At 40.3% G+C, this 54,781-nt stretch carries 74 protein-coding genes and 1 pseudogene; 37 read left to right on the top strand and 38 right to left on the bottom strand.

Going from position 1 to position 54,781, the window contains the following annotated elements; all coding sequences use genetic code 11:
* The first annotated feature begins 187 nt into the window (after positions 1–187).
* From VF06_RS28125 to VF06_RS28110, 5 genes are all read left to right on the top strand, one after another.
* Positions 188–535: a hypothetical protein gene (locus VF06_RS28125; RefSeq protein ID WP_099069307.1), complete on the top strand. Its 348-nt coding sequence runs from the start codon at positions 188–190 to the stop codon at positions 533–535.
* Between the two features lie 4 nt (positions 536–539).
* Complete coding sequence (locus VF06_RS28120) at positions 540–1,145, top strand: YdcF family protein (protein ID WP_099069306.1); 606 nt, start codon at positions 540–542, stop codon at positions 1,143–1,145.
* Positions 1,146–1,600: 455 nt separating this feature from the next.
* Positions 1,601–2,341 (top strand): hypothetical protein, encoded by a 741-nt coding sequence (locus VF06_RS28115; protein WP_099069305.1) that lies wholly within the window; start codon positions 1,601–1,603, stop codon positions 2,339–2,341.
* A gap of 121 nt (positions 2,342–2,462) precedes the next feature.
* Positions 2,463–2,591 (top strand): hypothetical protein, encoded by a 129-nt coding sequence (locus VF06_RS42960; protein ID WP_257207571.1) that lies wholly within the window; start codon positions 2,463–2,465, stop codon positions 2,589–2,591.
* Between the two features lie 81 nt (positions 2,592–2,672).
* The gene (locus VF06_RS28110) at positions 2,673–3,200 is read left to right on the top strand and encodes a GIY-YIG nuclease family protein (protein ID WP_306506653.1); all 528 of its coding nucleotides are present in this window, start codon (positions 2,673–2,675) and stop codon (positions 3,198–3,200) included.
* A gap of 10 nt (positions 3,201–3,210) precedes the next feature.
* On the opposite strand, the gene VF06_RS28105 is transcribed toward VF06_RS28110, so the two are convergent.
* The gene (locus VF06_RS28105; protein WP_099069303.1) at positions 3,211–3,768 is read right to left on the bottom strand and encodes a hypothetical protein; all 558 of its coding nucleotides are present in this window, start codon (positions 3,766–3,768) and stop codon (positions 3,211–3,213) included.
* A gap of 181 nt (positions 3,769–3,949) precedes the next feature.
* Between VF06_RS28105 and VF06_RS28100 the strand changes: the two genes are divergently transcribed.
* The gene (locus VF06_RS28100) at positions 3,950–4,177 is read left to right on the top strand and encodes a hypothetical protein (protein WP_099069302.1); all 228 of its coding nucleotides are present in this window, start codon (positions 3,950–3,952) and stop codon (positions 4,175–4,177) included.
* A gap of 65 nt (positions 4,178–4,242) precedes the next feature.
* On the opposite strand, the gene VF06_RS28095 is transcribed toward VF06_RS28100, so the two are convergent.
* The 15 genes from VF06_RS28095 to VF06_RS28025 form a co-directional block, all read right to left on the bottom strand.
* Complete coding sequence (locus VF06_RS28095; protein ID WP_244918155.1) at positions 4,243–4,770, bottom strand: hypothetical protein; 528 nt, start codon at positions 4,768–4,770, stop codon at positions 4,243–4,245.
* 79 nt (positions 4,771–4,849) lie between these two features.
* The gene (locus VF06_RS28090; protein ID WP_099069301.1) at positions 4,850–5,365 is read right to left on the bottom strand and encodes a hypothetical protein; all 516 of its coding nucleotides are present in this window, start codon (positions 5,363–5,365) and stop codon (positions 4,850–4,852) included.
* A 13-nt stretch (positions 5,366–5,378) separates the two neighbouring features.
* Entirely contained in the window at positions 5,379–5,594 is a 216-nt protein-coding gene (locus tag VF06_RS28085; RefSeq protein WP_099069300.1) for a hypothetical protein, read from the bottom strand.
* A gap of 23 nt (positions 5,595–5,617) precedes the next feature.
* Entirely contained in the window at positions 5,618–6,088 is a 471-nt protein-coding gene (locus tag VF06_RS28080; RefSeq protein ID WP_099069299.1) for a hypothetical protein, read from the bottom strand.
* Positions 6,088–6,402 (bottom strand): hypothetical protein, encoded by a 315-nt coding sequence (locus VF06_RS28075; RefSeq protein WP_099069298.1) that lies wholly within the window; start codon positions 6,400–6,402, stop codon positions 6,088–6,090. Before VF06_RS28075 ends, VF06_RS28080 begins: the two co-directional genes overlap by 1 nt.
* 47 nt (positions 6,403–6,449) lie before the next feature.
* Positions 6,450–6,890, bottom strand: coding sequence for a hypothetical protein (locus VF06_RS28070; protein ID WP_099069297.1), 441 nt, complete (start codon positions 6,888–6,890; stop codon positions 6,450–6,452).
* Positions 6,891–6,953: 63 nt separating this feature from the next.
* Entirely contained in the window at positions 6,954–7,184 is a 231-nt protein-coding gene (locus VF06_RS28065) for a hypothetical protein (protein WP_099069296.1), read from the bottom strand.
* Positions 7,185–7,229: 45 nt separating this feature from the next.
* Positions 7,230–7,571 (bottom strand): hypothetical protein, encoded by a 342-nt coding sequence (locus tag VF06_RS28060; protein WP_099069295.1) that lies wholly within the window; start codon positions 7,569–7,571, stop codon positions 7,230–7,232.
* A gap of 62 nt (positions 7,572–7,633) precedes the next feature.
* Positions 7,634–8,014: a hypothetical protein gene (locus tag VF06_RS28055; RefSeq protein ID WP_099069294.1), complete on the bottom strand. Its 381-nt coding sequence runs from the start codon at positions 8,012–8,014 to the stop codon at positions 7,634–7,636.
* A 90-nt stretch (positions 8,015–8,104) separates the two neighbouring features.
* Positions 8,105–8,314 (bottom strand): hypothetical protein, encoded by a 210-nt coding sequence (locus tag VF06_RS28050; RefSeq protein ID WP_099069293.1) that lies wholly within the window; start codon positions 8,312–8,314, stop codon positions 8,105–8,107.
* Positions 8,315–8,405: 91 nt separating this feature from the next.
* Positions 8,406–8,900 (bottom strand): DUF262 domain-containing protein, encoded by a 495-nt coding sequence (locus VF06_RS28045; RefSeq protein WP_099069292.1) that lies wholly within the window; start codon positions 8,898–8,900, stop codon positions 8,406–8,408.
* Positions 8,901–8,994: 94 nt separating this feature from the next.
* Complete coding sequence (locus VF06_RS28040; RefSeq protein WP_099069291.1) at positions 8,995–9,405, bottom strand: ATP-binding protein; 411 nt, start codon at positions 9,403–9,405, stop codon at positions 8,995–8,997.
* Positions 9,406–9,412: 7 nt separating this feature from the next.
* On the bottom strand, positions 9,413–10,264 hold the full coding sequence (locus VF06_RS28035; protein ID WP_099069290.1) for an AcrVA2 family anti-CRISPR protein: 852 nt from the start codon (positions 10,262–10,264) through the stop codon (positions 9,413–9,415).
* A complete protein-coding gene (locus VF06_RS28030) occupies positions 10,261–11,211 on the bottom strand; it encodes an HNH endonuclease (protein WP_099069289.1) in 951 nt (316 codons plus the stop codon). Before VF06_RS28030 ends, VF06_RS28035 begins: the two co-directional genes overlap by 4 nt.
* 83 nt (positions 11,212–11,294) lie before the next feature.
* A complete protein-coding gene (locus tag VF06_RS28025) occupies positions 11,295–11,735 on the bottom strand; it encodes a L5-gp82 domain-containing phage-derived protein (protein ID WP_143861783.1) in 441 nt (146 codons plus the stop codon).
* A 137-nt stretch (positions 11,736–11,872) separates the two neighbouring features.
* On the opposite strand from VF06_RS28025, the gene VF06_RS28020 reads away from it, so the two are divergent.
* The 6 genes from VF06_RS28020 (at position 11,873) to VF06_RS27990 (ending at position 16,221) form a co-directional block, all read left to right on the top strand.
* Complete coding sequence (locus VF06_RS28020) at positions 11,873–12,913, top strand: HNH endonuclease family protein (RefSeq protein ID WP_099069287.1); 1,041 nt, start codon at positions 11,873–11,875, stop codon at positions 12,911–12,913.
* Between the two features lie 33 nt (positions 12,914–12,946).
* Positions 12,947–13,186: a hypothetical protein gene (locus VF06_RS28015; RefSeq protein ID WP_099069286.1), complete on the top strand. Its 240-nt coding sequence runs from the start codon at positions 12,947–12,949 to the stop codon at positions 13,184–13,186.
* A gap of 54 nt (positions 13,187–13,240) precedes the next feature.
* Positions 13,241–13,486: a Nif11-like leader peptide family natural product precursor gene (locus VF06_RS28010; protein ID WP_099069285.1), complete on the top strand. Its 246-nt coding sequence runs from the start codon at positions 13,241–13,243 to the stop codon at positions 13,484–13,486.
* A gap of 416 nt (positions 13,487–13,902) precedes the next feature.
* Positions 13,903–14,988: an AAA family ATPase gene (locus VF06_RS28000; protein ID WP_099069283.1), complete on the top strand. Its 1,086-nt coding sequence runs from the start codon at positions 13,903–13,905 to the stop codon at positions 14,986–14,988.
* Between the two features lie 4 nt (positions 14,989–14,992).
* Positions 14,993–15,334: a hypothetical protein gene (locus VF06_RS27995; RefSeq protein WP_099069282.1), complete on the top strand. Its 342-nt coding sequence runs from the start codon at positions 14,993–14,995 to the stop codon at positions 15,332–15,334.
* A gap of 632 nt (positions 15,335–15,966) precedes the next feature.
* Positions 15,967–16,221, top strand: a complete 255-nt coding sequence (locus VF06_RS27990; protein WP_099069281.1) for a TIGR03643 family protein — start codon at positions 15,967–15,969, stop codon at positions 16,219–16,221.
* 177 nt (positions 16,222–16,398) lie between these two features.
* Here VF06_RS27990 and VF06_RS27985 read toward each other — a convergent pair whose 3' ends face one another.
* The 6 genes from VF06_RS27985 to VF06_RS27960 all read right to left on the bottom strand — a co-directional run bounded on the left by VF06_RS27985 (position 16,399) and on the right by VF06_RS27960 (position 20,854).
* Positions 16,399–16,893, bottom strand: coding sequence for a hypothetical protein (locus VF06_RS27985; protein ID WP_099069280.1), 495 nt, complete (start codon positions 16,891–16,893; stop codon positions 16,399–16,401).
* A 153-nt stretch (positions 16,894–17,046) separates the two neighbouring features.
* Positions 17,047–17,814 (bottom strand): endonuclease domain-containing protein, encoded by a 768-nt coding sequence (locus VF06_RS27980; RefSeq protein ID WP_099069279.1) that lies wholly within the window; start codon positions 17,812–17,814, stop codon positions 17,047–17,049.
* Between the two features lie 92 nt (positions 17,815–17,906).
* On the bottom strand, positions 17,907–18,614 hold the full coding sequence (locus VF06_RS27975; RefSeq protein ID WP_099069278.1) for a hypothetical protein: 708 nt from the start codon (positions 18,612–18,614) through the stop codon (positions 17,907–17,909).
* Positions 18,615–18,835: 221 nt separating this feature from the next.
* A complete protein-coding gene (locus tag VF06_RS27970; RefSeq protein WP_099069277.1) occupies positions 18,836–19,639 on the bottom strand; it encodes a 3'-5' exonuclease in 804 nt (267 codons plus the stop codon).
* Between the two features lie 186 nt (positions 19,640–19,825).
* Positions 19,826–20,080: a helix-turn-helix domain-containing protein gene (locus VF06_RS27965; RefSeq protein WP_099069276.1), complete on the bottom strand. Its 255-nt coding sequence runs from the start codon at positions 20,078–20,080 to the stop codon at positions 19,826–19,828.
* 282 nt (positions 20,081–20,362) lie between these two features.
* Positions 20,363–20,854 carry a hypothetical protein gene (locus tag VF06_RS27960; protein WP_099069275.1) on the bottom strand — a complete coding sequence of 164 codons (492 nt, stop codon included), beginning with the start codon at positions 20,852–20,854 and terminating at the stop codon, positions 20,363–20,365.
* Between the two features lie 244 nt (positions 20,855–21,098).
* Between VF06_RS27960 and VF06_RS27955 the strand changes: the two genes are divergently transcribed.
* The 3 genes from VF06_RS27955 to VF06_RS27945 all read left to right on the top strand — a co-directional run bounded on the left by VF06_RS27955 (position 21,099) and on the right by VF06_RS27945 (position 22,649).
* Positions 21,099–21,563 carry a hypothetical protein gene (locus VF06_RS27955; RefSeq protein ID WP_099069274.1) on the top strand — a complete coding sequence of 155 codons (465 nt, stop codon included), beginning with the start codon at positions 21,099–21,101 and terminating at the stop codon, positions 21,561–21,563.
* A 225-nt stretch (positions 21,564–21,788) separates the two neighbouring features.
* Complete coding sequence (locus VF06_RS27950; protein ID WP_099069316.1) at positions 21,789–22,136, top strand: hypothetical protein; 348 nt, start codon at positions 21,789–21,791, stop codon at positions 22,134–22,136.
* A 108-nt stretch (positions 22,137–22,244) separates the two neighbouring features.
* Positions 22,245–22,649, top strand: a complete 405-nt coding sequence (locus VF06_RS27945) for a nuclease A inhibitor family protein (RefSeq protein WP_099069273.1) — start codon at positions 22,245–22,247, stop codon at positions 22,647–22,649.
* Between the two features lie 5 nt (positions 22,650–22,654).
* On the opposite strand, the gene VF06_RS27940 is transcribed toward VF06_RS27945, so the two are convergent.
* Complete coding sequence (locus VF06_RS27940; RefSeq protein ID WP_244918154.1) at positions 22,655–23,548, bottom strand: DNA/RNA non-specific endonuclease; 894 nt, start codon at positions 23,546–23,548, stop codon at positions 22,655–22,657.
* Positions 23,549–23,694: 146 nt separating this feature from the next.
* On the bottom strand, positions 23,695–24,216 hold the full coding sequence (locus VF06_RS27935; protein ID WP_180267370.1) for a hypothetical protein: 522 nt from the start codon (positions 24,214–24,216) through the stop codon (positions 23,695–23,697).
* Positions 24,217–24,526: 310 nt separating this feature from the next.
* On the opposite strand from VF06_RS27935, the gene VF06_RS41355 reads away from it, so the two are divergent.
* Genes VF06_RS41355 through VF06_RS39625 form a run of 4 tightly spaced genes read left to right on the top strand, consistent with a single transcriptional unit; the run spans position 24,527 to position 26,658 of the window.
* Positions 24,527–25,612, top strand: coding sequence for a tyrosine-type recombinase/integrase (locus VF06_RS41355; RefSeq protein ID WP_180267371.1), 1,086 nt, complete (start codon positions 24,527–24,529; stop codon positions 25,610–25,612).
* 32 nt (positions 25,613–25,644) lie between these two features.
* Positions 25,645–25,911 (top strand): hypothetical protein, encoded by a 267-nt coding sequence (locus VF06_RS39630; protein ID WP_143861782.1) that lies wholly within the window; start codon positions 25,645–25,647, stop codon positions 25,909–25,911.
* 49 nt (positions 25,912–25,960) lie between these two features.
* A complete protein-coding gene (gene arfB / locus VF06_RS27925; protein WP_099069270.1) occupies positions 25,961–26,374 on the top strand; it encodes an alternative ribosome rescue aminoacyl-tRNA hydrolase ArfB in 414 nt (137 codons plus the stop codon).
* Between the two features lie 23 nt (positions 26,375–26,397).
* Complete coding sequence (locus tag VF06_RS39625; protein WP_143861781.1) at positions 26,398–26,658, top strand: hypothetical protein; 261 nt, start codon at positions 26,398–26,400, stop codon at positions 26,656–26,658.
* On the opposite strand, the gene VF06_RS27920 is transcribed toward VF06_RS39625, so the two are convergent.
* The 4 genes from VF06_RS27920 to VF06_RS27905 form a co-directional block, all read right to left on the bottom strand.
* Entirely contained in the window at positions 26,659–26,868 is a 210-nt protein-coding gene (locus tag VF06_RS27920) for a hypothetical protein (RefSeq protein WP_099069269.1), read from the bottom strand.
* 32 nt (positions 26,869–26,900) lie between these two features.
* Entirely contained in the window at positions 26,901–27,560 is a 660-nt protein-coding gene (locus VF06_RS27915) for a hypothetical protein (RefSeq protein WP_099069268.1), read from the bottom strand.
* Between the two features lie 310 nt (positions 27,561–27,870).
* Positions 27,871–28,266, bottom strand: a complete 396-nt coding sequence (locus tag VF06_RS27910) for a hypothetical protein (RefSeq protein WP_099069267.1) — start codon at positions 28,264–28,266, stop codon at positions 27,871–27,873.
* The gene (locus VF06_RS27905; RefSeq protein WP_244918153.1) at positions 28,263–28,724 is read right to left on the bottom strand and encodes a hypothetical protein; all 462 of its coding nucleotides are present in this window, start codon (positions 28,722–28,724) and stop codon (positions 28,263–28,265) included. The genes VF06_RS27910 and VF06_RS27905 overlap by 4 nt, the downstream gene beginning before the upstream one ends.
* Before the next feature lie 184 nt (positions 28,725–28,908).
* Here VF06_RS27905 and VF06_RS27900 point away from each other — a divergent pair, with 184 nt between their 5' ends.
* From VF06_RS27900 to VF06_RS27870, 8 genes and pseudogenes are all read left to right on the top strand, one after another.
* Complete coding sequence (locus tag VF06_RS27900; RefSeq protein ID WP_099069265.1) at positions 28,909–29,238, top strand: hypothetical protein; 330 nt, start codon at positions 28,909–28,911, stop codon at positions 29,236–29,238.
* Between the two features lie 304 nt (positions 29,239–29,542).
* The gene (locus tag VF06_RS27895) at positions 29,543–30,088 is read left to right on the top strand and encodes a hypothetical protein (protein ID WP_099069264.1); all 546 of its coding nucleotides are present in this window, start codon (positions 29,543–29,545) and stop codon (positions 30,086–30,088) included.
* A gap of 66 nt (positions 30,089–30,154) precedes the next feature.
* The gene (locus VF06_RS42955) at positions 30,155–30,277 is read left to right on the top strand and encodes a hypothetical protein (protein ID WP_257207575.1); all 123 of its coding nucleotides are present in this window, start codon (positions 30,155–30,157) and stop codon (positions 30,275–30,277) included.
* A 533-nt stretch (positions 30,278–30,810) separates the two neighbouring features.
* A complete protein-coding gene (locus VF06_RS27890; RefSeq protein ID WP_099069263.1) occupies positions 30,811–32,925 on the top strand; it encodes an endonuclease in 2,115 nt (704 codons plus the stop codon).
* Positions 32,926–32,982: 57 nt separating this feature from the next.
* Positions 32,983–33,867 (top strand): hypothetical protein, encoded by an 885-nt coding sequence (locus VF06_RS27885; protein ID WP_099069262.1) that lies wholly within the window; start codon positions 32,983–32,985, stop codon positions 33,865–33,867.
* 539 nt (positions 33,868–34,406) lie between these two features.
* The gene (locus VF06_RS27880; protein WP_099069261.1) at positions 34,407–35,174 is read left to right on the top strand and encodes a ParA family protein; all 768 of its coding nucleotides are present in this window, start codon (positions 34,407–34,409) and stop codon (positions 35,172–35,174) included.
* Positions 35,171–36,139 (top strand): ParB/RepB/Spo0J family partition protein, encoded by a 969-nt coding sequence (locus VF06_RS27875; RefSeq protein WP_099069260.1) that lies wholly within the window; start codon positions 35,171–35,173, stop codon positions 36,137–36,139. Before VF06_RS27880 ends, VF06_RS27875 begins: the two co-directional genes overlap by 4 nt.
* A 201-nt stretch (positions 36,140–36,340) precedes the next feature.
* Positions 36,341–36,460 (top strand): annotated as a pseudogene (locus VF06_RS27870) (IS1 family transposase); the annotation flags it as partial.
* A 1-nt stretch (position 36,461) separates the two neighbouring features.
* Here the strand turns inward: VF06_RS27870 and VF06_RS27865 are convergent.
* On the bottom strand, positions 36,462–36,995 hold the full coding sequence (locus VF06_RS27865) for a hypothetical protein (RefSeq protein ID WP_099069259.1): 534 nt from the start codon (positions 36,993–36,995) through the stop codon (positions 36,462–36,464).
* A 349-nt stretch (positions 36,996–37,344) separates the two neighbouring features.
* Complete coding sequence (locus tag VF06_RS27860) at positions 37,345–37,527, bottom strand: hypothetical protein (protein WP_099069258.1); 183 nt, start codon at positions 37,525–37,527, stop codon at positions 37,345–37,347.
* A 554-nt stretch (positions 37,528–38,081) separates the two neighbouring features.
* Here VF06_RS27860 and VF06_RS27855 point away from each other — a divergent pair.
* The 4 genes from VF06_RS27855 to VF06_RS27840 all read left to right on the top strand — a co-directional run bounded on the left by VF06_RS27855 (position 38,082) and on the right by VF06_RS27840 (position 41,900).
* Positions 38,082–38,675: a hypothetical protein gene (locus tag VF06_RS27855; RefSeq protein WP_180267372.1), complete on the top strand. Its 594-nt coding sequence runs from the start codon at positions 38,082–38,084 to the stop codon at positions 38,673–38,675.
* An 11-nt stretch (positions 38,676–38,686) separates the two neighbouring features.
* Complete coding sequence (locus VF06_RS27850; RefSeq protein ID WP_099069257.1) at positions 38,687–39,688, top strand: ATP-binding protein; 1,002 nt, start codon at positions 38,687–38,689, stop codon at positions 39,686–39,688.
* Positions 39,688–40,731 carry a metal-dependent hydrolase gene (locus VF06_RS27845; RefSeq protein ID WP_099069256.1) on the top strand — a complete coding sequence of 348 codons (1,044 nt, stop codon included), beginning with the start codon at positions 39,688–39,690 and terminating at the stop codon, positions 40,729–40,731. The genes VF06_RS27850 and VF06_RS27845 overlap by 1 nt, the downstream gene beginning before the upstream one ends.
* An 80-nt stretch (positions 40,732–40,811) precedes the next feature.
* Positions 40,812–41,900, top strand: a complete 1,089-nt coding sequence (locus tag VF06_RS27840) for an ATP-binding protein (RefSeq protein WP_099069255.1) — start codon at positions 40,812–40,814, stop codon at positions 41,898–41,900.
* Positions 41,901–41,976: 76 nt separating this feature from the next.
* On the opposite strand, the gene VF06_RS27835 is transcribed toward VF06_RS27840, so the two are convergent.
* Positions 41,977–42,447 carry a hypothetical protein gene (locus VF06_RS27835; RefSeq protein WP_099069254.1) on the bottom strand — a complete coding sequence of 157 codons (471 nt, stop codon included), beginning with the start codon at positions 42,445–42,447 and terminating at the stop codon, positions 41,977–41,979.
* 315 nt (positions 42,448–42,762) lie between these two features.
* Between VF06_RS27835 and VF06_RS27830 the strand changes: the two genes are divergently transcribed.
* Together VF06_RS27830 and VF06_RS27825 are read left to right on the top strand one after the other, a co-directional pair.
* Complete coding sequence (locus VF06_RS27830) at positions 42,763–43,977, top strand: HlyD family secretion protein (protein ID WP_099069253.1); 1,215 nt, start codon at positions 42,763–42,765, stop codon at positions 43,975–43,977.
* Positions 43,865–44,944, top strand: a complete 1,080-nt coding sequence (locus tag VF06_RS27825) for a TolC family protein (protein WP_099069252.1) — start codon at positions 43,865–43,867, stop codon at positions 44,942–44,944. The genes VF06_RS27830 and VF06_RS27825 overlap by 113 nt, the downstream gene beginning before the upstream one ends.
* Here VF06_RS27825 and VF06_RS41350 read toward each other — a convergent pair.
* Both VF06_RS41350 and VF06_RS27810 read right to left on the bottom strand, forming a co-directional pair.
* Positions 44,941–46,188: a hypothetical protein gene (locus tag VF06_RS41350; protein ID WP_180267373.1), complete on the bottom strand. Its 1,248-nt coding sequence runs from the start codon at positions 46,186–46,188 to the stop codon at positions 44,941–44,943. The genes VF06_RS27825 and VF06_RS41350 overlap by 4 nt on opposite strands.
* Before the next feature lie 73 nt (positions 46,189–46,261).
* A complete protein-coding gene (locus VF06_RS27810; RefSeq protein WP_099069250.1) occupies positions 46,262–46,906 on the bottom strand; it encodes a hypothetical protein in 645 nt (214 codons plus the stop codon).
* Positions 46,907–47,331: 425 nt separating this feature from the next.
* Here VF06_RS27810 and VF06_RS27805 point away from each other — a divergent pair, with 425 nt between their 5' ends.
* The 3 genes from VF06_RS27805 (at position 47,332) to VF06_RS27795 (ending at position 50,720) form a co-directional block, all read left to right on the top strand.
* A complete protein-coding gene (locus VF06_RS27805; protein ID WP_099069249.1) occupies positions 47,332–47,931 on the top strand; it encodes a thermonuclease family protein in 600 nt (199 codons plus the stop codon).
* Positions 47,932–49,144: 1,213 nt separating this feature from the next.
* Positions 49,145–50,110, top strand: a complete 966-nt coding sequence (locus VF06_RS27800; protein ID WP_099069248.1) for a hypothetical protein — start codon at positions 49,145–49,147, stop codon at positions 50,108–50,110.
* 130 nt (positions 50,111–50,240) lie between these two features.
* Positions 50,241–50,720, top strand: a complete 480-nt coding sequence (locus VF06_RS27795; RefSeq protein WP_099069247.1) for a hypothetical protein — start codon at positions 50,241–50,243, stop codon at positions 50,718–50,720.
* Between the two features lie 29 nt (positions 50,721–50,749).
* On the opposite strand, the gene VF06_RS27790 is transcribed toward VF06_RS27795, so the two are convergent.
* Positions 50,750–51,007 carry a tyrosine-type recombinase/integrase gene (locus VF06_RS27790; RefSeq protein ID WP_244918152.1) on the bottom strand — a complete coding sequence of 86 codons (258 nt, stop codon included), beginning with the start codon at positions 51,005–51,007 and terminating at the stop codon, positions 50,750–50,752.
* 20 nt (positions 51,008–51,027) lie between these two features.
* Here VF06_RS27790 and VF06_RS41345 point away from each other — a divergent pair, with 20 nt between their 5' ends.
* On the top strand, positions 51,028–51,168 hold the full coding sequence (locus VF06_RS41345; protein WP_180267374.1) for a hypothetical protein: 141 nt from the start codon (positions 51,028–51,030) through the stop codon (positions 51,166–51,168).
* Positions 51,169–52,771: 1,603 nt separating this feature from the next.
* Here the strand turns inward: VF06_RS41345 and VF06_RS27780 are convergent.
* The 4 genes from VF06_RS27780 to VF06_RS42950 all read right to left on the bottom strand — a co-directional run.
* Positions 52,772–53,167: a single-stranded DNA-binding protein gene (locus VF06_RS27780; protein ID WP_099069245.1), complete on the bottom strand. Its 396-nt coding sequence runs from the start codon at positions 53,165–53,167 to the stop codon at positions 52,772–52,774.
* 77 nt (positions 53,168–53,244) lie between these two features.
* The gene (locus tag VF06_RS27775; protein WP_099069244.1) at positions 53,245–53,460 is read right to left on the bottom strand and encodes a hypothetical protein; all 216 of its coding nucleotides are present in this window, start codon (positions 53,458–53,460) and stop codon (positions 53,245–53,247) included.
* Between the two features lie 125 nt (positions 53,461–53,585).
* Positions 53,586–54,296 (bottom strand): hypothetical protein, encoded by a 711-nt coding sequence (locus VF06_RS27770; RefSeq protein WP_099069243.1) that lies wholly within the window; start codon positions 54,294–54,296, stop codon positions 53,586–53,588.
* Positions 54,297–54,634: 338 nt separating this feature from the next.
* The coding region (locus tag VF06_RS42950) for an HNH endonuclease (protein ID WP_143861876.1) at positions 54,635–54,781 on the bottom strand (147 nt) is incomplete at its 5' end.

The raw sequence follows: 54,781 nt of genomic DNA, 5'->3' as shown, positions 1-54,781 counted from the left end.
GTGTCGATGATTAGGGGTTGTGGGGTGATAGGAGGGAGGCGGTAAACTACGCCCCTTAGTTCCAGTTTCTTAGAGGATGAAGGGCGATGCCTACGGTGGGCGGGTACGCCATCGCACTACTTGTACCTCGGATACGCTAGAGAATTTAGAGTAGTAAGCAAGGGTAAGATTACTTCTTGTGCAGATTATGACTAACTCACAACCTCCACTGCCACAACCTCAATTAGAAAAAGCAGGAATTACATTTGAGCAGTATGAAGAATTTACACCAGAAAAGCTGGAACTGTGGGACGGATATCTGGGCTACGGCGGACAAAACCAACTTGGATTTCATTTGGCTGTTTTAAGAAATATGGGGTTACTAACAGCAATTCGTCATACAGAATTGTCATTGTGGATAGAAGCCCTAGACAGTCATATTCGAGAAAAACTAGAAACTCTCAGCGCTCAACCAGAAGTAGCCCAAGCTTTGCTAAATCGCCTAAATCGAGCAATGGAAGACTTGGCAGCAGTGGCAGAGTATTTGGAGGGATAGCAATATGTTAAATTACAAAATTCCCAAAAAATGGTTAGTTTTGGTAACGATGGCTTTGATATCTGCCTTGTTGCTGGCGATCGCTTCTTCTGCCTCAAGTATTTATTTATATAGCAGCAGTAGAAATAATATCAAGGCAGATGCAGCAATTGTTTTAGGAGCAGCAGTTTGGGGAAAAGAACCATCTCCTGTTTTCAGGGAGCGAATTAACCACGCCATTAACTTATATAAAAATGGATCTGTTAAGAAGATCATTTTTACTGGCGGAGTTGGCGAGAGTAATGAACTAGCTGAAGCTATAGTTGGAAAAAATTATGCACTCGCGCAACAGGTAAAAGCTGCTGATATTCTCACTGAAACTCAATCTCGCACAACTCACCAGAACCTCAAAAATGCTTTGGAAGTAGCGAATGCTCACCAATTAACCAAGTTTCTTATTGTTAGCGATCCATTGCACATGAAGCGATCTGTATTGATGGCACGGGGCTTAGGAATGGATGCACATTCGTCTCCCACACCTACTACCCGCTATCGCAGTTTTCACAGTCAAATGGAGTTTTTGAGCCGAGAAACTTATTTTTACTTTGTCTACTTAGTGTTTAAAATCTAGCATCTAACTTAATAATTATTTGGTGCGTAGGCATCGCTGTTTTTGTACCCACAAAAGGAGCGAAAGTGGATAAAGTAACGAGCGATCCGCCTACACCCACTGTTGAAGCAAGCAACTGTGCAAGGCTTTCTTACCTTACTTACCAGTCCAATGTCTCTCGATAAGCGGAGGAAGCGTCTACACGCACAAAATGTGCTTCTATATTTGCTTATTCGCTCGAAATTTTCTAGCTCTGCTCAAACTTGATAGAAAAATTATTTTCAAAAGTATATTTTTATGCACTTAATTTTCTTTTTTTAAAGAATTAAAGATTTTCTAAAAATCTTGCTTACCATCTCAAAAAAATTAACTAAGAGTTACACTCACTTTTATAAATTATTAATAGTATATTTCCAATCAGAAATTACTTGATTTATGTGAAAAAGATTTAAGTTTTAATCTGTGAGAGTAAGTTTATGGGTGCTTTGAAAATTTTATCTATGTCCACTGCTAGAGCAACATTTATCGCTCTGAGCTTAGGATTAGGAATGCAACAGACGCAAGCATACACTCTTTTTAGTGACCAGACAACTTTTCAGAACCAACTGGACACTTTTATTGTTGATGATTATGAAAGCTCTGGGTATCTTCAGGGTAATATTCTTAACGAGTTAGACTTGGATATTCATACCAATGCTTCCATGAGTAGTGTGTTTAATGAGACACAATATAAGTCAACAACTGGATTTGAGGGTTTTGGATTTCCACCTGGCTCTGGGTATAACCTTATAGTAGAAAGAGACTCTGGTCACAGATACTGTACTGGTTGCAACGGTTCTTTCTTGTTAGATTTTACTCAAACATCTGTAGGGAATGCACTTGGCGTATTTGGCGCAGGTTTTGATATTTTAGTTAGCACTGATTACTTTGCTCATGTAACTTTTGGAGATAATACTGAGCAAGATTTTTCATTAGCAGGCAAAAGCTTTTTTGGCATTACATCTGATACAAATATTAAGAGTTTTAATATTGGACTTGCAGGTGGGCAGCCAACCATTGAGGGTTACATAGAGATTGATAATTTGACAATTGGATCAAAATCTGTGCCTGAACCTGACATGATAGGAGGAATGGTAACACTTGGATTTTTTGGGACTGTGTTGAAGAAAAAGCTGGCTCTGAAAAAAAAGTTAAAGGGTGTCCTACAATCCCTATAAACTGAAATAATCTAACAACTTATGCATCGCAGTTAATCATTTATAGGTGCGATCGCCTGACTAAAAAACAAAACAGATGAGGGGCGATCGCTAGCCTGTCGCTCCTTAAGATGAGTATAGTTTGTGTGAATGGATACTCGAAAGTTTCTTAGAGGAAAAAAGGAAAGTTCAGGCGTTGGCGATCGCCCTACTGCAAAGCGATGCCGAAGGCGGGCTACGCCTACGCTCCCCCTTTAATAGCTTGACTTGATTCAGTTCTGGGGGATAATCAGCTAGTCGATAAGCTAGTCGTAATACCTTGGAACCCAATCAGCTAAACTTATTTCCAGACGTGAAACCCACACCAGCACCTAGAACAGAGACATTGGTGATGAGTGCTGAGGCGCTGCTGCGGTGGAAAGCGCAAATTTTGGACTATCAGCAACGTGTGAGGGAAACCAAGCCAATGCAGCAGACTGCGTTATTTGACCTTGCACCAAAACACTGCGACCTAGACCAAATCGACCCTTTGCAATTGCAAGTGCGATCGCTCTCATTTTGGAGAATGCCAGCAGACAGCCCCGGTGATGCGTGTCTGTATTTCATCATTGACTCGGCGGCTGGTCTGATTTTGTATGTGGGTGAGACATGCAGAAGTAATAAGCGCTGGAAAGGGATTCACGCCTGCAAGGATTACATCGCCAGCTACCAGGATTTACATTATCGCTATGGGATGAAGACTGCGGTCAACATCGCTTTTTGGTGGGATGCGCCGATTGAGAGAAAACCCCGGCAAGAGTTAGAATTGAGTTTAATTTTGAAGTGGTGCAGTCCATTTAATAAAGAAAACTGGGAGCGCTGGGGGCAACCGTTTAGTTAGAAAGGCTATTTTAAAAACCACCAGGACATTCCAAGTTTGTCCCTGCGGTATAAGTTTCTGAATAGCTATTTTCTCCTTCCCCAACCGTGATGGTAACTGTTCTGGGTATGCTATAGCAGTTTTCATAGGGATTGTTGCTCCCGTACTCCCCGCCATCTGACTCAAAATACCCCCCACCTCCTCCTGAGCCACCGCCATTGGGAGTTGGTTGTTGAGTGCCAGGAATGGGAGTAGTTCCCACTGTCGAAAATAATGAAACGACTTTCCCTTTCTCACTACTGCCATCTTGCCACTTAAAAGAGACAACATCATCCCTTTGTATAAGCGTTTTTCCTGTGCTGAGGCGGATTGTATTTTCCCTTCCAATTAAACCAGTCATTCCAGCGATTCGCAATTCAACTATGTCATTGACACCGATTCCTTGTGCTGCTGGGACACCACTATATTCTGGTTTGCTTGCATCAATGGTGAAGGTAGCTGTTTGAGCAATTGTTGGTTGAATTGAAACTAATGCAAAAGAACAAGTCGCAACAATATTTGCCGTATTTTTGAGAAATGCGATGCTCATGAATTTTCTTCTTTTTTTTAATGGTTGTATATTTAACTGAGATAATCCAATAATTTATGCATAGTGGGGTGCGATCGCTTGGGGTTTCCTCGCTTGAATGGAGGCGATCGCTTTCTCCCAGAACTGAAAGCTGCTGTAAAGTAATTGATTAATTGTTGATGACAAATTAGTGCTGTTTTCTATGAACCAAGAAATTTGGATTCTTTACCAAAATGAACCAGGAATGCCAGGGCGGGTAATAGGAACTTTTAGCACTCCTGAAAAAGCGATGGCCTGCAAAGCTATTAGAGGTCAAATTGGCTTTAATCAATGGGATAAGAAGGAAGAATATTGGATTTGTAAACCGCTCGATAAAGAATACTATTTCTCAGTTGAACCATCAACGATTGATAGGTTAGTTGATGGCTAGTTGGTACTTCCTCGCTTGAATTGGTGGGGGCGATCGCTCATTTGGCAGTCCTACTATGTCATTTATTACACTTCCAACTCTCGTAGCAATGCCTCATTTATCCTTTGTGCCTCTTCCCCACTAGTTTCTACCACATCAAAGGCTTCTTTAACTGCTGCTTGAACTCTGGGAGGTAGTGCTTCAAATTTCTCGTTGTTTAGTATGGAAATGCGGCAACCGATATAGGGCATAAAGTCAACGAATGGCTGCATTCCCGATTTAATCAAAAGTTTTGATAACAATGTAATGGGATGGTAGGATTTATCGTTGTCTGAAGTGCTGTTAATTTCGGATGCAAAATAACCACACAGCCAACTGAGGCTATCAATATCTTTTTTTAAAGCTGCAACTGTACCATCTAACACTTGCTTGTTGAGTTTCACAGGCAGGTTGTCAAAAATTTGGTCTAATGCTTCTGGGTGTCGCTTATGGCAGTAGCCCACCGCAGATTCAACCAGCTTATCGATTTTTGTAGGTTGGCGTTGCCCAAATCCTTTGCCAGACATGGTAATTGGTGTATTAAGTACATGGATTTTAGCAGGATTTTGCTGCACCAGCTAGCATATCTTCGTCACTGCAATATTAATAGAGTACTGAGTATTGTGGCATAATACGAGCGCACCCAAAACTGCTTCACTCAGGCACATTTACAGAAGAATGAAATATGGGATGAAGTGCGTGCGGCGGAAAACTTTCTCGTAATAGCTGATGTTCATTCATGAAATCGTTATCTAGAATTCCATAGCATTTAGTCTTTTGGGCTATTTCTCTTACAAAATCCTCGGTGAAGACTACTCCAAAATAAGTGCTACCTTTAAACCGCTCACCTATCCAAGTTGGGTCAATTAATTCTCCATCATCATTGACCAGCCAAGCATGAGATACAGCTATATCAACATTATCACTAATAGCAAATCCCTCACAGTAGTTTAAGTTTGGATACCTCAACAATCCTTTTAAACAGTTTTCAAAGCAAGCTTTACGTTCACCTTTAAATGGTGATTTTACCTTTGTTACAAAAGGCTGCCCATGTTCTAAAATTAATCGTTGTGTACTTTTGTATTGAAAGTCAGAACGTGTGTTAAGTTTATCAATCAAGTCTGCTTGTTCTTTTAATATTGTCAACAGACGGTCTAAGTTACTGCTCATTATTTAAATAAATTCATTCTATAGGTTTTAGCCAACCAACACATTTTTGATAATGAAATTCCTCATCTTCACAGTTAGCAACTCTAACAACCTCTTCTTGATGATGAGGAACAGGAAAAGAACCGAAATATCCTTCTTTTATAGAACCATCTTCTAATAATAAAAGATAAATTCCATATTTTTCAGGTAGTCCTTCAATTAGTTCAAACTTTAATATTTTATTTGGCATGATAATTATCCTTGAACGAATCGCTAAAATCCTTGTTGTTCTAACTGTCTGAGTTTTTCTAGTTTCCGATTTAGAAGTGCAGCATCAGTTTCAGGTTCACCATTGTCATCTGTACAACGTTCTTCTTCCAACCATTCCAACAGTTCGGTTTTTGGGCGAAACGATATTATAGGGCGCTTTTGATTGTACTTTTCTTGCGATTCATAAACTTTATCACGGTTAGCTTCGTTCCAAAGCTGTTGGTTAGATTTAGCAGAAGATTGGCTTTGTGAAAATTCTGGCATTACTTCTATTTTGAGATAGCCTCCTTGACTTTTGAACTGCCAACGTTTGTTGTAACTATCAAAATGTTTTTTTGCACCTCGTTCTGTCTTCCATCGCTTGCACCAATGCAAATCTTTATTAGTCCAAGCATATTCAGTATCATAACTAAATGTGTATAGCCAACCTAAAGGCTCATTTTCTTTGGTATAGCAACGGTATCCGTAGTACATCAGTCCAAGTTTTTAGTATTATTGATGATAAATAGTTCTTTGTCATTTTCAATGCTGGAGTACTTGTTATCACGAAGGATGACTTTTATAGGATATTCACTCTCTGCGAAATACTTTTTGGTTTTATCTAACAATTCTTCTAAATCATTATCTTCTAATATTTTTATACTTCTGACGAATTCCGGACGGTTTTTAAAAGTAGTTGTTGGTACTTTCAGCATCCAAACATTACTTCGAGCTTTGCTCGAATAGTCGGAATAAACCAAAATATACCCCCATTTTTCAGCCAATTCTATAATCTGCTTTTTAAGCATGAGTAGTCATTTGTGTTTTGGTGACATATTGGTTAAACATAAAAAATTTAGTTAATAGGTTCATGTTCGCTGAGATATTTTTTGATAATTTGCTCAATTCCTGCTTCCATTACATCCATGTGACCATCAATGTCAGCATACCAGCCGTACTGATTTAGAGCGTGAATTACTGATTTCACTGCTAGTTTAGCTGCTTTATTACGTCTTTCTTCTAATGGGTCTATCGTATCTATAACTTCTTTATCTTGTGCTGGTGCTGAAGCCTTATCAATAATTGACTGTGCTTTCTCTGGTGTACACAAATAAGTTGCCTCGCCCAAAGCACCTACTTCTCTTCCATTTCGGTTGTAACGAGTGCCATTTTTGAGAGTAATTGTACCACTAGATGAAACATGTATAACTTCATCAATTACGGCTTTTGTACCACGCTTATCATCATAGAAAAATACTCCGATTTTATCTCCTGTTTTTAGTTCTAGTGTGTTCATTTTTATTCTACTAAATTGGATGAAGTGATTTAAAAATTAATCTCTCAATAAACTTCTCACTTATTAATAATTAATATTGGCTTGTTTTTGAAGGTAGTATGCAAATTCTATTGCCTCGTCAATATCGTCAAATTCTTTCTCCCCAATCAAAGTTTTCCAGTCCAGCATAAAGTTAATGACTCCACCTTTAACGCCAGGATAGAAAGTTACACTTACCGAATGCTCTCCTTGAGTTCTGTTAAGTGGTTTAAGAAGCTTAAAAAGTTCATCTATTTTGGATTGTGCATTAGTCATTTCAAATTCAATATAGTTTTTACTTCTAATGTATTTATATTTATTCTACTCAATCTCACTAAGTGGATCAAAGATTAAGCTATCTATAAAATCATCGGGAAAATTGGTTTCTTTTTCTCTATTAGCTATCTGATACCATTCATAAACATGAAGTATGTACGAGTGCAATTTGGTAGAATTTCTCCCTTTTAGTTTTCCTTGTTTTGTTATTAATATGTTAATTACTTCTTTAGTTTTTATTCTTCTTAAAGGGTGTTCATCAAACTGAATAAATCTTATGCCTTCTGGTTCAATACGAAATTCAATTTTCTCAAAATCCACAAATGGATACATATCCTCTTTCTTGATTTCAGAGGGATTTTTATAAGGAATATAAAGAGTCGGCATAAGCAATTAAAATTTTAAGGTTTAATAAATGAAGTCATCATAAATGCTGGAAAATTCCGATTTTATTGCATCAAACTTAATTCCAGCAGTGCCTCAGTTTGCGTTAACAACCTGCCAGAGTACGGCGATCGCCAACACACCCCTGGCTGTTTTGCGTTATCTTCCTTATGCCATCCGGCTGCTTGTAGCTTTTGCGCTTGGGCATCACGTTGAATAATTCCTGCCACAATTTCTTTAGCCTGTCCCAACGTATCCACCCGCCGCAGCTTACTTTTTTGACTGCTGCTAACTAGAAACGGAGTTGCCCCGCTTCTATCTTCAATCAACCAGCCTTTAGTTGTGTTACTCCGTCCGGGGATACCGTTAGAGTAATAGGTATTACGAATGTAAAACCTACCATCACAAGTAAGATATTCGCCTGCCTCAATACGTTTTAACTTCATGATGATTCTAAGAGGAATTCTCACTTGGGAGCGATCGCTTACGGTGTAGCTTATCGCTGACTATTAATTATTACATAGTTTACTATGAACTTACAAGCAGACAAAATTGTATTCATGGCGATCGCGGTTGAGTTGAAAGACCCAGCCGCCTGTTACTTCTTGAATCGTGACTGCACCAATGTAGTGGCGAATGTGCATTGCAGTGTCGATATTACCCCAGATAGGAGTTGTCATTGTTGCATCGTGTTGTAGGTATGCACCGCTATCATTTTTGATTACATAGGGGTAAGCACTATACATAACTTTTTTAATTAACTCTCTATTACTTGAGATAATACGGTGTTTGTGGTGATGCGATGCCTGCGGCGGGCGGGTACGCCATCGCAGTCCTTTAATTAAGACGATTTACAGCAATCTCTATCAGTTTTGTTATTTCTTCGGGGCTGGCATCTTCTGAAGGGATAATAGTTATCAAAGATAGAGAATACCGATTAAGCACTGTCTTTACTTTGAACGGAAGAGTAGCATAAGTGCATCCATTTAGTTCTGTCTTAACTTCTAATCCACTCAAAACTAATTGATTAGTGTAAAAATCTACAATTGCTTTTAACCTCTGTTTGCCATCAAGAACTTCGTATGTATGATATGACCTTTCGTAGAGAACAATTGGCATTACAGGTAAATTAAGGATAAAAGATTCAATTAGCTTAGATTTTTTAATATCATTCCAATCCTGAGTAGATTGACTTTCATTAGCAATCGTCATGTAGTTAGGATTAGACCTAATATTTTCAACTAGCGCTGGTAACTTTACTCTACCAATTTCTTGGATTAATGTACCCTGACCTGATTCATATTTGACATTGATTTTATCGTCTGTCATCATGATGATTCCTTAGCTGACAAAATTGTACTCATAGCCCAATACGGTTAAGTTGAAAGACCCAGCCGCAGTTTATGAAACGTAAGGTAGAGTGAAATTATTCATTATCTACAAGCTTATAAATATATTCAGGTTCTAGCCCTCTGCCGCTTCTAACGGGTGATTGCTTAAGTTTAATTTTTTCAACTGTACGTTTTTTAGTCAGTTGACTTAGCAATGAACTAATTGAGTTAGGATTCATACCTGTATTTGATGCAATCTCAGCACGAGTGGCACTACCACCTAGTTTTCTAATAGTTCTAATAATCTTTTCTTGACTTCCAGGTTCATATTTTTTATCTTGATTTATGTCTTCATATTTTTTATCTTGATTTATTTCTATCCCAATAGTTGCTAAAACTTTATTAGTTAATTGCTCTTTGATATCATCATCAATCGACAAATTTTCAATCTCGCTTAATGTTTGAACTGCTAAATGAAGTGCTTGTATCGTTTCTAAAGATTCCATCTGCTGATTATGATTCTTTTCCACCCATTACTAGAACTGGCTCAATCCAGACTAATTTTCTTTGCTGTCTGCCTTCTCCGTAAGGTTGATTGCGTAAGAAGCCTCTGCGCCAATGAACGCTCTTAGTACCATGTGTCCCGCTACTGCCTTCACTGCTTTGTGTCCCTTCACGTTTAAATCGATATCCAAGTCCTAGCCAAAGTGGTTGATAAAAATCTTGGGCTTGCGCTTTACCAAAACCTTTATTAATTCTAATTACCTCGCTTGTTGTATCTACAAGTTCGGGGCGGCACTCCATAATCAAAATCAATCGTAGGAAAATGGATTGTAAATATTCATTAAATCCTTTAACAACTTTGGGGTCAATATCTTCTGAATCAGTATAAGTAACTTTTTGTCCATTAAGTTTAAATCGGCGGCAAAATGAACTAGAACCATCGGTTGCTGCCCAATAAAGGATATCAGCTTCACTATCGTAATTCCAAAAAATAGCATCAACGCTCCTATTTTCAGGAGAAAGAATCACACCTTTAGGCAGCATAAACATTCCCGTTTTCATTGCCCAGTTTAAACTCTCAATTTCGACAGTTAAAACCGATTGCAGCAATGCTTCTAATAAATCTTTGTTCACCCAATATGCAGGACATTTGGCTTGACCGACTTTAAACAAGGTGTATAAGGTGATGTAAATCGATTCTCCGGGATTAGTTCTTAATTGGCGCAGTAGTTTTTGTTCCTCCGTAGAGTAGTAAATGTCTGCAACAAAACTGCAAATCTTCTCATAACTTTCGTAACCGTCTACATGAGCAACGGGACGAATAACAATTTCTTTATACCAACCTTTAGGCTTTTTGGTCATGCAGCACGCCTCGAAAACTCCTCTCGATGCCATTGTAGAGAATCTTGCCTTGGATAATACTGTTCCTGGGCTGGGAGGATAATGCGATCGCCCCTAAACTCCTGCATCGGCTTGGCGTTGGGTGACACTTCTCGCAAATTGTCAGCAACGATGATGGTGTAATCATCGTTGATGGTGAACCAGAAGCGGTCAAATGCCCAATGATGATTTTTACACAGTGAAAGCCCGTTATTGATGCGGTCATCGTAGAACTGAGAAAATGGTTTGATATGTGACCCATCCACAATGTTCTGTCCGAGTGAGTCGAGTATTTGTAACCCGCAGAACGCGCAAGTGTGATTGTAAGTTGAAACAACGATTTTACGGAACGCACCATCTCGCACAATTACAGCTTGTTCATCTTCTAATTCCTCTGGCTGGTAGACCTTGCCGCCGGAGCGTTGCAGCTGGTTTTGTAGTTCAGCAAAGGCGTTGACCTGAAGTAACTGTTCAATATCCTGTGTTTTATCGCTAAACCAGGAATCAATTAGCACATGGGTTAATATACTTCGCTCTTGTGGGTTTTGGAGAATTTGCCATAGTTCATCATCAAGGTAGGCGTACTCAACTGCCTGCCTAATAGCACCAGGAGTAACAATTTTTGCTTTAGATGTAACCGTTAATTCAAATCCGAGATTGGGTTGAAAATGCCAAAAGCCGTCGTTTCTGAGGTAAAAAAACGGTTGCCCAATATCTGGTTTACGTACTGGCTCCAGGTGGCTCCACAGCTTGAAAAATGTGGCAATGAGTTCAGCAGATAAAGGAACTTGATTTCGCCTTATCTCCCCCTGGCTTATTAGCTCGATAATTGATAGCAGCAAAATAGGTTTATTCGGTGCAATCCCACTGGAACGAGATACCCTGAGATTAGCAAACTTATTGATGTAGTAGGCAAGATTTTTCGTCATTTCAACTATAAAATAATACAGATGTACACCTAATTCACATAACTGTATAGGTTGTTTTCCATCTGTCGCAAATCCTTACTGATTTACTCAACTAGAGCCAGAGCAATTTTATCGTTTAAAATAACCGTTTTAGCAGCACTAATTGATGTATAACTCATCACATCTTTGCAATAAAACTGTGGGTGGTCGGGATGCAAGTTATATGTTACTCGCTGGTAGCCTTTATCAATGAGCGATCGCACTGCGTTATCACTTAGCCGATCCCACCCTAACGACTCTAAAATCCCCACAACATAGGCGTGAACATTTTTGCGACCTTGGTTAATAGCACGTTCTCGTCCCTTGCGCTCAACCTCAAACACAGCATCACTCAAGGTACACACCCCAGCATGAGTTAGCAGCGACCCGCTTTTTCCCCCTGACTTGAGTGAAAAGACGTGATAATGCAGGTTGAAGTAAACCCCTACGCGCTGACCGTAATAGTCGGTTGGGTGAATGATACTGAACGGATACCGATGAGTCATAATGCGCCTGCGGCTACAACCCGCATATTCTACAGCAAATATTAGCAGGCTAATACTGATAACCGTAATAGGACTGATGTGTTTTCAGATACTTGAAAGCTAGGCTGTTGCCAAAATTGTGAGTATCTAAAAATACAATGAGCGAGTCAAAGTTTTTTGCGATTGACCCGAAGCTAGAGGATTATTGGCGGGCGATTATATTGTTTGGTAAAAACGTTGCGTGTTATAAATTTGCACTGGCAAAGTCATTGTTAGAATTAGCACCGCAGGGTAAAAGTATCATCACCTTAGAAGAGTTAGCACAACCGTATTCGAGACATATTATCGAACATTTAAAAATTGTGGATAAGCAAACTACCTCACTTTCTAGTCGCTTTTTAGACGCTTGCCGCCAGTTCAACAACGGAGACATAACTAAAACACGATTGATTGACACTACAGTGCAGCGTGGCTTTGAAAATGTGATTGATGCCTTCCATAACCTTAGCGTCGGAGAGACTGCGGTACGGTTTTTTATCGATGAGCGTCGAGGGTCAAATAAAGGTATTGTCTTGACGGATGAGCTATTTAAACTGTTAGACAAGCTTCAGTCTGAAAACTTACCCCACGAAGTCGAAGCACGGTGGCGGCTTGTAGAGACAGCTTGGGAACTAAACATTTCGCGCAATTTGATATCTATTGGTTACGACCCAGACAACCAACTGCTGTTTACATTTAGCGATCGCAAGCGGCGGGTAGATGTTACTTCATGCCGGGATGCTCTCAACGGCTATCAAAAAGGTAAATGCTTCTACTCATTTGCAGATATTTCAATTGAGCCAGGGTCAGAGAATTTGGCAGATGTAGACCATTTTTTTCCTCACTTTTTGAACGAGTACATCAGAAATGTCGATGGCGTATGGAACTTGGTTTTGTCATCGCAAGAATGCAACCGGGGCGAAAGGGGGAAATTTGATAGACTCCCTGATATCAAATATTTAGAACGCTTGCACAAGCGTAACGAATTTTTGATTACCAGCCACCATCCACTACGCGAAACACTTATTCAACAAACGGGTAACACTGAAGAAAAACGCCACAAATTTTTGCTTTCAACGTATCATAAAGTACAATTACGCTTAGGAAGCGGACTTAATGATGGCTGGAAAGCAGGGTTTGAATACCCAGCAACGTTTTAAAATAGCAGGTGCAATGTCAAGTTTCTAAAAAATATGCGCGAATATCGCTGCACCCGTAATGCCCTCTATACCCATGACTGCATCGGACATGATGATACCACTCCACGCCAGGGGCATTACATCTGGGCAATCAACGAAGAAGCTGCATGGCAGGAAATGGCGCGGCGGTATCCAGATGAAACCGAAGCGGGGTTTACTGTGCATGAGTGGGAAGGGTTTGATGTGAAGGTGGTGGAGGTTAAACGGGATGACGAAGGAAACATTATTGAGTAAATGTAATAACTGATTCTGTTAAAATTGAACCCAACAGTGCAACACAGCTTAAAAATGAACGAGCCAACAAAGAATATAAATGAAAGTCAATTCATGGACTTTTTTCTAGCTGCCCTCAAAGACAAAGCTTTACTAGATAAATTCATGAATATTAAAGGTGATAAGGATGCACTTCTCAGCTTGGCTGCTGAGTATGGTTACAATTTGAGTCGTGAATCACTCGAACCTGGGGTAAAAAGAGTAATGGATATTATTGAACCCATTGTCTTCGATGAAAGCTCAAATTTGGGAATTAATTGAGGATTAATAAAGTGGCACAAACGGAAATAATTTAGCAAGATGAAATACCTAACGCTTAATTTTGCACAGGTTCTACCGTCATGATATATTGACCATACGAACGACCATTTTCCCATTCACTAGCATCAACCATATAATAAGTATTGTCCAACTTGAAGACTGCCATTCTTTTATTTATCCTGGTGGCTACTTGGATTGCAACACTGACAAGCTCTTGAAAATTTTCACGTATCATTTGTAATTACAATTCCATCTTGATAAACTCCTAGTTTTTTATTAATTTACAAAAATCTCAATAAAAACATATTTAAGATTTTGTCATATACAGTTATTTACTCAACAACAAGATTATTACAAAATTGTTTTACATAAAGAAACTATAATAAAATTGAAGAATATCTATATTTTAACTATTAATGATTAATTCATTACGGCTGAGAAATTTCAAAGCTTTTGAGAATCAATTGCTTGAGTTAAAATCGCTTACCCTAATTTCCGGCTACAACAGCACTGGCAAATCCTCTGTATTGCAAGCAATATCATTGCTGCGTCAATCTTACCAGCAAGGTTTACTACATAGCACTGGCTTATTACTCAATGGTAACTTGGTAAATATTGGTAGAGCTAGTGATGCTTTATATGAGAATGCAAAAGAAGACTATGTAGGATTTGAACTTATTTTTCAAAACGAAATTAAAGGAATTTGGCACTTTAACTACAATTCATTAGAGAGAGAAGCTGATGTTTTAGAACTTGGATTCAAATCTGTTGATGCTGATGTTTATCATTCAAGCATTTTCAGCGGAGAATTTCATCACCTTCAATCAGAACGTGCAATAACTACATCAGGAATTTTGGATTATCAAAGGCGAGAACTTAGACAAATTGGTGTGCTTGGCGAATATACAGCACATTTTCTTTATACATACGGTAGTCAACCAATCCCCATCGCCCAACTCGCTCACCCGCAAGCAAAATCAATGAATTTGATAGACCAAGTTGAGGCATGGATAGGAGAAATAAGTTCTGGTCTAAGCATCCAAGTTAATACATATTTAGATATAGATTGGGTTAACTTAAAATTTAGTGACCATATTGGGTATGGAATTACTTACGTATTACCAATTATCGTAGCAATCCTCGCCTCCAATCCAGGTGCGTTAATTCTTATTGAACACCCAGAAACTGGACTCCACAACCAAGCACAAACAAAGCTGAGTAAGCTGTTAGCGCTGGCTGCAAACTGTGGCGTTCAAGTTGTGATAGAAACTCATAGCGACCATATTTTAAACGGAATTCGTCTTGCTGTTCATGATGGTAAACTTGAACCAGAAGATGTGCAGTTACATTACTTTCAGCGTCAAGAAAACCAAGGTCAAGCTTTTATTAAAGTTGTGTCACCCCGCATTAATAAAGACGGCAGAATTGACCGATGGCCTGATGGCTTCTTTGATGAGTGGGACAACAGTTTAACAGTTTTATTAAAACCTGCAAAAATATAACTTTATGGACGATTTTACACAAATACAAACATTTTTGCTTAGACAAGAAGCTCAAGCGAATTTAGATAATTTAGTTAACAATTTACAAATAATACAATCTTTATTACAAGAAGGTCAAAGCCCAAGAATAGAGAATATCATTAAAGACTCAATACATCTTATTGAAAACATCATGCCAAATCTAGCATTTGATGAGGCTTTGAAATTGACTTATTTAGTTAGATTCTTAGTGAATTGTCTATTGAATTTAGAAACAATCAGCAGTGATACAGATAAAATCAATCAGACTATTCAAGAAATTACTATTTGGCATGATACCGTTATCACAATATTCCAATCCAACTAATAAATTTAATAAATAGAGATGCACATTAACACCTAATATCAATAAACACGTAAATGTGTGTAGCGATGCCTACGCTCATCCGGCAGCTATACTATGTCATTTACTATACTTATAACTCACGTAGCAGCGCCACGTTCAAAGATTCTGGCAATTTGGCATAACTTATCTGTATTTTGCAGTTTAAATGAGATATCAACAGAACAGCCACAAATCGCCAGTTGTTGACCCAACGCTGTAGAAGAACTCAACAGCCCACAGCGCTCGGTTATCGCTTCTCTACAACTGGCTAGTAATGTACTAGAAAATACATAGTAAATGTGCGATCGCTCCTATCCTCGCTTGAATTGGGGCGATCGCTCATCTGGCAGTCATACTATGTCATTTATTACACTTCCAACTCTCGTAGCAATGCCTTATTTATCCTTTGTGCCTCTTCCCCACTAGTTTCTACCACATCAAAGGCTTCTTTAACTGCTGCTTGAACTCTGGGAGGTAGTGCTTCAAATTTCTCGTTCTAGTATTAAGGTTAGCGGACTGTGCAATATCAATATATATAATAATTATGCCTGTAATTCTTTAAGACAAAAAGTAAAATAGATGTAGCTCGAATTGACCAATTACAAGCTCCCGTCATGAAGTTACCAAACCTTGATCCCCAAACTATTGATCGCATCATTGAAATGGCATGGGAAGATAGAACACCTTTTGATGTTATTCAAACTCAGTTTGGGCTGCAAGAGAAACAGGTAATTGCCTTAATGCGGCAGCAAATGAAAGAATCCAGTTTCCGTATGTGGCGAGAGCGAGTTACTAAACGCAAGACAAAACATTTAAATAAGCGAGAGTTTATAGCAGGTAGGTTTAAGTCACAAAATCAAAAATCATGAACATGAATGTGTGACAGGTGCGATCGCTCTTTTTTCCTCTAAGAATTGGTAGGGGCGATCGCTTGGTTTCCTCTAAGAATAGAGAGCGAACACAATCAAATTGCTTTGGTCGCTATTTTACCTAATGGGATATCCTCTAAGAATCGAGAAAGCGATCGCTAAACCTTTACGCTCAAGCTACTGAATAATAGTTTGACCCGGCATCCGAGGTGGTGGCGGTGGAGAAGTCTGCGCTCTAGGCGCAGGTGGTGAATTGATTTGACGAGCAAGTGCCAACACAGTAGACCTAAACTGCTCTACATCTTCAGGCTTGTTGTAGAACACAATAATGCTGAGAGTGCTGGTATAAATTATCAACCACCGTTGTTTGATAAAGAAGTAAAGAATAATGAATATAATGCCAAGACCATACAAAAAGAGGGTTGTAATTCCTAGAACCAATAACCAAGCAAGTGGGCCAGAGGAAATTTCTATTGATTTAATATCCTGAATTCTGGTCTGAATATCCTTTTTTTCTAGTCCGTAGCCTGAGTCTATGTTACTTTGCAGTAAATCACCAACAATTTTAATCCGAATCTTTGCTCTGCCAGCAGTGGGAACAATTATATTCCCCCAGATTAAACCTGGTTTACCGCTAATTTCTATGTTTGACTGTAATGAATTACTTCTCATATTGCACCTATCTAATAAAATTTCATCGCTTGAATTAACCTGTTTTAACTGCTATCTTTGCCCTTGCTGACTCAACACGACGGGTCTATTATGAACGGCGATGCCTGCGGTGCTTGCTAGCCTACGCAAGTGTGAGTATCAAAATTACCTATCTTAAAAAAGATTCAAAAATTCGGTAACGACTTCTAAAGGATGGTTATAACACTCACTTGCATTAAATCTAACTGTCTGAATACCATCACGTAATAAAACTCTATCCCTTCTATAGTCTCTAGTTCTTTGTGATGCTTGCTGATGATGTTCTCCATCAACTTCCAAAATCATACACTTTTGTTTATAGAAAACTAAAAAATCTATTTCTACTCTTTCTTTACTTTTTTTGTCACTATTAGAAATTGGTAAATCATTTAAATCCATGAAAGCACGACTATTAGCAAAAAATAAAACACGTTGATTATATAAAGCATGTGCTATCCTAACTTCTGTTTTCGACCTAAAATTTAACCCGCCCCATTGATGTCGAGCATTAACATCATCTTTAGAAAATTTACTTTTAGCAAAAGATATTTCAATTTTTATACTATTTAAAATATCTAGCTTCCAATCCTCATTGAAAAATAATATCCACCAATGTTGTGTTGTTTGTCCATCACGTTGGTCAGCGTATGCTAAATGTAAGTTAGAAGCTAGTTCTTTATAAAATCCTGGCTTATTTTTTATAGATAACCAGTCACTAATACTTTTTCTAGTATAATTTTTATTTGAATAAATTTTAAAAATATAATCAATTAAAGAAGAGGTTCGTAATTCTACAAAATAGCGTAAATTAGAACTTTTTAATACAATTGCACTTTCGTCAAGATTGTATTCGTCTCCTGATGGGTTAAATTTAGTTTTTCCCTCTTGGGTTGCAACATTCATATTCTTTACTATCTATTGCTTGTGTATTTTTTACTTAAAAATGGGAGGTAGCTATGTCTATGACGAGCGAAGTGATTGTTAAATATTTAAAATCAAATATTATTTATTATCTCTAGACATTGCCTTTGCAAATTTATTAATTCTAATAATTGTAATTCTAAAGTTTTAAATACATCACTTGGCTGATTGATTTTAGCTAGTTTTATAATTACGGCTTCTTCTGCATTGATTTTTTTATAGATATCGCTAATTAAATCATTTTTAAATCTATTATATTTTTTAATTTGTTTTTTTTGTTTTAAAAACAATGGAAGCTCAGGTATAGCTGTTATGATATTTAACCAACTGACAGGATGATATATATTGATATGTGAACTAAGAGTATACTCATTAAAACCAAGCAAAGCCTCTGTTTTTTTTAAATAAACATCTTCATATATACTAGTCTTTGCAATCTCTATTAAAGCTGTTTTTGCATTGTTCATATCATTAAGTAAATAATGACAAATTGCTAGTCCTACGTGAGCATAAAAAAGCCGCTCATTTTTTTCAAAACAAGTAGCTTTAGTAAAACCAGCCCTGGCATCGTTAACAAGCACAGACTGTTGTTCATCCGAACAACTAGAATTACACGCTTGAAGAAGTGTTTTCCAAGCAGCATTAAATTCTACCTGTGTCAAACGGTCAATTTTACTTTCAATAGATTCTATTAATTTTGAAGCTTTCGCTAGTCTTATGGAAATGTCAATAAATCCTTTAGAAGCTCCGAAAAGTGCCGTTAATGAAATAGGTTCACTCATATAAATAATTATCTGGTCTGCTGCAATGTATACTTAATTAGCTGGGGTGCGATCGCTTGCCTGAGATTTTCTCTATGTGGCAGCGATCGTTCCTCATCCTTTTTGAGCGTCGCGCCTCCTATCCCCCCTGTTCTCCTTCCTCTTAAAAAAAGGTGGCAGATTCCGATGCTTGGCTTGGACGAAGGGCTGAGGTGCAAGCAATTACACACTGCACATTGCCTTTATTGATGAATCGATTCCCACACTTTCTTGATTGCTTTCTTAGTAAAAACAGAAAAATCACCCTTCATCATCCAATCATAATAACTAGGATCATCTTTTGAAAAAACTTGTAATAATGTTTTGCCTTTATGCTTCCCAAAATTAAATATCTCCCTTTGTTCATCATCATAGACTACTTTTTTAGTTGGATCGAGTAAGTTAATAGGTGTGAAACTGCTGAGAATTTCTAAGTTATTTTGTATTGGATAAGATATGTTGCCCTCTTTGTTTTCATACGGTACATTCTCATAATGTTGAAGCTGTGCTTTTAAAACTTCATAGGTAGCGCGAACATCATTTGCTGCATCATGAGCGCCAACTAAATTTTTATCGCAGTAGAACTTGTAAGCAGCTTTTAAATTACGAGGTTCCATTTCATGAAATATGGTTAGCACATCAACGATATTTCTTCCTTCAAGCTTAAAATCTACTTCAGCACGGAATAATTCTGCTAACAGCAGAGGAATGTCAAACTTATTAGAGTTATATCCTGCAATATCGCTGTTTCCAATAAAAGCTGCCAAGCTCTGAGCTACTTGATCAAAAGTAGGTGAGTTGATAACATCATTATCATAAATTCCATGAACTTTAGATGCAGCAGGAGGAATAGAAACAGTCGGATTAATTGTCAAGGCTTTTATATCGTCACTCCCATCAGGGAAAACCTTTAGTATTGCGATTTGAACAATGCGGTCTTTGACTATATCTTTTCCTGTTGTTTCTAAATCAATAAATGCTAATGGACGTTTTAGGTTTATATTCATGTGATTTTCCTTTAGGAATACAATTTTTTCTCAACTTACAGCGTTTTTTAGGTAAATGAGGTACATGGGTAGGGGCGAACGGCCGTACCCTACGGGAAGGCAAAGCCTACGCCCTTACAATAGTCTGTACCTTATAAACTCCGAATCTGCTGTAAATGCTGCTCTGGAATTAACTAATTGACATCATTAATTCCACTTCGGCAAATACTTAGCTAACAAATCTTGACCCTGAACGCCCATCTCATCAAGCTTCTGCTCAATAAGCTTCATCGCCATTGGCGACGGCGTTGAGCGTCCATTTTCCCAACGGTTGATTGTGCTATATGTAACGCCTAGAGAGGTTGCTAACTGTTCTTGCGTAAGCCCGAAGGCAAGCCGCAAATCATGAATGATCTGCCCCACCTCTGGCTGTTTCATAGCCAAGGGTTTTTTGATAGTCATTTAGCTTTGAAACTTGACCCATTAGTTTAAGTAGCGGATGCTATATTATTTGCTACATATTAAACGCGCTAAAGCTGAATATCCATCCGTATATACGCGGCTATACTTGGAAATTATTTTTTATTAGTAAAGTTTTTTGCTTTAATAAAGGCGATTTTTTAAGTGATGTTGAACTTGAATTCTTAGAGGAAAAGTTTGGAAGTGCGTAGCTTGCCGCCGTAGGCATCGCTCCTCTTGTTCAAGCGAGGAAATGTAGCAGACAGGCGATCGCCCCCTCGCCCCCTACAGCTGCTCCATCTTAATCCCTACCACTTCCATCATCACCGTAGTAATTGGCACTAATCGCCCCACAGTGGTGTAATAGCTATTCCCCACTGGCGTTGTAGTTGAACGCTCCCGAAACCGCCGCATGGTGATGTGAAACCACTCTCGCGTCTTTGGCATCGGCAAGCGATACAAAAGCCGAGTGTTGACAAAGTAATAAAACAGCCAGTTTGCCTCGGTGTACATAAAGCAGCCGGGGGTTCCTTTCTCCAGGTTGCTATGCGTCTCGAAGAACAAGTTACGAGTTTTATTCCATCTATCACCCTTAATCTCAATCAAAATTTCGCCACTGTGCGTTGTCCAGATGAGGTCAATATCTCTGCGTTGGTAATCTGGGTCATCCTCAACATTAACAACGCTAATAGTTTCTGGTTGGGAGCGCAGCCAAGCTTCAATATCAGTAGCAGCCAGCTTTGCTACTTCTTGAGCGTCGTGCATGGTGTAAGTCATGGCTGCATCTCCAGGAAGAGCAAGGCATATTAGTTTATTATTTCACTTTTGTTACTTCTTACATAAAGCACTTATAGGAATTCTTAGAACAAAAGTTAATGACCCATTGAATAATTACATGGGGTAATGCGATCGCCTTCATATAAAGGTTACTATATCAAGATTTTGTAAAAGTTAGTTCGACAAATCTAGCCATGTTACTCCAAACGGGAATCATAGAGGTAATTAAAAAGTTCTGAACACTATGTATAAAGTTATTGCAACTGGATTAATTGCTCTGGATGTATTACTGTTTTTAACTCAACCAGTAAAGGCACAGAAAGTGGTAATAGAAGACTGTACTGCAACTATTAATGCTGCCCAAAGCCACATTGCAGAGGGTCGAAATGTGGAAGTATCAATTAGGAGTCAAGATATTTCTGAGAGTTACCCAGATCATCCAGAAAGTCGTCCTTACAATTACCTGTTTTTGATGGAAGGGGCTGCAACTGATTCAATCATGAATTCACCTCAATTTATGAAGTCAATTGCCAATAATGTAATAAATAACTGTGGTTCTGTGAGTTCAGTTACTTTTGCCTTAAATCACAGTGGTTGGAGCTATTCAATTGGTTTGATGTCAAATGGCAAGATAGATTTTTTTGATTGCATAGAACACGAAGACTACAATACAAAACTGAACTGGGGGCAACAGTACTGTAGCTTGTAGTGCTACACTCAGCAAAATTTAGCAGACTTCTTTCAATTAACTAATTATTTGTCACTGTTAACAGATTGATGTCACATTTAACAAATTGATGTCATTGTTAACAGATTACGTGTCACAAGTTTCTGGCTTAGGCGCAGTCCGTTGGAGGCATTGCTCCCGCCCGTTCTTAGAGGAAAAGTTGCACTCAAAGAGCGATCGCTCTTTGGGGCGCAGTACACTGGTACTATGAAAATTCCAGACTGCGATCGCTGTTTATTTTGCGCCCATGACCCCCACCTCGTCTGTGTTGTTCACCCAACAGGCCCAGACGGTGATAGCTGCTTAGACTTCCGTAAAGACCCCAACGCCGAGCCAGTAGAACTGTGGGAGCCGGAGGGGGCCACTTATTACAATGGCGAGTTGATTGTGCAGCCCCGCCAGAGATGGACACCAGAGGAACAGCTAGAACTCATCGACACTCACCCAATGTTTACTGGTAAATGTCCTCAATGCGGGTTTACGTTTGACCGCGACTACACCTCAAGGGTGCATTGGGATTGCCCTGAGTGCGGGTGGATGGATGATAGCGTGTAGAGGTTGTTGCAGCAGCTTCAGCTTTTGGGATGATAACTTTGATGGTGCGATGCCTGCGGCGGTCACTGAGCCGGTCGTTGTGCGGTAAACTACGCTCTATTATTGCTTATGACTAAAACCAATTCAGAAATTTTAGAACAGCTAAAACGCGCATCTGACGGCTTGCTGTTTATGAGTGAGTCTGAGTACCCGTTTGAAGTTTTTCTTTGGGAAGATGCTGCACCTGTAACACCCCAAAAAATTGTACAACAGATAAATCATCCACAAGATACGCCTGTTGAAATTGTGGGGGTTGACGATTTTTTTCAAGTAGCAACAACAGAAGAAGATTGGCATGGTGAAGAAGAGAAAGAAATTGTTAATAAATTTCAAGCTCTTGTGCAGACACTCAAAGACAACCTGAGTAATTTGCAGGTGTATCGCCTCGGCAGCAAAGAGATTGATGCTTATATTGTTGGTGAAACCCCGACAAGAAATTTAGCAGGAATTTCTACTAAAGTTGTAGAAACTTGACTTGCTTAAGGACTATCTACTTTGCTTTCAATAACATCCTGAATATTTGGAGAAACGTCAGAGATAAAATCATAACCTGTGAGTTTTTCTAATTCATCAACACTGACTTTGTAAGCTCTCCAATCGTTGTTGATTTCTTGCTCATTTGGTATGTTCACCGCGATGACACGAGTGTTTGCAGTAATACCATTAATCCCAGAGCCGGGGCTATCTAAAACTACAACAATTTTCCAAGTAGTTTGAGGAATCGTCACCTTACCCTTAAGGGGCTGTCCTTGACTACCAAAAGGGCCAGCGACAATATAAAGTTCTTTGCCCTGGCTGACTAATTCTCGACAATAATCTTCTAAATTACCCCAAGTGTTCCGGTTGTTGTCCGGTGTCTGGGGCATCATGTTTGTCATTAAAAAAGTGGCGGTGTTATCTTCTATCGTCCGGGTGCGATCGCCCGATGGTGCAATATGCCCTCGGTCGTAACCTGAACCAGAATACATAGAAGGAGTCACCCGTAACCAACCAGCAGGCAAAGTGCTATCAGGGCGAAAGTTGTTTTGGCGCTCTGCGTCCCCTAGCCATGACTTATTTAACTGCCAAGCTACCCAGTTGGCTGTTCCCTTACTGTTGTTGTAAGAGAGCGCATACTGGTTTTTTACCATGAGGTAATTATCAGGCGTAAGCTTTGTGGGAGTTGCACTGGTGGGATTGCCTAACAGCAGGTGAGGGCTGATAGGTGCAATTGTCGTCTGCAATGGTTTTTCTATTGTCGGTGTTGGTGACTGAGTTGGAGTTGGTAAGGTTTGACTTGATGAAGATGAACAGCCAACCAGTAAAGTAATGACTACAGTAGCAGCCCATATCCGAAGGCGATTTCTGTTCGGGGTAAAGTTACTAGTTTTCAAATAAAATCTCCTAAAAGCTACAAGCATTTCCCTAATATCAAATATCACCGTGCAACGCTCACAATTCGTAAATATTACAGTTCTCAACAACTATCGTAAAAAAGCATATTGTTTACAAGCGAGGAGAGCGATCGCACCCAAGCGCTCTAACTCACCGGATGATATAACCCCGTACTTTCGTTAAATTCCCAGCCAATACCCGATTTATCCTTGCCCTTGCACCATGCCACAAAAAGTGGTGGTGGCAGATTAACTCGCTGCTCGCGTATAGTTTCTACACTTACATTAAGTCTTGCAGCTAAATTTTCTTCCGTTATCGGTTGAATACGGGGAGTTTGCCTGTTTAAGTAGGAATTGTTGTTGTACGATTTATTGTGCCGCTTCGTTTGGTTATTGAGATGATTTTGAATTTTAACAATCGCCTCAGTTAACCGTGCCATTTGGGCTGTTATCTCTTCAACTTTTTGTTCTAAAGAGTCCAAGCGTTTATTTTCATTACCAGCAATTGAATCAAGGTTATCTAGATCGTCTAGGTAGAGTTCGATAAATTGGGTGAGCGTGGCTGTTGCCGTCGTGCCTTTGGACTGGCAACGAGCGATAAACTGCTCCCACATCTTTTGGTCGCAGTTGAAAGATGCTAGCTTCTTTGTTCTCCCTGTATTGCTCATATCTAGGTAATGTCTAGGTAAAACCGAACTGTCCGCGACAAAGGTGAGCGCGTCTTTATCTTGATAACTACCTTGACACTATCATGATGCGCGGACTAGCGCGATTAGCTAGGTTTCGCTGTAGGCGTTCGCCGTCCAAATGCTACAGATTTATGGCAAAAAAACCAACAGCCTTCTTCGTTCCTTGGCGGCAAATACTTGTTCTGGTAATGCCGGCATATCCACTGCGCTGTCGTAAAATATAAAAGCTTCCTGAAAGAGCACTTCCAGGAAGTTAAATGTTTATTGTCGCGTAACTCTTATTTCCTAGATGGATGTTACTAATATTGAGGTTAGCTCTGTAGAAATTCTGCCTCCCAACTCTGCAAAAGTTGTAGCGCAAAATACCTCTGGACAAGTAACTCCAGAATTGGTATCGGAGGTAATTCGGCAATATTATTACCGCACGCCTGCGGTGGGTAATGATGAGGAATTAATTTTGGCTTGGGCGGGGTCGCAAAACCGCGAACAAACCAAGCGAAAATACTACCGTTTTGGTCAAAAATTGCTCAATTGGGTACGTAATGAAGGTATACCCGACTTAAGGTTAATCCAGCAGCCAAAGTTACTGGAATTTATAGCTTCTTGGGGTGAGGTTTCCCCTTATACTAAATCTAACCGAGTGCTGATATTGCGTTCGCTCTGGAGCTATGGAAGTGCAGAGAATGTTGGCTATTTCTTGCGGAATATTGCAAGTAGTATAAATTACGATAATTTCAGTGACTTACCGAAGGCAGAGCGGTATCTAGAAGATTGGGAAATGGCGAAGCTGAGTAAGGCTGCCAAGCAGTTAGGGGGGCAGTATTGGCTGGTTTTTAATTTGATTTTTTATAGTGGGATGCGGGTTGGCGAAGTGGGTCGCGTGACGGTTCCAGGTGATGAACCGGGACAACCCAAAGAAGATTATCCGGGATTGTATTGGCGCGATTTTAAATGGCAACCAGACCCGACACCAGAGGATAGACACCGGGGGTATTACACAATTAAGTTTCGGGGTAAGGGTGGGAAGTACCGAGAAATTGGCTTAGACCACGAAACATCTTCGTTGCTCAAAAAGTATCGTGGGATGGCTAGTGACAAGATGCCAGTGTTCCCGAATGTGTCACCTGACCCGAAAAAACGGGGGTTGCCATTGAGCGACCGAGCGATTAAAAAGTTGATTCAGGATATCTCCGAGGTAGCGAAGGTGAAGTTTTCCTGTCACTGGTTGCGCCATTCCCATGCAACGAGGGCGGTGGATAGTAAACCACTTTTTGAGGTGCAAGACCAGTTGGGGCATAATAAGAGCGATACTACCAAGGGGTATGTAAGAGTCAAGAAAGATGCGGGGACGGGTACAGTGCTGCCGAGGTTTTGATTGGTTGATATTTATTTTGACAATTTGCATTTATGTACTGTCCGATGGGTTTAGATTGTCGTCAAATGACAGGTGTTGACTATAAATGCCCGAATATCTCAGCTTGTCATCAGAATTCCCGCTTTCCATCAATGGTCAAGATTGTGTTTTATGTACTCAACCAACAAATGTGTCAATTAGAAGACATAAAAGTTGGTGAAAAACCACTTACCGAATTGTTGCAAGAAACAAACAACGATTTGGAATTTGTGTTAGCCAATTTGGACAATTTTGTAATAACTCAACACACAAGGGACTAACAATCTGTTGGTGCTACGCGAACGCACTAATAATGCTATATATTAAGTTATGCTGCAAATTTCAAATATTATCATCATCCCCGATAGCGAACTCGAAATTAGCGCGATTCGTTCTCAAGGCGCAGGGGGTCAAAACGTCAACAAAGTTGCTACAGCCATCCACTTACGCTTTAACATTGAGGCTTCATCATTACCCGCTTTCTATAAAGAACAGCTTTTGAAGCTCAACGACAGACGCATTACCCAAGAGGGGGTTGTTGTCATCAAGGCTCAAGAACACCGCAGCCAGGAGCAAAACCGAGAGGAGGCTTTAGAACGACTCAAAGAACTTATTAAAAGCGCAGTCGTGCTGAAGAGAAAACGTAAACCCACTAAACCAACTCGCAGCTCTCAAAAAAAACGTCTTGACAGTAAAACTAAGCGAGGGCAGATTAAGTCCAGCAGAAGGCAGGCTATTGATTAAAATGCAATCGCGTGTCTTGGCCGATGAGCGTAGTTTACCGCACAACGACCGGCTCAGTGACCACCGCAGGCATCGCTCTATTACCAAAAAACCCGGTCGTCGTGACTGGGCTTTTGATGGGGTTATATTCCCCAAAGGCTATTTATAAAAGTTTTTATCTAATAAGTACTACAACGCCGAGATTGCCAATTCCAGATTTTTTCTTAGAGGATAGGGTGCGATCGCTTATAAATAGAGCATTTAATACCAAAATTCAAGCGAGGATAAGGAGCGATCGCAGTTAATTAATCGTTGACTAAAAAGTGGTTATCTGGTTTACAGAAAATTAATTTGCAACCAAATTCAACTACATAAACTTTTGTTAGTTCAAATTTTTCTGCTCTTTCATCAAAAAGACAAGTAACTGTTTTGATTTCTTCTGTGCCAGAGTTACAGTATTTAAATGTCGCTGTAATAGTTCTTATCTTAGATGGCTTATCTTCACCCTCAAGCATAGTTTCTCCTAAAAATTAATATTAAATCTCAACTAAGGTACAAAATCAGGGCAGAAATCTGAACCACATCCATAAGGATGAATTGCACAAATTAATTGATTATCTCCATAAAATTCGCCATCATAATTACTACACTCTCGGCAAGCCAGAGGAATAAAATCATCATAATCATCATCATCTTCATTTTCATCTAATTCGATTAATGTGTAGTTACAATTTGGACAATTTTCTATTTCCAAACCTTGACTTTCTGTAAGACAAGTAACAGGCTGCCAGTACTCATCAGCCTCCCCATGTCTGTTAATGAAAGTTGTCAATGAGGAGAAGAAAGGATAACTGCATCGACATACAACTATTTCGCCATCAATATTTTTGTCATGGTGAGCTTTTAAGTATTCCTCAGCAATTTTCCAATCTTGTTCTTTAGAAACTTTCCAAGGCTCACCCATAAAGTCTACTTCCCAAAGTTTTTGATTATGGAAGATTCTTAAACTATATGATGTGTAGTCATGACCAAGATTTTGAATACTACAATAATCTCTTGCTTCTTTATAGTTGAAGCTTCGTTTATCTACTATTAGCCTTTTTTCACAAGGGTAGGTTTGAATTATTAAATATTCACGTTCATAAAAAGGATTGAAGTTTGTAGCAAAATTTTCATTTAATAATAAAAAATCTGTTGGTGTATCCATAATATTCCTTTTAGTTTTCTTAGAAGAAATCAAAAATAAAGCAGACAGCTAAAATAATTATTCCCAAAATCAACAGCAGACTACTAGCGGATAATTACTAGCAACCAAAACTTAAACCTTAACTCCCAAGCCTTCCTAGTAGCTTGATGATTTTCAATTCCTCCTTTCTAAATCCAATAGTAGTGAACGATGAATGCGGCACAGTGACAAACATATCCCTCCAGCCTGTCAGCCTAAGACTGACATCACCGGAGGGATAAGTGAGGAATTGCCAATTATATCTATTGGGCGCAGCAAGAGAATCTTAATTTTAACTATTACTCTTATCTAAAACCCAAGGTTGATTTTGTTGAATCAACTGGTTAATTACTTCTGGTTTTATCGGACTGTAATAGCAAAATATGACGGCATTATGTATTGTTGCAGTTTCGCACGAATGCATATTGTCAGGAGCAACTAAAACCATCTTTTGAGGTACAAACACCTCGTAGCTAACTAGCTTCCATTCATGTTCGGGATTGTTTTTGTAACCAGCAGTCCAGACTATAGGCTCAATCTCAGCAATTGCATCATTGACTCCACAACAAACCTCCATTCCACCCGTAAGTTCATATCCTGGTGCATTGAAGCTAGGAAAAGTCAGGATGGATGTTAAGAGCGTGTCGCCTCTTAACTCATTGAACTGTTCTAATTCTTGCAAGTTCATCTGTTATCTCCAAAACTTGTTTGTTCTCCAGGAAAAATACACCAGTATCCACCACCAACTGCAAGATGACTTCTCTTGAGTGTTTTACCTATCCTTTTAGCAATCTTGTAACAATCAGCAACACTATTAGCCCAGTGAGCATCCCCTAGTTTTGCTGCCTCTATTCCAGAAATAGCTCTACTCTGCAAAGGCTTGGCTGTACCAACCAATATTTCAGAATTGTTAATCTGTCCATTGGCATCTGCCGCATAATGTTTCCCATCCCCGGACTGCCACACATAGTAAATAGTGCCACCAATAATAGCAACTCCAACAAGCACACATCCTACCCCAGCCGTGCCTGCACAAAAAGCGGCGGGTGCAAGTACCGCAGGATTCGCATTAACTGGGCGCGTATATAAAGCACTCCCCGATAGAACAAGGCTTGTTGTTATGGCAATAACTTGACGAAAATTCATCTTTGACTTGAATTTAAGCATATTCTAATGGCTTTGGCAGCTTTTTATGTACTTCTGCATCCTACCAATAATGGGCGTATATGTACCATATTTGGGTCAATATTGGGATAAAGTATTTGAGTACTCCTTTTTTGTGCCAATTCTGGGGCAGATTTGGAAAAATAGAAGCACTTAAAGTAGCAATATGGATGCAGTAGGTTTAAACCCCAGAAAGGATGAAATGCCCAAAAAGGATGAAAGGTTAGCCATTCCGGCGCTTGGCGAGTACTACAATGATTTACTCCATGTGGACGCATGGGTAAATGGTCGTACTAAGGTTGTGCAAGGCCAATCCCTGCTATGTGCCAAGCTCCAGGAACGGGATAAGTTAATCAAAGAGCGAGTTGAGTACTTAGCCAAAAAGCGGGGTATCACCTTTGATGAGATGTGGGAGCAAATTCTTAATGGCACTGCTCAAAAAATAGTCCCCGGTGAAGGTGAAGGACTAGAGTATAAACCAGGAGATGAGGGCTAGTTTATGAAAGGGGAAAACTCAACAGATCCCCAACAGTCGTCATAAACTGCATACACCAGCACGATTTAAAATCTATTTCTAAATAAATATCTCTCATGGAGGAAGAATAAATCATAATGTCGCTGTTACTAATTTGTTAAAAGCGATATCAAGTAAATCTGCCTCCATTTTTAGACCCGAAGGCTGTTAAATCCAGTCCGTAAATTTTTCGCTGAACTACTTACTTGTCAAGTTCATCAAGTTAATTAAATTCAAAATAATTACCACTTTAAAAACTTTAAAACAAAGTTAATAAATAACTCCTATGTTAATATTCATAGCTGAAACGCCAACGATTAGTCCTTCTACTTCAAATAACACATTAGAGCTAATTCAAGTCCTAACTCCATTAGCCTGGCCATTGATTTTTTTACTTGTTTTTTTTGTGTTGAAAAAACAGCTTACAGGTATCTTAGAGAAAAGCGCTAGTATCGAAATAAAAATACCGGGTTCAGAGATTAAACTTACTGGTAAACCAAGTGATTTACGCGATATCGATAAGGCTATTCAGTCTATCATACAAGAGCTTGATAAAAATATTATCAATCTCAGTAACCAAGAAAAGGATCTTCTACTGGAAATTAATAACGATATTAATAAAAATAATAAACATAAGCTTTGTGATGATTTTCAGCGCGGCTCAAACTTACATAAGACTTACCAAGGCTTGCGCCAACGTCATCTAATTAGACCGAAAGAAGGAGGCCAATTTAATTCTGGCAAAGAAATAGAAATTACTGATTTTGGCAGTGCTGTGCTTGAGCTTAGGCGAACTGTGATTTGGCCTGAAGAAGAACTACAACTTAAGTAAGACAAACCTAGAATGTAAGCCAGGGAGTAAGCGATTGCACGCACCTATTAAATTTCCTCTAAGAATATGGCGGAACAAACCCAAATATCAGAAAATCTGCTTGAGCAAATTGAACCGCCTAAAATCAGTGAGGATTTATTGCCAGTGTTAGGTGATATCCTTCAGCCACCACCGCAGCCAAAGAAATAGATGTTTAGGTGAACAAAGGCGATCCAGTGCGATCGCTTTTGACTCTAAGAAGCTGAGAATCAGATGGGGTGCGATGACCTACTTGGAGAGAGTCCAGAAAAGTTTACTTTCTGGAAACCTTTGGTAATGATAAGGGTCATAAGGAAATTTTCAGCCTATTGATAGAGAGTCATATCTATACCAAGAAAGAATAGTTACTCTGAGGAAAAATATAGAAATAAAGGACATACTGACTGGAACACCTGAGTTGAATGGTTAACTGCCTCGAAACTCAAAATATTTATGGCATAGGTGTTTAAATTTGCTTCATACTCATACTTTTTTCAACAGCTAGATAAACTTTTAAAAAGTTAATGGTTCTAGTTTCAGTTGTGTTGTAAAAACTGAAGATACTCGAATATATTATTGTTTTTAATTAAGGAAGGTCAAATTTTCAAGTGACTGTGTAAATTGAAGAATTCTTATGATGTCTGCGAAACTTGGGTATGAGTTTGCGAATAGTAGGTTAATTTCAGCACTTTACTTTTAGATTTATGGTCATTCCTAAAAAGCTCCTTGAAGAAACTGAGCAGAGGTACGCTGAGCGTACAGAGATTAGAGAAGACACCAAACACAAGCTTGCATCCGGCTCACCGATACAGGCAGATGAGCCACAACGAGTTCAAAAACGCTTAAGACGGCTAGCTAGTCATGTTGTAAACATAGAAGTTCCTTCTACAGAAGGTGTGACAACTGTCGTCAGGACAACCGACATTTCTACTTTGGAAAGAATTATCAACCAGAGTGATTTGATGAGTATTAGCTTTCTGGAAGAGGGTCTGCTGGTTGCACGCTCAGTTGGTCATATTGGTTTCCGCAGTATGACTGGTCGCAGGAGCCTTGGAACTGGGTTTATGGTGTCGCCAAGGCTGTTATTGACCAACAATCATGTTCTACCAGATGTTGGTCAAGCTACTAGATGCCAAGTGGAGTTTAACTATCAAAATAGTATTGATAATCAGTCGTTGCCTTCAGTAATTTTTGATCTCCAACCTGATGTATTTTTCCTCACGGATGAGGGTCTTGATTACAGCCTTGTAGCGGTTGCAGAGCGTGCAGTTAATGGTGACACACTTAGCTCCTTTGGTTGGCTCCCATTAATTGAGGAAGAGGGCAAAATTCTCAAGGGTGAGTATGCCAGCATTATCCAGCATCCCAACGGTGAACCAAAGCAGTTGGCGTTAAGGGAGAACCAAATAGTCGATCTGTTGGAGAAATTCTTGCACTATGAAACGGACACAGCACCAGGTTCATCTGGCTCTCCTGTCTTTAGTGACCAGTGGGAGGTAGTAGCATTGCACCATTCAGGTGTTCCCAGGCGAGATAGGCAAAGACGTATTCTTGCTAAGGATGGGACTCTCTGGAGACCTGAACAAGGAGAAGACAAGATAGACTGGATAGCTAATGAAGGTGTACGCATTAGCCGAATTGTTAGGCATATTCGGCAACAGAATCTTCCTTCGGCACAACAGCATTTGAGGGAGCAGCTATTTAATACACCACCTCGGCTGGAAAGGAATTCTGTTCAGTCTCCTTCTATGTTTACTGCTACACAGCAACCATCAATAAATCCAGATGGTAGTGCTGCCTGGACGCTCCCCTTGCAAGTAAGTGTCCGTCTAGGGCAACTCACTTTGCCTAATGGTATTAACGATTTGCAGATCAGCAGTAATCGAACACAACCATTAGATAATGGAATTTTTACAGTAAACGGAAATCGGTCAGTAAATGGTCAAACTAGGTCGCTTGAGGAAAACCCAGAGCTTCAAGCAGCCCTATCAGAATTAGAGCGGGGGCGTAGCAGAGAATACTACAACGAAGGCCAAGACAGACAAAATCGAGAGGAATATTACAGTAATTTACCTGACTCTTTAAATCGGACTAAGCTTTTCAACAATTTGAGCAACTTACTTCAGAGGACACATACTACTTGCCTAGAGTATAAGCCAAGCACGCATTTGTATCCATTTGTTGATTTGCGACCGGGAAATTTAAAGCTGCAAAGTATTTACTCTGGAAACGAGTTTGAGCCAGAAGAATTCATTCGTGAGGCGTTTCAAATTGAGGAACTCATTAGACGGTTTCAAGAGAGCATCACAACAGAGTCAGCCATAAACGAGGAACACAGAGCAGCTCAACTTGATTTGTTAGAAGCAAGTATGCCTTTTAACTGTGAACACGTAGTACCCCAGTCCTGGTTTACCAGGCGCGAACCTATGCGTGGTGATTTGCATCATCTCTTTGCTTGCGAACCAGATTGCAACAGTTTTCGTGGTAACGTCCCATTTTTTGACTTTCCAGATTTTGGAGAACGCATCCGCGATAAATGTGGTAAGCGCGAAGAAAAGAAGTTTGAGCCTTCAGCAGGCAAAGGGGCAGTAGCCCGTGCAACCTTGTACTTTTTGCTGCGTTATCCAGGAGAAATTAACCGCAGTGAGTTGGAAGAGAATCGGCTTATAACCTTATTGAACTGGCATGAAAATGAGCCACCCAATGAGTATGAAAAACACAGAAATATGGCTATCTTTGAAAAGCAAGGAAACCGTAATCCACTGATTGACTTTCCTGATTGGGCAGATAGGATTGAATGGCGATTGGGTCTTAGCTAGTGCTTAAATTACCAAGTAGCTAACAGTTAAAGATGAAATATTCAAAGGAATACTACAGTGTTAAATAAAATTGCAGTAGCTGTTATACATGGCATTGGTAAAGCCAGTCCTGAATTTAAAAACAAAGATAATCCTGAGAAGTTTGCTGGAGGCATAGCACGAAAGCTGAAGTCTCAGGTTTCAAAATTGTTAGGAGAAGATGAACAACAAATAGATTCAAAGTTGGAAATTGAAGCAATATACTGGGCCCCCATTCTTCAGGATCTTGAGGATGAGCTATCAAGAAGACTAGAGCTTCAAAAACTCAGCAATCCTTGGGGTCTACGTGATTTTATTATTCATTCTCTCGCAGACAGCATTGGCTACCAAATTACTCCTAAACATAGAGATATATACGACAATGTGCATCGAGTGATTGCTGAGACTTTAAAAGAATTAGCCCAAAAAGCTGGTAGCAAAGCTCCACTATGCATTATTGGGCATAGTCTTGGTTCAGTTATAACAAGTAACTATATTTGGGATCTGCAAAACGAGATTATGCAGATACAAGTTGGCAACACTCCTTTAGAACAAGGGGAAACATTAGCACTGTATTACACACTCGGTAGTCAAATTGCTTTGTGGAGACTACGTTACACAGATTTTGGTACACCAATCACAATTCCTTCTCCTAAACTTTCAAACCATTATCCAAACTTAGAAGGTGAATGGATTAACTTTTATGACAGAGACGATGTTCTTGGATTTCCTATCAAGGCAATAAATGAAGAGTACAAAGCAGCTGTTAAAGAAGATGTAGAAGTTAATTCTGGCAACATCCTTACGAACTGGACACCTTTCTCACACAATGGGTATTGGACTGATGACGAAGTTACTAAGCCTATTGCTATGGCTCTAGCTAGGATGTGGAAAAGTATAAACGGCAGAATCGTTGGATTTTAACAGCACCAAGCTTTGGCAAGTTCGCTCTCCCAATGTCGTAATACACTGAAGAGTGAAGGTTCAAGTCCTTCCGTTCTCGCCTATCCCCCGGTAACAAGGAAAATGCCGCTAAATGGTTGGCAACCGGTCTAGAAAACCGGGGTGGGGTAACACCCAGGAGTACCCTACGGGAAGCAAGCTACGATTCTTCCATCTTCCGCTTTCCACTCGCTGACTCATTGAGGCATCCTGCTGATAACGCGGCAACTTCAAGGGGCAGTACCACGCTTGAGTGGACTCTCCCTGCGTGGGCGTAGACTGCCACAGGCATCACTCAGGCTTTCAACTAACAATTTTTATTAGAGGAAAAAGGCGATCCAGTATTGCACTGCGATCGCCTTTTGTCGGGCCTTCTGACCAGGAAGCTTGACAACTACCTTACAGCCCTTGCAACCTTAATTTGTGACAAATATACTGTTCCCAGTTGTATTACCTTTATTCCAAAGCTACAATCTGCCTGTATTAGAGACATTTTTAATTACAACTGTAATTTATCACTCGTGAGCAAAACCCGTATTATTGCGCTATTTAATCAATCAGGGGGAGTGGGAAAGACAAGTTTAACTATGAACTTGGGCTACCATCTCGCACAAAAAAAGAAAAATCGCGTTCTCCTCATAGACACAGACCCCCAAGCGTCACTGACGACATTTATGGGGCTAGAACCGGACATTAACGCCAAATCTGTTTATGAAGCAGTAGTGGGTGAAGAACCATTACCAATTCACACCGAACCTATTCACGGCATGGGTTTAGTGCCAGCGAACATCAACTTAAGTGCTGCTGAACTCGAACTAGTCGCCGCCTTGATGCGGGAAATGCGCCTAAAAAATGCACTTGCCCCTATTTTGGACAAGTATGATTTTATTTTGATAGATTGTCCGCCATCTTTAGGCATTCTCAGCGTTATTAGCTTAGTAGCAGCAACCCATATCTTAGTGCCCATTCAGTGCCAGTTCAAATCCTTTCAAGGAACTGACTTACTATTAAGAACTGTAGCTACACTCCGCAAAGGTGCTAATAAAGCACTTACAATTGCTGGCTTTATTCCCACAATGTATGATGCACGTACCGCCCAAGAAAGCAGAACCATGAAAGCTATTACAGAACAACTTTCACCCTTGGCGACAGTCTTTGAACCTATTCCTAAATCTATTGCCTTTGCTGATGCTTCTGAGGCACGCTTACCTTTAGCACTATATAATCCCAAACATCCTGCCGTCGCTGTACTAAAAAAAATCACCCTTAGTTTAGAAAAACTACAGTGAGCAAAAAAGACCAACCCTATAGCAGTCAATTAAAAGGTGTAGCCGCCCTACTGGGTGAAAGCTTTAACCAGACTGAAAGTACTGCTAATTCAGCAAATACGGTTGCCATCAACTTAATTAAGCTGCCGCCATCTCAGCCCCGGCGTTACTTTGACCCTCAAAAGCTCGAAGAACTATCACGCTCAATCAAAGAACTGGGTATTCTCGAACCTTTGTTAGTGCGTCCGCTCCCTGGTGGCGATTATGAATTAGTCGCAGGGGAACGACGCTACAGAGCCGCATCAATGGCAGCATTAACCGAGGTTCCCATAATTTCTAGGGAAATGGACGATGCGACTACATACCAAGTGCGCCTCGTTGAAAACCTGCAACGCGAAGACCTTAACCCCCTAGAAGAAACCGAAGGTATCCTCGAATTGTTAGTGTTGCGGCTAGAGATGGTACTCCATGAAGTAATTAGTCATCTCAACCGCATGAGAAACGTTTGCGATCGCTATGATGAAAATTCCGAAGTGAGACATAACGTTATGTCTCAACCCCAAACCAAGATAATTGAAGAGTTATTTGCATCTTTGGGGCGAATGAGTTGGCAGTCATTTGTCAAAAATCGCCTGCCATTGCTCAATCTACCCCAAAATGTGCTGGAAGTGCTGCGTTCTGGACAAATCGAGTATACCAAGGCAAAGGCGATCGCACGAGTTCAAGATGACAAGACACGCAAAGAACTCTTAGAAGATGCGATCGCTTATAATCTGTCACTGAGCGAAATCAAGCGTAAGATTCAAGAAATTGAGCAGCAGTTGAAATCAGAGTCACCTTCTCAAACAGAACCAGTATCTATCAAACAGCGTGTTGATGATACCTTCCAACGCTTCAAGAAAGCTAAAGTGTGGGATGACCCGAAGAAAAAAGCAAAGATAGAGAAGGTACTAGCACAGTTAGAAGCATTAATCAAAACTGAATAGAAAATTGCAATGCTACTTTAGAGCTGCCTGATGGCAATTGCAACCAGCGGTCTTTGCATACGCTTTCAACCCATCCTCAAACCCATTGAGTATCAAATGGGTATTAAGCCGAGATACAAGTAATTTTATGCAAGATGGTCTGAAAAACCTTGCTGTATATAAGTTTGAGCGTTTTTCAGGCGAAGGTATGATTTTGCTTTTAAACATTATCTTGCACGTCTTCATCGAAAGACCTTGTATTATTCTAAGCCCGAAGAAATGCTGAGGTACTCAATCAAATTATTACTCCACTATTTGAGGTATCAAACTGTACCTGCATAAATCAATTCATCCCTTTATTCAGCAACGCCAAAAAAAATAATATTACCCAACAAAATATAAAAACAACAGGCATTATAACCCACGGCATCAATAAGCAGTATTTCCCCCATTTTGTTGCCTTTGCACCCCAAATAGGTGGTATTTCGTCTTCTGGTATTTTTTTCTTTCTCCATAATTTATCTAAGTGGCGTCTTGCTTGTTCGGATGCAAAAAGTGAAAGTAAAATTGAAAAATCGATTAAAAAACCTGCAATACAAGTACCAACAATAATTCCTGTGTGATTATCAAAAATAATTCCTGTGCGATTATTCTGTGTCCACACAAAGGTTACAATACCGAACAAAAAAGCATTGAAAGTAGACATCCACCCCAAACGATGACTTGTTAAATCATTCTCGTTGCGTATCATTTCACGAAGAATTTTGGCATATTCAGAGGGGGTAATTAAGTGATTGCGCTCATCCACATGGCCGTAGTGTATCATTTCACGAAGAATTTTGGCATATTCAGAGGGTGTTAAATTCCCATCAGACATAAAAAAATTTAACCCTTATTGATAATGTGTGTTCTAATTACCTGTTATATAGTCATTGGCATACTACAAACCTCTGTTTTAGGTAAATTTGTACTATTTTGCCCCTAGTGTCAGGTACGCTATATCTACGCCAAATAGCCATTTTTTATTAAAAAATGAAATAAACATCGAGCTAAGTACAGCATTTCACAAATTCGTAGCGAAAAAAAATGCTACTCTTCAAACCTCTGCGTTCTCTACGCCTGGAGTGGTTTGCTACTCTATATTCGTCATGAACTTACGCAAAGCTCTACTAAGTGTCTTCCGAGTCATCTTTAAATAATGCATAGAAAGAAGATTTCAGCTTTTTTCACTTAAATTTTAAAGTACGACCTGATCCTGATAATCTTCTTTCATTACACCCATATTTAAACGATTGATCAATTGTTAAATCTTTCCTTTTGCATATTGGATTTATTCCACCACAAATACTTGCAGATTGTTCATCTGTAAGCTCAGCCAATTCAATGGATTCAAAACCAATAATGTTCATAATTCTACTCCATTTTGAACATATTTGAAATCCAGCAGTTTGCGAGTAATCGACGTACAAAGTGCAAGACTCAAAATCAAATATATAGAGTTTCTGTTTCCTATCTCAAAAGCCGTAGCTTTGTACTTTCTGCAAAATAAAACTGCTGTATCATTCAGATATACACATCATTATGATAAATTCTAAAACTTAACCCTCTCACCAAAGTTATAGAAAAGTAAGCCAAAAGTTATACAGTATTTAAAAGACCCTGGCAATCCAGAACTTAAGACATTATTTGAAGAGGTTGAAGATTGCTTGCAGCAGTATGATGCAAAGTCAGAGAAGGTAAAGCAACTCAGTCAGGAGGTACAAGATATGGCATTTTCAGTTGATTTAGAGTGCGCTGAGTGGAAATACGAAATTTATACAGATGACTAAGGCAGTAATTACCCCAGAGTCAACTCATTAACTTGTCTGCCAAAACTTTACAATACAACCAGTGATTTCACCAGACTGTATGCCGGATTGTATGGGCGACAATAGAGGTAAACGTAACCATACACTTGCTTGATATGGCAGACAACCAACCAGATACCCTACAAAATGACACGGAAAATTTCAAAATTTCCATATTAGAATTACAAGAAAAATATGGGATTGGGCGCGATCCTTTGTACGCTCGAATGCGCTATCTACAAATAAAGACTTGGAAGGTATCGGGTAAAGCTTACTTGTATGCCGACCAGGTGGCGCACATGGATGGCTTGCATGAACACATCCAGCAGACAAGCAGAATGGAAGGCTACCCAGTGCCGCCGCCATCCGGGCCACAAGATGAGCAGCCAGAAACCACAACTACAACTACTCTGGCAGTAGCAGAAACTCAACAGATAGCCGCTACACCAAATTACACACCCAAACAAAAGCGATCGCAGTCCTCACCGCAAGATGATGTAGCAGCCATAGTTAACAGCGCCCAAAACAAAGCGGCTGGGACTCTAATAGCTGAGAATGTATTAGCTCAACATTTCATTCAGAACCCAGACCTGCTACCAGATGAACTAAAAGCCAAAATCAAAGAATCTGCACAAATGCCAGGTGTTGACCCTTTCGCATACGCGGACTCATTGATCAACATCGCAATGGGTTCTATCACCGCGGCCTAAAATTTCTCGGTATGGTGACAACTGGGGCGATTGTTGCTGTTAATGGGCTAAATCCCTTATCACTTGTAGCTTTAGTTATAAGTGGAGTGTTAGCGATCGCTCCTAAAATTTCCTCTAAGAATTGGAAGTTAGGAGTTAGGAGTCAGAATTCAGAACTCAGAATTCAGAATTCAGAACTCAAAACTGAGGACATAACACCTGAATTCAAAATTTACCGACAAGCAGAGTTAAACAGAACCACAGCCTCACTTCTAGCAAATGGGGCTATTCTCATAGCCGGGGAGGACGGGAGTGGTAAGTCTGTACTAGCTAACGCGGTGGTGGAGAAGCTGCAAACTGACGGCTTCATGGTGGCGTTTATCGAGCCTGCCACCCCTAAACAAATGTTGCTAGAAATAGCACATCAATTTGATATTCCTACTGAGGATTTAGAAGGTAAGTCACTGACAGCTGACAAACTCAAAAGGGCGATCGCCGATTTCTTAGAGTCAAACACAGCATTCCTAGTACTGGACGATGCCCACGCCTGCGATGCCAAATTCCGAATGTGGCTGAAACAACTGCGGCGTAGTAATGTACCAATGCTGTTACTGGCAACCGATCCACCGCGTATTGACATCTTTATAAATATCCCCCGAATCGAACTCAAACCCCTGCCAGAGTCCACAATCAGAGAAATTATGATTGCTGCTGCGCTTGAGAGAGGAATTAGCTTAAAGCCTGCGGAAATGGCTAAGATTCAAAGCCGCGCCGGGGGAAATCCAACATTGGCTATACGTTCAGTTGAGGAGGAGTATCTAGGTTTGGAAGTTGAGGAGGGCGACCACCGCCGTTACTTCGACATTACACCATTAATACTCCTGGCGGGTATCGCCTTTGTGATTATGAGGTTCATTGGTTTAGGAACTTCAGATCAAGCACTATATATATTTGGAGGTATCGCTGCGGCCATCTTCTTGGGCTTATCACGCCTGCTGTATAATCTGCCACGCGAAAGCCAGAGGATACGGTAATGCTGGGAATATCTCACCTACTGATTAGTGGCACTGCTACCAGCCTATTGCTCGGAACTGCTAGCCCGACGATTATTGCGGTGGGTGCGATCGCTGGACTTCTCCCCGATATCGACGTTTCCACCTCCCCGGCTGGTCGTGTGCTGCCTTGGGTAAGTGCATTTTTTGAGTCAAGGATGCCTCACAGAAGTTGTACACACAGTTTGGTTGCCAGTGCTGCGATCGCTGCGGTTGGGTATGGCTTTGCATTATTTAATCCCAGTTTTATTAATTTGGTTCATGCCCTAACCATTGGCTACACCTTCGGCTGGTTCGCTGACGTATTCACGCGGGGCGGTGTAGAAATGTTTTGGCCCAGCCCCGTGAGGTGCGTCTGCCCAGGTAACCGGAATTTACGGCTGAGGACTGGGAGCAATGCAGAATACTTTGTGTTGATTATTTTGATAGCGATCGCTCTTGCAACTTTCAACATTAATAATAGTGGCGGAGTTTTGACCCAATTCAACAGGCTGATTGCTTCTCCCTCTGGTGTCCAACACATTTACAACGAATCTGGGTCAACTCACCTGATTAAGGCCAATATTAAAGGAGTGCGGACAAGCGACAGGTCAAGAGTTGCTGGTCAATTCCTCATAATCCAAGCTCAAGGAACCGGCTTTTTAGTACAGGCAGACGACGGCAGGATTTACAAAGCTTCCACCGAGCCTGATAGCCAAATCTTCTTAGAGGAAATCACCGCAGATGTGGGCAAACCAGCTATTACCAACATTGAGGCAATTTCTATTGAGGATGAACCAATTGGGGAAGCGATCGCTCAATTTAACCGCGCCGGGGCAATGGTGTTTATTAGCGGTCAGTTGTCAGTTGAAGATTTGGAAACATCAGTTCTACCACGCGACCCCTATCAATTCCCTGTGATTAAGGCAACTGACAGCACAGTTATCCTGGAAGCTGCACCGCTCTCAATTGTACAAAAAACCTTGGGTGACGAATTCGCTACAGGACAACTGCAAGTGAGGGTGATTAACAGCAGCAGTCAATAGCCCTTACTCCCCATTCCCCATTCCCAACTCCTAACTCTTAACTTCTAACTCCCTACCTAATCCCCAATACCCCATGCCCTATGCCCAAACCACTGCCAACCCAAACGCTTAAACCGAATCAATCTAAAAAACCTGCTACAGAGCCAGTTAATGGTGGCATCTTGTTAGGAGATAAAGTCTACTGGAATCCTGCCGCGCTGTCTAATGGTCACATTGCAATTATTGGTGCTTCTGGGAGTGGTAAGACTCAGACACTCAAAGCGATCGCCTATGAACTCCCGCGCTTAATATCGAGTGTACGCTGCATAATCGTAGATTTTCATGGGGATTTAGAGCTTCCCGGCGAGGTGTGCTACCCGCTAAATATGGAATCGCCACACGGGATTAACCCCTTAGTTGTTGACCTCGACACCAAAGGCGGGGGGCCAAGTTTACAAGCGATCGCAGTCGCGGCGATACTCAAGAAAGCCCTCACAATGGGTGTTAATCAAGAAGGACTGGTTATTGACCTTTTAACAACTTGCTATAAACAGAGGGGGATTATTCAGGATGATCCGAAAACCTGGACGCGACAGCCTCCCACATTTGCAGATGTGCGGCGGGAGATAGAAAGCAGGATTGAAAGTGGCTGTAAAGAATCACAGAAACTCGCCCTCAAGCTGGCTGCTATGTTTGAGTACGGCATTTTTACAAAACCGCAGCCGCCGCTAGATGCTGGTCAGATTATCAGGTTTGATTTGTCTGCATTGGGAAAAGTGCCGGGTTTAGGTGCGATCGCAGCCGAGGCATTGATAAAACAATTAATGGATAGTCATAGAATTGCTGGTGAAATTGAAGATAAAGTGCCAAAAACATTTGTCTTGATTGACGAATGTAAAGAAGTTAAAAATTCTAAAACTTTAAATATTATATTAGCTGATGGTAGAAAATTTGGATTATGTTGTATTGTAGCATCACAACGAGATGCTGAAATAAGCAAAGAAGTTATTGCTAATACAGCCACAAAAATCATTTTACCCGTTGACCAATCAGAAGTTAAATCAGTTGCTTCAAGATTTCGATTCTCTGACCATTTAATAGCTAATCTGGATTCGCTTCAAGCATTAGTAAGAATGGGTAAAGATGGGCATAAAGTTAATATTATGCCCTACTACAAGAGAGTAGAATAATATGTTTCGGTGTTGTCGTTAGAACTCCGAAAATTTGTAAAGCTCCCCAAAAGTCTAAAAATTTACCGGGCTATAGTTAGTTCGTCTGTTGATTGTATCTATCCCACCAACGTATTGTTTCCAAATTATCTTTTATAGCTGCCCAAGAAGTTGCTGATAAAGCTTTAAGTGTTTGCTCTACAAAGTTTAAGTTTGACATTGCTAAATCTTTTTTTATTTTATTTTGGTCTTGGATATATTCTTCGATATATCCTACATGAGTATTTAATTCATCCTTTTCTCGTTTCTGTAAATTAACAATATTCTTTGAATTTATTTGTTGCTTAATATTGTTTAAAGCTTCCAATACCTGCTTTAAATCGGGTTTTTTACCCAATAATGTTAATTCATTTTGAGAAAATGTTTTTATTTCTCCAGAGCCAGCTAACTTTACTTTCATTCTTGGATTATCTAAAATCCCTGAAAACAGCCTATCGTATTCATAATCAATTACTTCCCCTGGTTGTCCACTAGGAGTTTTGACCTTATCACCCTTTTCAATGTTCATAAGCGGTAATTGCCCCTAAATCTAGTAGATAACTATAGCTACACCGCTATTTAGACCGATTACCGATATGAACTTACAAAAATAGACAGTTAGGTGGAAGTAACGGCTATTTTACTGGTTAATCGCTCATTTACCTGCCGCCTGACCTCCTGATAAAGCAGCCACTCATTCTCTAGCCAGGAATCAAAGCCAGATTATAAGCAGTACACTTAATCCCCTCAGCAAACTCAAAATAAATCAGTAATCGGCATATAGATTAAGGTTTTCCAGTAGTTGTGGGAACTATAGAAATAAATTTTCAAATCAAGCCTTTCTATGAGCGTATTTAGTAGAAATAATCTGATTACTTATTTTTGTGTAGGGATAATTGGGTTAATTATTTTAGGCAGAAATTACCCACAAAATCAGGCAGCGATCGCATCTAAAACAGAATCTAAAATAGAAACTAGTTCTAATACAGATACAGATGATGAAGTAGAGGTAGATGATTCTGATTCTGCGATCGCTATTCTCCAAGAAAACCGTCCTCTAAGAATGACTCTATCCGTTGATAGTCCATCGTTTTTAAAGGTAAAAGTCGGTCAGGAAATTAAGCAAGGTGATGTAATATCAGACAACTCTATAGAACGCGATCGCTTGGACAAACAGAAGAAATCCGTCACGCTCCAAATTGACAATCTCAAAAGTAAAACCATCCCCGAACCCTTCAAACCAAAGGAATCATTAGGATTAAAGCAACTTCCTCCGGCGATTTTCTCAGAGGAAACAGCGGCTATTTCTCAATCTAAACTGCGATTGAATCAAGCGATCGCACTATTAGAAGCGCGTACCCCACTACTGCAAAGTGACAACCCAGAGCGACGGGCTGAGGCTGAAAAGGCTGAAGCTGGCTTACAGATTGCCTCACAGAAAGTTGAGGAGCAAGAACGACTGATAGGGGCTATGGGGGATATGAAGTTACAATCTGAAATTCTCCAGCATGAGGAGGCCAAACTTAAACAACTGCGCTCCGAGATGGATCAGGCTAACTCTGCTTTAGACCAAGCAAAGGCCAAACTCAATGCTTCTGCTATCCTTCAACAACAGGAATTGCAACAGCTTCAAACAAATATGCGGTTGGCACAATCTGATTTAGAGGTCGCAGAGTCGCGGTTAACCGCAGCCCAGAACCGCCGCCAACTTACAGAATATGACGCAAACTTGAACGAGGCACGTAGACAGCAGCAGGAAAACCAGACTCAGCAAGAGTATTCAAGGCAGCAGCAGCAATATGCTCAGTCTGTAAGAGATAGAGACTATCAGCTAGCACAGCTGGCAATTTCACTCACCAATATTGAGGATAAATTAGCACAAATCCCGATGATACGTAGCCCTCGCAATGGTTACATTAAGCGGATTAAGCCTTGGGTCGGGAAAGATGGAAAATATACAACGGTTGTTACTATTACTGCTCTTGCTAATTCCTCTAAGAATGGAGGGAGCGATCGCCCAGTCTCCAGTTCCAATCCCAGTAGCAAAGCCAAACCCTAGTACTAAAACTCCGACACCACCACCCCAGCCTACGACAGGCGATAGTACAGAGCAAGCACCGGAAGAACAGACACCGGACGAGACAGACCAGGGACAAGAAGAACAACCCCAGGAGAATTTATCACCAGAAGAGGCACAGCAAGCCGATCAAGAATCTGATTCTAAACTCCCGAAGCCCGAACAGAACCCCTTTAACAAGCCCAGCATCGATGTGATTTTGCAACGCGAAATGAATGATGATATGTGGCGACTCCTGCGCGGGGGGTTACCGTGTCTGGAAACGTCGGCGGTGTGTCTTCAACAATTGCAAGATAAAGCGATCGCTCAAAGCCCACTCTTAAAGGAAATTGATACTCGCATTGCTGAGGCGAATGAACGAATCAATGAGGCGAAAGTAAGGAATAAAAAATCTATTCAACTTGCAATACTCACCCCGGCGCTGCAATATCTTTTAGGCCCTACTCCTGCGGCAGGACAGCCACAGGCAGCAGGTACAGGGCTAATTGACAATTTGGCAGGGATATTCAGTGGTAAAACTAACTTAATTAATGGGTTACTTAATGTAATAGGAATACCCTTTTTTCAAGGCACACAGGGCGGAAATGCTGACGCGCAGCGCAATGCGATCGCAATATCTGATATCCAAGTAAAAGTAGCAGAGTTGCAACGAAGTAGGGCACAATTGGCGGATACAATTCGTGATAAAGTAGCCCAATCGTTAATTGCCTTTGATGAGGCAAGAACCGATTTTCAGACTGCTCAAGTTGTAGCAAGTCGAGCAGTTGACCAGTTTAAAGTATTCGAGTTACGCTACGTCAGAGGTAACTCCGATACTGAAAGTTATCTAACCAGGCAAAATCAGCTTGATAATACAAAAGCCCAAACTTATGGAGCTTGGGCGAAGATGAGGCGCAGTTTATTTACAATTAAATTGTTAGTTCTCAGCATCAAAGATGCTGAAATTTAAGTTTTACATAAACCAATTGAGGGAATATAAACAGCTTGAAAATTAGAATAATCAGGATGTCGGTCAAGTTTTATCCATTGTCCATTTGATTTATAAAAAATGTTGACGCTTGCTGGATCGCCCTCATAGGTAGCGTCAAAATTAAAATTCTCAAATTGCACCCAGCCATCAGAATCAGAAGTAGCGTACCTATCAGATGATCCTCCAAATTTCCCATCTGGATAAGCAATAAATTCTGTATTAGGTGGCAGGTTAATAACTACAAGACTTCCGCTATACTTGCACATTTTGCCTGATACTGGCGTAGGCTTGGGCGCTTCGCAATTGGGCGGAGTGCCTGTAGTTCCTTCTGGGCAAGTCTCTGGAGGAGGAGGCGGCGGTGGTGGGGGTGGAGGCGGCGGTGGCGGCGCTTCGCAATTGGGTGGAGTGCCTGTAGTTCCTTGCGGACAAGTTGGCGGTGGAGGTGGCGGCGGGTCGCAATTTACCCCAATAGTACAAGAATTACCAGGCCCAGGATTGGGATTTGGATTGTTTGGCGGTGGACTCCAGGAAGTTCCACTACCACTAACAGTTGCTATTTGAGTGCTAGATGAAAACTGAATTGGGTTTTGCTGACGCCACGTAACAGCACTAACAGCACTTGTAAAAACTGGAGCCGGATACGCTACATACAATTTACCTTTTCTGCAAGCAATTCCCCCACCTAATTGTAAGTTTGAAAGCACAAAAGCTTCATTATCAATAATAATTGCACCTGGGCGCGGGTCGCCCAGTTTAAACGATAAGAACCCACAAATATTTGCTCTGATATTTCTTGTTGGCGCTGAGGATAATAATCTGATAGTTTGGGCGCTACTTGGTGTTAATCCAGAGATATAAGTGGTTCCCTTATTGTCTTTCCAAATTTCTTTCTCAGCCTTGATTGTCCCGTCACACCTTGCAGTTTCTTTTATTGGAATATTTACATTTTCAAAGCCGTAGATATTAGCTGATTTCTCATCTTTAATTTCAATGCGATCGCTCGCCTTAATCGTTCCTGATGAAGCTATTCTTAATATTCCGCAACTATTAGAAATCCCACTTCTAATTAATGGCATTCCTCCCAAATTGACAGAATATGATTTATTAGCTTCTAGCCCTTGAATATGAAAATATCCATCAGTGCCTAAGTATCCCTTCATTTGAGCTAGGGCGGCTGTTGGAAATAGAGCAATTAGAGTAAGAATAAATAATATTTTTTTCATAATAACTTCAATAATAAAAGCGATCGCTTTTTTTCCTCTAAGAATCTGAGCGATCGCTAATGACTAAAATCAATTACCAAGATGCTGGAACATAGCCATAGGGAGTGCCGTTAACTGTACGGCAATATGGGGCGTTTGTGGCATCAGGTAAAGTTGCTAAAGTATAGTTTGTTGTTCCCACACTAAAAGAGTCGGGCAGAGGGCCCGATGTAGATGTAGGCTTCAAAGTCCCAAATCCGCAAGCGTTGATGGTTACGCTACGGGTTGAGGCAGTTGGCAAACTTATTGCTGTGGCTGCTCCTGGATTTAAACCTACAATCACAACTTGGCCTGAAGGAGTTTTAAAATTATCAGGCCTTGGTTCGCTAAATGCTCCATTTACACAGCTGGGTAAAGTTTGGACGGGAAGATTTGCAGCATCAATACCACTTCCATCTACCTCTAAACCTGTAAAATCACCGCTAGAAGGTACGGAAATTCTGACCTCACCACAAGCCCCGGCTATTCTTGCAGTGGATTTAGGCACAGATCCTAAGTTCACTGATACTCGGCTTCCAGGAGTAGCAGAAAAAACTACTACTGTATTGCCATTATCCATAGCCTTATATACAGTGGCGCTGTTATAGGGGATAGCCGCAGCTGGAAAAACTGAAGAAGCGATCGCATTAAATATAGTAGTGGCAATTAATCCCAACTTAGCTATTTGAAGCTTTTTCATAAATCACCAATATTCAAGTTCAATTTGGTATTTCATTGAAACCATATTCATCTATATTTTTCTGCTTACTAAAGAGTGAACCTACTGAAAATTAAACTTAATTTTTAACAATTTTCAGGTAATTGATTTGAGAAAATGTGCTGGTAATCATGTAAAAATAATATGAAAAATATCCACATAACTCAGTATTTTTTTGTCTTGAATACAAGTATTTTTATAAGTTAATATTGACCAGACAAGTATTAATATATCGTGTTTATAGATTGAATTAAATACTTCTTATCTGGCAGACAATTGCATAGGATTAAGAGTGTCCGGCAGACAAATAAATAATAGACAAAACAACGCCAGAAACCGTAGCCGTGACAAGTTCCTACTCCAGTAAGGGCAATCTAATAGGAGAATCACAACCGAAATAATCATCAATGCCCAAAAAGCTCTTGAATAGCCCAGTTTTCTTACTTGCCTGTGTCACTGCTGTTGTTGCTGTAGCAGGTACATCCCCCATAACTAAATCGCTTGTAGAAGCGGCGGCAGACTCCACCTCACCTCATGCAATGCCACTGTCTGAAGATTGGACAGTTGCGAGTGTTGCCGATGGGGACACAATTACAGTTAAACGTGACGGGGAAACTAAAAAAATTCGGTTCTGTGGGATTGATGCAGTCGAGAAGCAACAAAAGTTGGGGCCACAAGCCAAGACTTACTTGCAATCTCTTATTGACAAAGGAGATGGCACTGTTATGGTTATTCCCATCGAACAAGATAAGTATGGGAGAACGGTTGCTGAGGTGTTTGTAAAGCCGCGGCCAGGAACGCCGGGATATCGAAGCGAAGAAGAGATATTTTTAAACGGTGACATGGTTAGGGCTGGATTTGCCCGACACTATACCCGCTACAGTAACAACTGTCCAAACAAGGTAGTAATAGAACAGTCTGAGCAGATGGCGATCGCATCTAAGGCTGGGGTGTGGAATGACCCCAATGCAGTGCCACCTTGGGAATTTAGAAAACAAAAGCGTTAAAGTAAATTTTGTTAAACTGCCTCTAGCTCACAACTTTTGAGCAGGCTAAAACATAGCGATCGCATCTAAAGCAGGTGTGTGGAGTAACCCAAATTTAGAAAAGCCTTAGGATTATCGGCGACGACAGAGGGAAAAGTGAAACTTGTTAACAAGTTTATATTAAAAACTACTTTGTGATGTTCACAGTGAGTGGTAAGCATTCTCACTTTTGAAAAATGAGAAAGTGGTGAAAAGCCTGTATGTAAGACTTATAGAAAAATTGGTATAAGGGCCACTGTGCCAAAAAAGGAAAATTGTACGCTAAGAAAATTTCAAAGCCACGACCGGGCAGAATTGTTACACGGTCTTGGCTGTGGAAATGCCCTTTACAAATGGTTTTCAGTCTAAAAGTAAGAAACGTATTCATCAACTGCCATTATTCACTGTTTGTATCTAAAACAACTATTCTTTGTAAAAAATATACTTTGCCATAGTCAAAAGGTGGAGTGTAAGTTATGTCTTTGGACTTATGAATTTCTAATAAATCATATTTATAGTCGAGTAATTATGTGAGAGTCACCTAAAGTAGCTCGTAACTTCCTTTTGGAACAGCTATCAAAGGTACTTTTAAGCCTAGTTTTATTACTTTCAATATGGGGCGGAAGTAGCGAGCCTGTCACCAGCCGCCATACGTCGCCTGAATCCTTTACTGTCGGTGGAACCATAATATTGCCGTTTTTACGTGCTTATGCTTCCAATTGACATTGGCAATATTATCCTTCCGATGTCTATAATCCTTGCATGGTATACATTTGACGATAAAAGTATTCATAATCCACCCCCACTAAAAATGTAGGATTGAAGTAACCCTTAAGGCTGAAACCCTTACAATATAAGGGTTTGAGGATATTACACCCAACTAAAAATCAAATCTTAAGATTACCTTTTTTTGGCAAGCTTATGGTGACAATTTTGATTTCCGGCAATTTTATGGTTCCAATGCCTCAAAAAAGAATGCGAACGCTCGAACCGAACAATAAGTATTACAGCCTTTAAAGCGGCAAAATTATGGTTCTAGTCGCGGCAATCTTATCGTCCCATCGGCACAAGACTTTCAGTCGTTGCGTGGCGGCTGGTAGCAGCTTTGCTACTTTCGGCCCAACTAGGAACAGTTTCATAGCTGGTGTGGTTGGTTCATGTCCTAACTGCCGAAACGCGAGTTAAGTAGGTAGTGATGAAGAAATTTGTAACGGTTCTAGTTTCACTAATAGCATTTGAAATATTTTTCTTTTCATCTGAACAGGCAGCAAGTGCACAAGACTGTGGTAGTAAGGATGGATATAATTTGCCTTGCTGGAGAGAATATTTAGATAGTGGAGAGGGCAATGAAACGCTCCCTTCATACCCGTATGCTAAAAGACCTAACGGCTGTAGTATCCCAGGCGGGAGACCAGGTGAATACGACAACTTCGGTAGCCTCGGCTACGATTTCAGTTTCACGGAGGTTTGTAACAATCATGATCGTTGCTACTACACAATTGGAACAACGGAAGCTCAATGCAATACAGCATTCACTGAAGGACTCTTTCGAGTCTGTCACGATAAAGCCTTTCAACCATTAAAACCGCAAGACATTTTGAGCGGAGGTATTTCGAGAGCCACAGCAATCGAAAATTGTTTGAGACGAGCAGAATGGATGTCCCAAGTGGTTGTTACAGGAGGACTTCCTTTCCCAGGAAATTATCACCAGAAGGCACAGGACAATCAGGCAGACTATCTTAGAAGAGTTAATGACTATATAGCCAGTTTTAAAAGTTGTCTAACAGCTGATTTGACTAAAGCATTGGTTCCATGCAATCAAAACCCGCTGCCAATCTACTCAGCAACTTATAACCCGCTTCCTTACAGACCAGGTTCATCAGGATGGACAGGAAGAATAGGAAAAGTTGCATTCAACAATGGAACGCAAAATCCTGTTAAAGTAACTCTTTATCATCCTGATGCGCCTAGAGAACCATTCAAGTCATGGACAGTTTTACCAGGACAAAATTTATTTCTCGGAGATAATAACTACGGAATGGATTGGGGAATCCAGGTCAATAATTCACCAGTTTATATATTGGGCAGAGTATCTGCGTGGAATAATTTTAATGATCAACAAATCTTCCAAAGCGGCTATCCTTTCTGGCTTCACAATTAGCTTGTGTCATCTTTCAGTAATGATGAACGCAGTGGGAACATTTACATTCTGGCTGGAGAAGAAACGGGTATGTGGTCTGCTTATTTCCGCCGTGCTGTACTAGTTATGCTTCCAAAGGTTCAAACCAATTATGATACCTCAAGATTTCGTCCCCTTCGTTTGGCCCTTATTTGCGCTCGTATGCGTGATCCTTTTTCGGGAAGCTCTGACGCGACTCATCGACCGGATTCAGGGATTTGAACTCGACTGGCCGGGAAAGATGTTTAGGCTGACCGCTACAGAAGCTAATCAAGTTGCACAGGCACTTTTAAACGAGGCGGACGAGATGATTCGCCATCTCGGTCCGGCGGAAAAGAAGCTATTTCGGAAAATCGTCGAGGCTTCTGAAGCAAGACACACCATTACGGTTGACCAGCTTTTTGAGGGGGGTTTCTCACGGGTAAATGCATCTGGAGGGGACTCGGAACAATTGATAAGCCTTCGTAAACTTCGGGATGCACAATTAATAAGACCGAAAAACGGCAACCAGTTTACTGGTAAAAAGGAATTAGAAATCAAAAAATTTGGGCAGGTTCTCCTCAATATTCGCCGGAAAGAACTTCTCTCATGAGAGGGGTCATCGTTCCGAAACGGTGTTCTTCAGCGATTTTTTTGCCCCTTGTAAGGCACATTCAGCAAATCAATCGCCCGTTTCTTCGCCGCTTCTCCCCGCCTGTCATACTTACTTGTAGTACTTGGCGACGCATGACCTGCAAGTTTTGCTATGGTGACGATATCTGCCCCCGCATCCAATAGATTACCGATAAAAGTTCTTCTAAAATCATGAGATGTAAACGCATCCACATCAGCTTTTTCCCCGCGTCGTTGCAATGCCCGTAACACCCCCTGCTCACTCATCCGCCTTGGTATGATTTTCTGTGCCCTTATCATATCGATTTTGTTGTGAAATGGTAGTCTTCTTTGAGCGATCGCACCCTTTCCCCAAAGCTGAAACTAATTATGCAGCAGTGGGCGATCGCTTATTTCTTATTAAAACCAGGGAGCAGTCACAAACGTGATTTTAGCAGAATAGGCACTGTGATAAGCAGGAGCAGAAACATACTGTTTAACAAGATAAGTGAAAGTTATTAGCAGGTTTTATAGGTGGGGTGCGTAGCCATAGCCCGCCGCAAGCAACGCATAGGTCAGGGCAGGCATCGTAAACCTGCCCTAGCAGTGGTTATTTTATTTGTTGGTCAGACGGCATACAAGTTTCTTCTTTTATGAGTTGCAACTCAAAAGGGTTAAGTTGGATATGTATCTTTCCACATTTTGATAGTGACAATACTTTTAAAGCCGAGAGGGGTATTACCAAAACAGCTACCGACCCAATAATGGTAATAATGCCAATAATGGTAGTGTTAGTGATGGGTCTTGGAATTTTCTTGCAGAAAAGTTCCTTTGAGACTATTGTTTCTGTCTGCATTGATTTAATCTGTGAATGGGGTTGGATAGTAGATCGAAGTTTACGTTTCATCATTGTTCAATCCTTTGTATGTTTTTGAAGCTGGGAGCCAGTCTGGGAGCCTGAGAAACACCAGACTGGCTCTGTTTATTTATGTAGCACTGGGATATATGTGAAACATGAGCATTTTCTAGCAAGATCATCACACCACTTATACATCTCGCATAGAGCTTTTTTGGTTCATTGAATCAAATCAAGTATGAACCTATCCGATTTTTTGGAAACCCTGCGCTTTGATGTTTTCTTTCGAGCTTCTGAACCGTAAATCAAGTCTTGTTGCGTGCGAACAGATTATGACTATACGCCAAGTAGATTTAGGATTAAAGATTGTCAAATTGTCCACTTTACGCTATCTCTAGAGCGTACTAATTACAGCTACCCACCTTCCCCAATCACTGCGATCGCCTTCACTTATAAAAGAACTACCCAAGCAAGTAAAGACCCCTACTATTGCATTGATTTATGTAGGGGTATTGCAACGATGAAGGAGTTAAATCTACCCGAAACTCTCGATCGTTATTTTCCTTTGAAACACGGATTTCTATGTACCCCCTCTGAGAATTTTTTTGTTTAACTGTAGTTTTCTAATCTCAAGGTAGCTACTACCTATTAGCAATAGCTGTATTAAAAATAGCTATTCTTTGTCTTGAGCCTGTCAAATTAATCTAAGTAGCCGCAAACTCTTACTTTTGACTATTAGTTGGATATTCATACAATATATAAAGAATAATAACAATTTATTAAATTAACATAAGATAATTGCGATCGCACAATCCAAACCCTTGGGCGTACAGGCTTGGGTTATAAAAAGAGGAATCGCCAGAATTAGTTTCCTCTAAGAAATTTCAGGGAAGTTTTAATGCAGTGTACGCTCGATATAGTTTTTTACATAATTTAAAACCCACTCGTCGGCCAAAAATGCAACTTTCCCTAAGCCAGCCCTTGCAACCAGACACAGCCTAAACTAAAAAACTGCTGCGGCAACGCGGCGGTTTCGCGGGCTGGCCTGGTTACAAGCCTAGTTGCATTTTTGGCCGCTTAAGAAAATCCATTGGTCATTAGTCATTAGTCATTGGTCATTAGTTATTTAACAGTGCGGCTGGCTTTGGGAGAAAGTTAAACTCTGGCGACAGCTAGCTACCAGAGTTAGTTTTTAGTTAACGATCCAAATAACGGCTAACTTTCTCAGGAAGTGGATCGACTGCTTTATCAGAAACAGGTTTAAAGGTAATCAGACGTTCATAGACATTTTCACCTGCATCATCTTTGCCAGTGCAGCGAGAGAACCAAACAGCTGCACCGAACTTATTGGAGGGCGATCGCCTAATAAATTCATATCCTTTCCAAGTTACTATCGCCGCTCCATACTGATCGGCACGTTCAACAGTTGCATCAATACTAGACCAATCAAAATGCTTGAATTCTTCAATTTTTCGCTGATAGTTTGGTGCAGTATTAGGAGTCAATCTATTTAAAGTCTCAGCTATTTGCTCAAGTGCAAGCATTTGCCGATGTTGAATTTCAAGCCAAAGGTTAGTTTGTTCTGGTGTCATGATAAATTCTTAGAGGATGAGTTTAACGTGAGTTCGATAGCGATCGCTTAGTTTGCATCTACGCGATTGCAGACTTGTTAGAGAGAAAATCTTGAAGGCGCTAAATTAACAGTGAACGCATTAGCTATGCCTACCTTGGCTAATGGTAGTCTTTGCTCTATGATTGTCTGCTTTGCTTCCTTCGTGGTGTAGTGGAGAAGAACATAGTGGCTTCTGCCAATCCATCTGCCAAAAATTCGGTCTTCGTGGTCAACAACCACATACATAGGTTTGGGTGGCCTTCCTTGTTTCATGTTTTTCTTAGAGGAAAGTTGTTAATATGAAATTGCCCTAAGTAAAGCAGGGGTGAATATCTTTGGTCGGATACCTCCCCTGCTGCGGGGCCTTCGCTTATGGCTGTAGGCTGGCGGCCAGTTAACTACCAGTTCAAAATCTCTGTCTCTACTTCTGAGTCAGGGTCAAATTCCCATGAATATTTTTTCTGTTCTCTCATAGCAGCTTCCTTGCGTTCTATCCAGCAATATTCGTATTGGCGTAAGGTTTCAGCCCCGACATATTTCCAAGCTGCAAATATGTGTTTGTCAGGTATTTGTCCCTGAGCTTTAGGATTTAACATTAAGTGTTTTGTAGCGACTACATCCTGGTTAAACGCTTTTTCTAACCCACTATAGGCGTGACAAGTGCAAGTAATTTCATATTGATATAATTTGACCTCGTAGAAGTCACCAGTATTGCCACGGGCTATTAGTTCATCCCAATCCGATCCAGGTTCTAATTTATATGGATCGGCTTTAGCCCAAGAGCGACTGATTAAAACTTCTACAAAATCAGCCTTTGAAATAAATCTAGATATTCCACGAATTTTAATTAGTTGGCCACGCTTTTCAATTTTATTGGGGATGTGTAACCAAACTTGGTTTTTATAAACGTCAATAGTTGTGTAGTCTATACCTTGCTTAATTTCCTCAGCACTCCATCCCCATTTTTGGAGCAGAATCTTAGTATTTTCTAATGAGTAAATATGTCTTAAAGCATAGTCTTCACTGTTATCTTCATGCAGTAAAGATTGATGAAAATTAGAGTAAGTGTAGTCAGTTCTAGTGTGTGCCTTAGCAGAAAAGCGTGTCATTTGGTCGGATACCTTTTTCTAAGGATTTATACTTCTTATTATAGTTGGTCGTCTTACTATAAATATAAAGTTTACACAATATTTACAATCTACAAGCGAGGAAAATAAAAGCGATCGCACATCAAAGGCGATCGCTCTTACTTAACTATTCAATTGTTTCTACTGCGCTTTCTAAGTTCTGAATTGCAAAATATAGATATTCAATAAATGATTCGTTTACATTTTCGTCATCTTCATCATTAATGATTTGCTGGTTGAGTCGATGGGGGATATTATTCCCCGCACCTCTCAGTTAGATCCGTGCGTACCCGTTTCCGTGTACACGGCTCCCGATGTTCTTAGCTTGCGCTTTTGCTCATGTGCTTATAATCGTGGCAACTCTCGTGAATTGCTTCCAGATTATTTTTCTTCCAGTTGGCGTGATTTCCATCGATGTGATGCAGGTGAACCCGTTCCTCATCGATGAACTTTAAGCCGCAAGAGGC

The sequence above is a fragment of the Nostoc linckia z4 genome (assembly GCF_002608075.1).
Lineage (GTDB): Bacteria > Cyanobacteriota > Cyanobacteriia > Cyanobacteriales > Nostocaceae > Nostoc > Nostoc linckia.
This window is presented reverse-complemented; position numbering and strand designations above follow the sequence as displayed.

Coding starts and splice junctions, on each gene's coding strand:
- VF06_RS27855 (WP_180267372.1), top strand. CDS start 38,082: ATGGCAGACAACCAACCAGATACCCTACAAAATGACACGGAAAATTTC.
- VF06_RS28000 (WP_099069283.1), top strand. CDS start 13,903: ATGATTAATTCATTACGGCTGAGAAATTTCAAAGCTTTTGAGAATCAA.
- VF06_RS28035 (WP_099069290.1), bottom strand. CDS start 10,264: ATGACCAAAAAGCCTAAAGGTTGGTATAAAGAAATTGTTATTCGTCCC.
- VF06_RS27865 (WP_099069259.1), bottom strand. CDS start 36,995: ATGTCTGATGGGAATTTAACACCCTCTGAATATGCCAAAATTCTTCGT.
- VF06_RS27920 (WP_099069269.1), bottom strand. CDS start 26,868: ATGCTTGAGGGTGAAGATAAGCCATCTAAGATAAGAACTATTACAGCG.
- VF06_RS27890 (WP_099069263.1), top strand. CDS start 30,811: ATGGTCATTCCTAAAAAGCTCCTTGAAGAAACTGAGCAGAGGTACGCT.
- VF06_RS27790 (WP_244918152.1), bottom strand. CDS start 51,007: ATGAGTGAGCAGGGGGTGTTACGGGCATTGCAACGACGCGGGGAAAAA.
- VF06_RS28060 (WP_099069295.1), bottom strand. CDS start 7,571: ATGCCGACTCTTTATATTCCTTATAAAAATCCCTCTGAAATCAAGAAA.
- VF06_RS28065 (WP_099069296.1), bottom strand. CDS start 7,184: ATGACTAATGCACAATCCAAAATAGATGAACTTTTTAAGCTTCTTAAA.
- VF06_RS27960 (WP_099069275.1), bottom strand. CDS start 20,854: ATGACTTACACCATGCACGACGCTCAAGAAGTAGCAAAGCTGGCTGCT.
- VF06_RS27970 (WP_099069277.1), bottom strand. CDS start 19,639: ATGAATATAAACCTAAAACGTCCATTAGCATTTATTGATTTAGAAACA.
- VF06_RS28080 (WP_099069299.1), bottom strand. CDS start 6,088: ATGTACTACGGATACCGTTGCTATACCAAAGAAAATGAGCCTTTAGGT.
- VF06_RS27860 (WP_099069258.1), bottom strand. CDS start 37,527: ATGAACATTATTGGTTTTGAATCCATTGAATTGGCTGAGCTTACAGAT.
- VF06_RS28030 (WP_099069289.1), bottom strand. CDS start 11,211: ATGACGAAAAATCTTGCCTACTACATCAATAAGTTTGCTAATCTCAGG.
- VF06_RS27900 (WP_099069265.1), top strand. CDS start 28,909: ATGGATGCAGTAGGTTTAAACCCCAGAAAGGATGAAATGCCCAAAAAG.
- VF06_RS27910 (WP_099069267.1), bottom strand. CDS start 28,266: ATGAACTTGCAAGAATTAGAACAGTTCAATGAGTTAAGAGGCGACACG.
- VF06_RS27800 (WP_099069248.1), top strand. CDS start 49,145: ATGAAGAAATTTGTAACGGTTCTAGTTTCACTAATAGCATTTGAAATA.
- VF06_RS27770 (WP_099069243.1), bottom strand. CDS start 54,296: ATGACACGCTTTTCTGCTAAGGCACACACTAGAACTGACTACACTTAC.
- VF06_RS28115 (WP_099069305.1), top strand. CDS start 1,601: ATGGGTGCTTTGAAAATTTTATCTATGTCCACTGCTAGAGCAACATTT.
- VF06_RS39630 (WP_143861782.1), top strand. CDS start 25,645: ATGTACTGTCCGATGGGTTTAGATTGTCGTCAAATGACAGGTGTTGAC.
- VF06_RS28010 (WP_099069285.1), top strand. CDS start 13,241: ATGAACGAGCCAACAAAGAATATAAATGAAAGTCAATTCATGGACTTT.
- VF06_RS27945 (WP_099069273.1), top strand. CDS start 22,245: ATGACTAAAACCAATTCAGAAATTTTAGAACAGCTAAAACGCGCATCT.
- VF06_RS27805 (WP_099069249.1), top strand. CDS start 47,332: ATGCCCAAAAAGCTCTTGAATAGCCCAGTTTTCTTACTTGCCTGTGTC.
- VF06_RS27955 (WP_099069274.1), top strand. CDS start 21,099: ATGTATAAAGTTATTGCAACTGGATTAATTGCTCTGGATGTATTACTG.
- VF06_RS28025 (WP_143861783.1), bottom strand. CDS start 11,735: ATGACTCATCGGTATCCGTTCAGTATCATTCACCCAACCGACTATTAC.
- VF06_RS27975 (WP_099069278.1), bottom strand. CDS start 18,614: ATGAGTGAACCTATTTCATTAACGGCACTTTTCGGAGCTTCTAAAGGA.
- arfB (WP_099069270.1), top strand. CDS start 25,961: ATGCTGCAAATTTCAAATATTATCATCATCCCCGATAGCGAACTCGAA.
- VF06_RS27810 (WP_099069250.1), bottom strand. CDS start 46,906: ATGAAAAAGCTTCAAATAGCTAAGTTGGGATTAATTGCCACTACTATA.
- VF06_RS27780 (WP_099069245.1), bottom strand. CDS start 53,167: ATGACACCAGAACAAACTAACCTTTGGCTTGAAATTCAACATCGGCAA.
- VF06_RS28100 (WP_099069302.1), top strand. CDS start 3,950: ATGAACCAAGAAATTTGGATTCTTTACCAAAATGAACCAGGAATGCCA.
- VF06_RS27990 (WP_099069281.1), top strand. CDS start 15,967: ATGAAGTTACCAAACCTTGATCCCCAAACTATTGATCGCATCATTGAA.
- VF06_RS28105 (WP_099069303.1), bottom strand. CDS start 3,768: ATGAGCATCGCATTTCTCAAAAATACGGCAAATATTGTTGCGACTTGT.
- VF06_RS27825 (WP_099069252.1), top strand. CDS start 43,865: ATGGAAAATATACAACGGTTGTTACTATTACTGCTCTTGCTAATTCCT.
- VF06_RS28045 (WP_099069292.1), bottom strand. CDS start 8,900: ATGATGACAGACGATAAAATCAATGTCAAATATGAATCAGGTCAGGGT.
- VF06_RS28070 (WP_099069297.1), bottom strand. CDS start 6,890: ATGAACACACTAGAACTAAAAACAGGAGATAAAATCGGAGTATTTTTC.
- VF06_RS28085 (WP_099069300.1), bottom strand. CDS start 5,594: ATGCCAAATAAAATATTAAAGTTTGAACTAATTGAAGGACTACCTGAA.
- VF06_RS27905 (WP_244918153.1), bottom strand. CDS start 28,724: ATGAATTTTCGTCAAGTTATTGCCATAACAACAAGCCTTGTTCTATCG.
- VF06_RS28055 (WP_099069294.1), bottom strand. CDS start 8,014: ATGAAGTTAAAACGTATTGAGGCAGGCGAATATCTTACTTGTGATGGT.
- VF06_RS28090 (WP_099069301.1), bottom strand. CDS start 5,365: ATGAGCAGTAACTTAGACCGTCTGTTGACAATATTAAAAGAACAAGCA.
- VF06_RS28075 (WP_099069298.1), bottom strand. CDS start 6,402: ATGCTTAAAAAGCAGATTATAGAATTGGCTGAAAAATGGGGGTATATT.
- VF06_RS27850 (WP_099069257.1), top strand. CDS start 38,687: ATGGTGACAACTGGGGCGATTGTTGCTGTTAATGGGCTAAATCCCTTA.
- VF06_RS28015 (WP_099069286.1), top strand. CDS start 12,947: ATGCGCGAATATCGCTGCACCCGTAATGCCCTCTATACCCATGACTGC.
- VF06_RS27795 (WP_099069247.1), top strand. CDS start 50,241: ATGATACCTCAAGATTTCGTCCCCTTCGTTTGGCCCTTATTTGCGCTC.
- VF06_RS27965 (WP_099069276.1), bottom strand. CDS start 20,080: ATGACTATCAAAAAACCCTTGGCTATGAAACAGCCAGAGGTGGGGCAG.
- VF06_RS27985 (WP_099069280.1), bottom strand. CDS start 16,893: ATGAGAAGTAATTCATTACAGTCAAACATAGAAATTAGCGGTAAACCA.
- VF06_RS28120 (WP_099069306.1), top strand. CDS start 540: ATGTTAAATTACAAAATTCCCAAAAAATGGTTAGTTTTGGTAACGATG.
- VF06_RS27935 (WP_180267370.1), bottom strand. CDS start 24,216: ATGAGCAATACAGGGAGAACAAAGAAGCTAGCATCTTTCAACTGCGAC.
- VF06_RS39625 (WP_143861781.1), top strand. CDS start 26,398: ATGAGCGTAGTTTACCGCACAACGACCGGCTCAGTGACCACCGCAGGC.
- VF06_RS27895 (WP_099069264.1), top strand. CDS start 29,543: ATGTTAATATTCATAGCTGAAACGCCAACGATTAGTCCTTCTACTTCA.
- VF06_RS27775 (WP_099069244.1), bottom strand. CDS start 53,460: ATGAAACAAGGAAGGCCACCCAAACCTATGTATGTGGTTGTTGACCAC.
- VF06_RS27840 (WP_099069255.1), top strand. CDS start 40,812: ATGCCCAAACCACTGCCAACCCAAACGCTTAAACCGAATCAATCTAAA.
- VF06_RS27950 (WP_099069316.1), top strand. CDS start 21,789: ATGAAAATTCCAGACTGCGATCGCTGTTTATTTTGCGCCCATGACCCC.
- VF06_RS41355 (WP_180267371.1), top strand. CDS start 24,527: ATGGATGTTACTAATATTGAGGTTAGCTCTGTAGAAATTCTGCCTCCC.
- VF06_RS42955 (WP_257207575.1), top strand. CDS start 30,155: ATGGCGGAACAAACCCAAATATCAGAAAATCTGCTTGAGCAAATTGAA.
- VF06_RS27995 (WP_099069282.1), top strand. CDS start 14,993: ATGGACGATTTTACACAAATACAAACATTTTTGCTTAGACAAGAAGCT.
- VF06_RS27915 (WP_099069268.1), bottom strand. CDS start 27,560: ATGGATACACCAACAGATTTTTTATTATTAAATGAAAATTTTGCTACA.
- VF06_RS28040 (WP_099069291.1), bottom strand. CDS start 9,405: ATGGAATCTTTAGAAACGATACAAGCACTTCATTTAGCAGTTCAAACA.
- VF06_RS27845 (WP_099069256.1), top strand. CDS start 39,688: ATGCTGGGAATATCTCACCTACTGATTAGTGGCACTGCTACCAGCCTA.
- VF06_RS28020 (WP_099069287.1), top strand. CDS start 11,873: ATGAGCGAGTCAAAGTTTTTTGCGATTGACCCGAAGCTAGAGGATTAT.
- VF06_RS27835 (WP_099069254.1), bottom strand. CDS start 42,447: ATGAACATTGAAAAGGGTGATAAGGTCAAAACTCCTAGTGGACAACCA.
- VF06_RS27980 (WP_099069279.1), bottom strand. CDS start 17,814: ATGAATGTTGCAACCCAAGAGGGAAAAACTAAATTTAACCCATCAGGA.
- VF06_RS28050 (WP_099069293.1), bottom strand. CDS start 8,314: ATGTATAGTGCTTACCCCTATGTAATCAAAAATGATAGCGGTGCATAC.
- VF06_RS28125 (WP_099069307.1), top strand. CDS start 188: ATGACTAACTCACAACCTCCACTGCCACAACCTCAATTAGAAAAAGCA.
- VF06_RS27830 (WP_099069253.1), top strand. CDS start 42,763: ATGAGCGTATTTAGTAGAAATAATCTGATTACTTATTTTTGTGTAGGG.
- VF06_RS41350 (WP_180267373.1), bottom strand. CDS start 46,188: ATGAAAAAAATATTATTTATTCTTACTCTAATTGCTCTATTTCCAACA.